The organism is Frankia nepalensis (genome assembly GCF_016786325.1).
GTDB lineage: Bacteria > Actinomycetota > Actinomycetes > Frankiales > Frankiaceae > Pseudofrankia > Pseudofrankia nepalensis.
Genome location: NZ_JADWYU010000086.1, coordinates 1 through 45,481 on the forward strand (window position 1 = coordinate 1; position 45,481 = coordinate 45,481).

Sequence of the window (45,481 nt, forward strand, 5' to 3'; positions counted from 1 at the left end):
CCTTTTTTTTTCCACCCAGCACCCGCCAAAGGCCATTTCTGCCTGGCTCGGCGACCGGGGCGGCCTGGCCGCGGCGGCCGCGGCGGGCCGGGCGCGCGTCGGCGCCGTCATCAGGTGGGAACTCCGGCGTCCCGGCCCGCGACGGCCGCGGGGTTGTCGGCAACGACCGCGAACCACTCGACGGGCTCGAAGCCTGTCATGGGCGCGAAGTCTAGATCGACATCTGTACACCGCGCGACCGGCTCGTCAGCTATCCGACAACTCGCGCCAGACCGGTCGCCGGGTCCGGTAGTCGGGTCCGGTAGTCGGGCGGTCGCGACGTTCAGGAACGCGGTTCTACATACGGATGGACGTAGAAGCCGTCGTAGAACGGGGTGAACCAGGCGTTGATCGGGGCGGCGGCCGGGTGGGCCCCATAGTCGATCACAGGTGAGGGCTGGTCGTAGAGGCGCAGGTGGGCGTTGTTCTCGAACGCCGTCTCCTCGAAGTACTGGTAGCGGGCGCGCGGATCGTCGTCGAGCCCGTAGTACTCCAGCAGGCCGGCCGCCTGCTCGACCAGCAGGTAGAGAGCCAGTTGCTCGGCCAGGCAGGCCATCGGGATCCAGTCGGGCTCGGCGAGCCGGCCCGTGACACTGACCGTCGCGACCAGGAGCTTCTTGGCGAAGTAGGCCGTGTAGTGATCGTCGTAGGCCGGGGGCAGCCGGTCCAGCGCGCCGAGCGAGTACCCCTTGGCCGCCGCGTCGTAGGCGGTCGCCGCTCCGGTCGTCAGCAGCGTGGCGATGTCGTCGACCAGGTGGTCGACGAGTGACGTGCAGGCGGTCACGAGCGCGCCGGCGGCGACCAGCGCCCGGTCGCCCTCGCTGTCGGGCGCCGGGTCGCGCGCCAGTCCCGGCCCGGCACCGTCGAGGGTGAAGGTGTCGACGTCGAAGGCGCGCAGCCCGCGCGCCGCCCGCCGCATCCGCGCCGCCGCCTCGGCCCGCGCGGCCGCGTCCACCGCGAGCTGCTGTCCCATGGTGATCTCCTCCCTCCGTCCGGGCACCGCGCGCCCCGCGGCCCACAACCCGGGGCCAACCATAGCCATTGCGACGAAACGGCGGTCCGGGTACGGGCCGGCGGGGCGGCGTCGCGTCGGGAAGGGCTACTTCAACAGCGGGTCCCGGGGCAGGCCGAGGATGCGCTCGGCGATCTGGTTGCGGGTGATCTCGGACGTGCCACCGGCGATCGTCATGCCCCGCCAGGCCAGCGCCGAGCGGGCCGCGAGCGCGCCAGGGCCCTCGAGGAACGCGACGTCGGGGCCGCCGAAGGCGAGGTTCAGCGCGGCCTGGGAGCCGACGTGCTCGGCCAGGGCCAGCTTGGTGACGTTGCCCTCCGGTCCCGGCTCGCCGCCGGCGACGGCGCGCACCGCGCGGCGCAGGTTGAGCTGGGCAAGGGCGAGGCCCTCGGCGACGTGGTGGCCGACCCGCTCGGCGGCCGCGGGGAACGCCGCGCCCCGCGTCCGGTAGAGCTCGAGGACGTCGCCGGACGGGAAGGCGCCGGCGACGCCGCCGCCGATGCTGACCCGCTCGTTGCCCAGGGTCGCGCGGGCCACCTTCCAGCCCTGGTTCGGCTCGCCGAGGACGTCGGCGTCGGGCACGAAGACGTCGGTGAGGAAGACCTCGTTGAAGCCGCTGTCACCGGTCGTCTGCCGCAGCGGGCGGACGTCGACGCCCGGGTGCGACATGTCGATCACCATCATGGTGACGCCGGCGTGCTTGGGGGCGGCGGGGTCGGTGCGGACGGTCGCGAGGCCCCGCTGGCAGTACTGCGCGAGGCTGGTCCAGACCTTCTGGCCGTTGACGACCCAGCCGCCGTCGACCTTCTCGGCCCTGGTGCGGATGCCGGCGGCGTCCGAGCCCGCGGCTGGCTCGGAGAACAGCTGGCACCACACCTCCTCCTTGGTCAGCGCCTTGCGCACGTACCGGTCGATCTGGTCGGCGGTGCCGTGCTGGACGAGGGTGAGGATGTTCCAGCCGGTGATCCCGTAGCTCGGGGGCTTCACGCCGGCAGCGGCGAACTCCTGGTCGATGACGAGCTGCAGGCCGGCGGAGGCCTCGAGCCCCCACGGCCTGGGCCAGTGCGGCTGGACGTAGCCGGTGTCGATCAGCCGCTCGAGCTGCTCCTTCTCGGGCAGGGCGGCCACTTCCTGGGCGAACGCGCGGATGCCGGCGCGCTGGGCCTCGATCTCGGCCGGCAGGTCCAGCGTCGCGGCGCGGCCCACCCCGGCCGCGCCCAGCCGGGTCACCTCGGCGGCGGCCGCGTCCGGGCTCAGCACCGCGACCAGCGTCGTCGCGCGGCGCAGCAGCAGGTGGGCGTCGTGTTCCCAGGTGTAGCCGATGCCGCCGTGGACCTGGATGGAAAGCGAGGCGTTGTCGGCGAACGCCGGGAGGGCGAGCGCGGCGGCGGACGCGGCGGCCAGCGCGAACTCGTCACCGCTCGCCTGGGCGGCGCGGGCCGCGTCCCAGACGGCGGCCGTCGCGAGCTCGGCGGCGACGAACATGTTCGCGAGGTGGTGCTTGACGGCCTGGAAGGTCCCGATCGGCCGGCCGAACTGCTCGCGGACCTTCGCGTAGCCGGTGGCGGTCTCGACGGCCTCCAGCGCGCCGCCGACGGCCTCCGCCGCGAAGACCGTCCTGGTCACCGCCTGGGCGGCCAGCCGGGCTCCCGGCAGGACCTCCGCGGGCACGACGCCGTCGAACCACAGCCGCGCCGAGCGGCGGGCCGGGTCCAGCGCCCTGGGGACCTCCACCGTCAGCCCCGGCGCGCCCGCCGGCACCACGACGACGTCGTCGCCGACGACCAGCGCGAACAGCGAGGCGAGCGCGCCGCCGAGCACCACTCCCCCGTCGCCGGACAACGTCCCGCTCTCGGACAGGGTGAGCTCGCCGCCCAGGCCGACCGCGGCCGTCGTCTCGCCGGCGGCCAGCCCCGGCAGGAGACGGGCCCGCTGGTCCGCGTCGCCGGCGGCGGCCAGCACCGCGGCGGCGGCGACGGTGGGCACGAACGGCCCGGGCGCGGCGGCCCGGCCCAGCTCCTCGACGACCACCACCAGCTCCGGCAGGCCCGCCCCGCCGCCGCCGTGCTCCTCGGGCAGGTGCACGCCGAGCAGCCCCAGGTCGGCGAACGCCTTCCAGAAGGTCGGCAGCGGCTCCGCTGTCACCTGGGGGGCCTCCACGAGCGCGGAGGAACCATTGTCGCGCTCGCTCCGGCCCCGGTCGGACTCCAGCAGCGCGCGGTTCGCGGCCCGCGCCTCGTTCGAGGCCAGGAAGGCCCGCGTCGTGCGGGCGAGCTCCCGATGTTCCTCACTGATCGCGATCGCCATACCGTGCCTCCTGGTCAGTTAGAATTTTGTTCTAACCGATTAGTCGACCAGAAGCTCCCAGGTCGGCGGATCGCCGGCCACCTCGCGCAGCACACCGCGGCGGGCCAGCGCCCGCAGGTGGGCCATGCCCTCGGCGAGCGCGGCCCGCTTCATGAAGCCCTCGACCTCGTGCCAGGGCCGCGACCAGGTCATCCGCTGGCAGATGTCCCAGGCCGTCGTGGCGCCGTCCCGGATCGCGCCGATCACCTCGGCGAAGCGCTGGTCGTGGTGGGCGCGCAGCTCCGCGAGCCGGCGGGACAGGTCCGGGATGCGGAACTCGTGCGCGGGCAGCACCTCGTCGGCCGGGTAGGCCTCGACCTTGTCCAGCGACGCCAGGAAGTCGCCCAGCGGGTCGGCGCCCTCGGCCGGGGAGAACGGGATGTTGGGGGTGATGCGCGGGAGCACGTGGTCGCCGGCGAGCAGCAGCTGGTTCGTGGGCTCCCAGAAGCACAGGTGGCCGGGCGAGTGGCCGGGCGTCCAGATGGCGCGCAGGTCCCAGCCGGGGACGTCGGGGCGCTCCCCGTCCTCGAGCAGGACGTCGGGCAGCGAGGGCGCCTGGATCGGGCCCATCGGCGGCAGGGCCCGGTTCATCGCCTCGATCTCGGCGGCCGGCATGCCGGCGCGGATCAGCAGCTTGTTCATGCCGTCGCGCAGGTCCGCCGGTTCCCGGGAGAAGAATTTGATCATCTCGGCGTCGGCGGGGTGCAGCGCGACCCAGGCCCCGGACTCGGCACGGATCCGTTCCGCGAGGCCGTAGTGGTCATGGTGCATGTGGGTCGCCAGCACGCCGCGGACGTCGCTGACCCGGTAGCCGGCGATCGCGAGACCGGCCGCGAGCGCGTCGTACGCCTCGGCCGTGTCCCAGCCCGCGTCGACGATGTAGCCACCGGCGTCGGTCTCGAAAAGGTAGACGAACACATGTCGCAGGCCGGCCGACGGCAGCGGGACCGGGATGCTCCACAGTCCCGGCCGAAGCCGCTCGACAGGCGGCAGATCCACGCTCGGCGGCTGCATCAGCGAGGTCATCGGGGTCCCCTCCGCGAGTTCGCGGTCCGGCCCGGCCGCCGGGCTCCGGCTCCGCTAGGCCGCCCGGACCCGAGACGAGCCCGCTCCGGCGGGCCCTCCGCCGGCCGATCCTGATATTGAATATGGTCACCGTACTCGTGCGTAAAGCCCGGGTGCCAGAGAACCGGAATTCAACCCTCCGCAACGGCACCTCCGGCGGGAACTGGTTGCGGGCCCACTAGCGGGGCCTGTACGACGGAATGAGGTTCCGTCAGCGCCCGAGACCAGGCGCTCAAGGAGGTGGCATGTCCGACGAGATGCCGGTCGATCGCCCGGTCACCCACGCCGAGGAGCGCCCGCTCGGCCGTGGCGCCGCATGACGGCCGCCGGTCCCACTCCCCCGGCCGCCGTGCCCGCGGAAACGGCGAGGCCCACCGACCCCGCCTCGATCCCGGAACAGGGCACTCAGGCACGCGAGCGCAAGGCGTACTTCCGACGGCTCGATGACGGGCGCTACGCACCCAACGACATCGCGGGTGGGGTCTGGGCCGCGAAGACCGTGAGCGGCCGGATCCTCGGCGGACTGGTCACCCATGTCCTGGAACAGGAGCAGTCGGCGCCGGGCTACCGGCTCGCGCGGCTGACCGTCGACATGTTCCGGGCGATCCCGATGGCGCCGCTGACCGTGACGACCGCCCTGGTCCGCGCTGGCGGGCGGATCCGGGTCGCCGACGCCCACCTGTCCCACGACGGGACGCTCATCGGCCGGGCGACGGCGGTGTTCCTGCGGCCGTCGACCAACGCGCCCGGCGAGATCTGGCGGCCCGACCGCGGCGAGTGGACCGCTCCCGAGCCGGGCGACCCGCGCCTCGCGGCAGGCACGGTCAACCCGCGCATCGAGGGCCTGCCCATGCTCGCGGGCGAGCGCCCCGACGGCCCGCTCGGACCGACCCGGGGCGTTCAGCGCGGCGGCATGTGGGTGCGCGAGTTGCACCCCGTCGTCGAGGGGATGCCGATGACCCCGCTCACGCGGGTGGGGCTGGTCGCCGACATGACGAGCGCGACCACCCACCGCGGCACCGGCGGCATCCAGTACATCAACACGGACTGGTCGCTGAACCTGGTCCGCGAGCCGGTCGGCGAGTTCCTCGGCGTGCTCGCGCGCGACCAGCACGCCGTCGACGGGGTCTCCTTCGGCCAGGCGACCATCCACGACGCCGCCGGCCTGCTCGGCACCTGCACGGTCACCGCGCTGGCCAACCCCGGCAGGGCCGACCCGACCCGCTTCCCCCGCTGACCGCGGCCTCCCCCGCCGAGCCGCCGGCCGCCGCCCCCGGCAGGCTGGCCGGCGTGGCTACGCGCCGGCCGCCGCCGCGGCGCCGGCGTGGACGCGGCCCGTCGCGGCGGCGACCGACCGGCTGACGATGTCGATGCCCGCCAGGCCGGGAAGGCGGCCGAGGACGCGGTCCAGGTCCGCGGCCGCCGCGCGGCCCGCCGCGTCGCCGAACAGGTAGGCGATCGTGTGGTCGGTCTCGGCGCGCGGGCGCACGCCACTGCCGACCGGCGACCACACGTGGTCCAGCGCCCAGCGGGTGATCGCGCGGGCGGCCGGGCTGCGCCCGAGGCGCAGCCGGGCCTGCGCGCGGTAGAAGGCGAAATGACGCCGCTCGTCCTTGGTGATCTCGGTGAGCAGCGCCCGGAGCACCGGGTGGCCGGTCTTCGCCGCCAGCCGGCGGTAGGCGGTCAGCGTGGACAGCTCGTTCACCGCGCCCCACGTCATGTGCAGCGCGACGAAGTCCCTCATCGCCGCGCTCGCCAGCGCCATGCCGAGGTGGGTCCCGAGGTCCCTGGCGGTGACCCGCCGCCGGATCATCCGGTTGCGGGCGATCCGCGACGGAAAGGGCGAGTCGCCCTGGACGAGCCCGCGGTCCGGCTCCGAGCGGTAACCCGCCTCCCCGAGGAAGCGGCTGAGCGCCTCGCCATGCCAGAGCTCCTCGTACGCCCAGCAGGACAGGAACGCGGTCACGTCGGGCTCGAGCGCCGCGCGGGTGGCGAGCAGGTCCCGCAGATAGATGATCGTGTGGCTCTCGATGTCCATCATGTAGGTGAGCGTCCGGGCCTCGTCCGGGGTCAGCTCGTGCGCGCGCACCTCGTCCCACGCCACGGCCGACAGGTCGAGCCTGCGCGACACCCGCAGGAACCGGTCGAGATCGAAAATGTCATCGCCGCCGTCGCCGTCCTTGCCCCGAAAGGGGGCGGCGCCCGGCCGGGGGTGAGCGCCGGACCCGGCCCGGACGCCCGGCCCGCCGGGCTCGAGGCCGCCGCCGCCGCCATCGCCATTGCCGCTGCTGGTCATCGCCATCGGTTCTGTCCGCCTGTTCGAACGTCGCCTACGCGGTCCCGGCAGCCGAGATGGCCCGCGGGAGTTCCGCGCCACTGGTGAACTCGCCCAACATTCGGCACCCGTCCGCCCCCGGATTGCGCCGTCGCGCGTCGCTCAACCGACATCCGGAGCCGTCCACGTCCGGTCGGCGCCCATGGCGCGCGTGCCGGCTCGGCCCCTGGGTCAGGCGACCATCACGCGGCGGCCCGGATGGGAGCTGGGCGGGGTGGAATCGGCCAGGCTCTTCCAGGCGTCCGCCAGGCGGGCCACGGCGAGTTCGAGCTCTTCGGGCGGCCGCGTCCAGGGAATGCGGACGAATCGGTTCAGTCCGCCACCCACCGAGAAGACCGGGCCCGGCGCGACGACGACCCCACGCTCCTCGGCGAGTTTCGCCAGCGCCGTGCCGGCCGGGCGGGGAAGCTCGCACCACAGCGCGAGCCCGCCGGCGGGCCGGACGAACCGCCAGTCGGGCAGCGCCGCCGCGACCGCCGCGCAGAGCGCGTCGCGCTGAGTCCGCAGCCGCGGCAGGTGCGCCGCCGCCACCGGGCCGGCGGCGATCAAGCGGGCCACGACGAGCTGCTCAAGGACCGGAACTCCCAGGTCCAGGGCGACCCGCGCCCGGGTGAGCCGCTCCAGGCACGCGTGCGGCGCCCGGATCCACCCGACCCGCAGCCCGCCCCAGAACGCCTTGCTCGCGCTTCCGATCGTCAGGGCGCCCGGCGCGAACGCGGCGAACGGCGGTGGCATCTCCTGCCCGTCGAGCGCGAGCGCCTGATGCGCCTCGTCAACCACCGGGACCGTGCCGGCGTGACCGAGATCCGCGGCCAGCGTCCGGCGCTGGGCAGCGGTCATCACACAGCCGGTCGGGTTCTGGAAGTCCGGCACCAGGAACATCAGGCTCGGGCTGGTCTGGCGCACGACCGCGCGGATCGCGTCGAGGTCCCAGCCATCCGGGTCGACCGGGGCCTCGACGAGCCGCGCGCCGCCGTCGCGCAGCGCCTGGGCCGCGTTGGGGTAGACAGGCGACTCGACGAGGACCCGGTCGCGGCGGGCGGCGAACGCCCGGGTGATGAGGGCGGCCGCGGACAGCGCCCCGGGGGTCACGACGATCTGCTCCGGGTCGGTGGGCAGGCCCCGCCGGTCGTAGGAGCGGGCGATCGCGGCCTGCAGGTCGGGCAGGCCCGCCGGGAAGTAGCCGTGGCCACAGAGGTACGCCGGCAGGTCGGCCACCGCGTCGGCGTAGGCGGGGGCGATCTCGGGCGGGGCGGACGTCGCGGCGCAGTTCAGGTCGATCATCTCGCGCTCGCCGGCCCACGGCACCAGCACCCGGTCGTGCACGCGGGACCGCCCGCCGGGCACCGCCGCGTAGGTTCCCGCCCCCTGCCGGGCCGTTGCGTAACCGGCGTCGCGCAGCGCGGTGTAGGCCCGGGCCACGGTGGTGCGGGAGACCTGGAGCGCGGCGGTGAGGTCCCGCTCGCTGGGCAGGCGGGCGCCGAGCGGGATCCGGCCGTCCCCGATGAGCAGCACCAACGCGTCGGCGAGGCCCGCGTACGCGGGCGCCCGGTCGAAGCCGGCCACGAGCGCGGCCACCCGTCCCGCCGAGATGGACTGGTCCATGCAGGCCACTTTCTCACGATTGGACCTTTAGAAGAAGGCCAATCGTGGATGACGCTCGCCGGGTGACCATCTCGCTCCCCACCCAGCCGCCCACAGGCCAGCAGCCCACAGGCCAGCCGTCCGGCGCCCAGCCGTCCGGCGCGCGGCGGCCCGCCGCCCGGCGGCCCGCCGCCAGGCCGCCCGACGCGTCGCTCGTCGACCTCGGCCCGATCGCCCAGCTTCGCGCCGGTCGGCTCGGCCGCCGCCTGCCACAGCTGTACATCGGCCTGGTCCTCTACGGCGTCTCCCTGGCCCTCATGATCCGGGGCAGGCTCGGGCTCGCGCCCTGGGACGTGCTGCATGTCGGCCTGACCCACCACATCCCGCTGACCGTCGGCCAGATCCTCACCGTGGTCGCGTTCGTCGTGCTGATCGCCTGGATCCCGCTGCGGGAGCGCCCCGGCCTCGGCACGCTCTCGAACGCGGTCGTGCTCGGCCTCGCCACCGACGCCACCCTCGCCCTGCTCGACAGCCCCGGCGACCTGGCGGCCCGGGTCGCGCTGACGGCGGGCGGCATCGCGCTGTGCGCCCTGGCGACCGCCATGTACATCGGCGCCCAGCTCGGCCGCGGCCCCCGCGACGGCCTGATGACCGGGCTGCACCGCCGGACCGGCTGGTCGATCCGGCTGGTCCGGACCGGCATCGAGGTGGCCGTCCTGCTGCTCGGCCTCGCCCTCGGCGGCTCCGCCGGCCTCGGCACCGTCGCCTTCGCCCTGGCCATCGGCCCGCTCACCCAGGCGATGCTCCCCTTCTGGACGGTCCGCCTGGACACCAACCAGACCAGCCCCAGCCAGACCAGCCCCAGCCAGGCCGGCGGCACCAGCTAGTGCCATGCGCTGGCAAGGCGACCCCGTTCTGGTCACACCCGGCTCAGTCCCGCGCTCGCCTTCCCCACCCGTCTCCCCCCGGCATGATCGCGACTCGCGGACGCCGGCGTCCAGAACCAGCTCATACCCCGTGGTCGTGACCTGGCCGGATTCCGTGACCACGGGGTATGCCTCGACACGAGGCACGTCCCGCGGGCACCTGTCCCGCGCGGGACCCGGGGCTCGCGAGGGCTGGGGGGATGGGGTCTGGCGTGGCGATGGGCCGTCGCTCGGCTGGCCTGTGCCGCTGGATCGCGGATCTACACTGCCGGCATGGCTGAGCTGAAGACCCAGCGCAACGACGGCGACGTCCAGGCCTTCCTGTCGGCCGTCGAGGATGAGCGCCGGCGCGGCGACGCCCAGCGGCTCTGCGCGATCATGGCTGAGGTGACCGGCGACGCGCCGGTGATGTGGGGAACGAACATCATCGGCTTTGGCCACTACCAGTACACATACGCCAACGGCCGATCCAACGACTGGTTCACGGTCGGCTTCGCGCCACGCAAGCAGAACCTGGCGATCTATCTGGCAGGCGGATTCGACGAGCACGCCGACCTGCTCGGCCGGCTCGGGAAGTACACGACGGGGAAGTCCTGCCTGTATGTGAAATCGCTCGCGGCGGTCGATCTCGACGTGCTGCGCGAGCTGGTCGCCCGTTCGCACGCGTCAGCGGGATCCGCCGCGAACTGAGGGCCGCTCCCCCGCCCGCAGACAGGGGCAGCGGCGAGCGGACCGGCGAACACCGTCGTGGCGCCGGCCGCCACGACGCGGACGTCCGGCGGGCCGGCGTCGGCGAGACGCCGGCCTGTGAACTCACATGGCCTGCGGGTGAGGTACGGCGGTGGCCCGTACCTCGTTGAGGACGGCGGCGATGGTGTCGATCTCAGGCTCGGTGAAGAGCTTCTCGGGTCCACTGGCTGCCAGCCTGGTGAACGGCGAACCGTACAGGTGGCCGACGTCGAGCAAACCGCGGCGGGCGAGAACGTCGACGATCATGCTCAGGAAATGGAGCTGGTTCGCGGTCAGGGTGCGGCCTGCCTGGAAGCGGTCGAACGCGCGGGCCGCCGCCTCGCGGTCGAGGCCGGTGAGGGAGCGCAGGAACAGGCCCAGCCCCTCGTGCTTGGCCGCCGCCTGGCTGATGTCCTCCTCCGTGCCAAGGCCGGCCTCGAGGAAGACCTTCTCCAACTCGCCAAGATCGGCCGTCGTGATCTGGCGGTTGCGGCGCAGCTTCTGGACGGCGAGCTGGTTCTCGTGGCTGCGCAGGTAGGTGCGGATCTTCTTCTCGAAGTCCTCGCCGAGCGGCTGCCAGCTGATCCCGCCCTCGCTGAGCTCGCCAAGTTCGTCCTCGAAGTCGGTGTAGACGACGTTGCGCTTGCTCTTCTCGATCAGCCGGATGAGGCCGCGCAGCCGGCGCCGCACCGTCTCCAGCATGGGCAGGGTGACGTCCTGCCACCAGGTGTCGGTCGTCAGCTCCTCAAGCAGCTCCTCCTGGTCCTTGACGGCCGGGATCGTGGTCTGCCCGAGCAGCGCGGTGGCGATCTCCCGGACCCGCGCCCGCATCGTGGTGAACCCCGGCTCTGCACCGAGGCAGGCCAGTTGCAGCCGCAGGATCAGCAGGTCGAAACGCTTGGCCTCCTCGCCCGCGGGGTCGTCCTTGTGGGCGGTGGGTAGCCCGGCCAGCCTCTCAAGATCGGCATGTACGGCCGGAGTGATCGCCTTCCAGCGGTCCGGCGCGGAGAACGCCTCAACTTGCTCCCGGCGGGGCCTTACGAGGAAGTTCTCGGGGTTCATCCCCGCGACCTGCTCGCGCATCCGGCGAGCCAGATCGGCGCGCAGTCCGGCATCGTCGGTGACCGGCTCTGTGGCATTGCCCGATCCCGCCGGGGCGCCGGCCGCCGTACCGAGCTTCTCGTCCAGCCTGAGCAGCAGATCCGCGCGCCGCTGGAAGATCCGCTGGCCGAGCGACGGCGGGAGCGCCTGCTCGACGACCGGCATGTTCTGGTTGAAGTAGTCGACGTTCTGGCACAGGTCGAAGACGAGGAACTCCGACTTGTCCCGGCCCGGGCCGAACAGGTCGGGGCACAGCCGGGTGCCTCGGCCGATCATCTGGGTGAACTTGATCCTCGACCGGATCAGCTTGAAAAACACCAGGTTGACGACCTCGGGCACGTCGATGCCGGTGTCGAGCATGTCCACCGAGATCGCGATGTGCGGGGCCTTCGCCGGGTCCGAGAAGCTGTCGATCAGGCTTTGCGCGTACGCGGTCTGATGCGTGATCACGCGTGCGAACTCGCCCTGGTGCTCCGGGTAGTTCTTGTCGAAGCGCTCGGCGATGAACTTGGCGTGGTCCTGGTTCTTCGCGAAGATGATCGTCTTGCCGATCCGGTCGCCGGCCGCGACCCGCAGGCCGCGGGTCATCAGGACCTCGAGGGCCTTGTCGACGGTGTCCGCGTTGAAGAGGAACGTGTTCAGCTCCTCCGAGCTGACCTCGTTCGGCACGCTGCCGTCCTCGCTCCACTCGGCGTCGTCCCACGCCTCCTTCTCCTCGTCGGAGAGCTGGTCGTACCGGATGCCGTGGCGCTGGAACTTCAGCGGCACGTCGACGGCGCGCGGCGGGACGAGGTAGCCCTCCTCGACGGCGTCCTTGAGGTCGTAGGCGTCGGTGGGCACGCGGTTGACGAGGCCGAACATCTCGTACGTGTTGCGGTGGATCTCTCCGCGCGGGGTGGCGGTGAGGCCGACCAGGAGCGCGTCGAAGTAGTCGAAGATCGCCCGGTACTTCTGGAAGATCGACCGGTGTGCCTCGTCGACGACGACCAGGTCGAAGTAGCCCGGGCCGAACCGGCGCCGCCCATCGGGGCCCGTGTCGTTGATCATGTTCATCATCGTCGGGTAGGTGCTGACGTACACCTGGCCGGGCTGGTCCTTCTCCTCCAGCAGGTTGACCGCCGTCATCCCCGGCAGATGCTCCTTGAAGGCGTTCGTGGCCTGCCTGACGAGTGCCTGCCGGTCGGCCAGGAACAGCACCCGCTTCACCCAGTTCGCGCGGGCCAGCAGGTCGACGAGCGCCACGACGGTACGGGTCTTGCCCGAGCCGGTGGCCATCACGAGCAGTGCCCCGCGCTGCTTCTCCGTGAACGCCTCGCCGATCCGCCGGATCGCCCGCGACTGGTAGCTGCGGTTGACGATGTCCTCGGTGATCGTCTCGGTCGCGAGCACCCCGCGCATAGCCCGGCGCAGGACGAGCAGGCGCAGCTCGTCCTTGGTGTAGAAGCCCTGGACCTCGCGGGGCGGGTAGCCGACGGCCGAGTGGTCGTCCCAGAGCCAGGTCGTGTAGCCGTTCGTGTAGAAGATCACCGGGCGCTGGCCGGTGGCCTTCTCCAGGCAGTTCGCGTACAGCTTCGCCTGCTGCTGACCGGTGATGGCGTCCTTCGACGTGCGCTTGGCCTCGACCAGGCCGAGCGGCTTGCCGTCGTCGTCCCACAGCACGTAGTCGACCTTGCCCGCGCCGCTCTTGTTGGCCGGGGTGATGGGCATGCCGGTGACCGGGAACTCACGGTCGCGCTCCTGGCCGAGCGGCCAGCCGGCCTCCTTGAGCAGCAGGTCGATGATGTGGGCCCGGGTCTCGGCCTCGTCGTAGTCGTGGGTGTCCGGCCGGGCCTCGTTCGCCGCCTTGGCCGCCGCCAGGGCGGCCCGCAGTTCCTCGATCTCGGCCGCGAGCTGGGCGCTGTGCTCCCGCTCCTGGGCCAGCTTCTCCGCCTCCGCGGCCTGCTGAGCGACGAACTGCTCCTCCTGCTTCTTCAGCGCGGCCATCGTCTGCTGGCGCACGTCGACCCGGCGAGGAATCAGGTTCGGGTCGAAGGTGAGCCCGTCCGCCGGCAGGTTCGCCTGGTCGCGGGTGTAGGTGCGCGCGATCCAGTACAGGACGTGGAACAGCTCGGCGAGCGAGCGAACCGCGTCCTTCTCGAACACCGGCGTCTTGTGGTGCACGGCCACGTTGCCCTGCTTGCGGATCAGGTCCATCTTGACCCGCCGCGTCTGCCCGACCAGCTTCACCATCGTCGGCTCGGCGATCAGCGCCGCCAGTTCGGACCTGTAGGGCTGCCGGAGCGACGTGTCGACGTCGTAGAGCCAGCGGACCGCCAGTTCCAGCGTGCGCCGGGCGTAGAAGCACGACGCCCGCGGGTCCACCAGCGCGTTCCGCTCGGCCTGCCCGGCCTCCTTGAACAGCTCCGGCCACTCGACCTGCAGAAACGCGAAGTTGCCCACGCCCACCCCCGCCGGGACCGCTAACCAAGCGCTAGAGGAGCGCTATCCTACAACTCCCCCCGGAACGCCCGGTACTGGAGGGAGGCGAAGAGCGCGTCGAGTTCGTCAAGCTGCCCAGACTGAGTAGCCCTTATTTGCCCAACAGCTTGCAACCTCTGTCCAAATATTGACTGCAGATCAACGGGTGGACACAGAACGGGAAGGTTCCTTATTGGGCCCTGAAAAAGATTGGCTTGACTTGATGATCTCGCCTCTCGCAACATGCGGGCCTTCAGCTCGGGAGTTCGAAGGTAGCTAGCAAGATAGTCCGTTGTAACTGTAGAGGTCCTAGGCCTCACGAGGGCTGCACTTCGAACGAGAGAGAAAGGCTCGTCCGTCTCCACCGGAGCCACTCGGCCGATAGTTCCAGAGCAGGAGATCAGAATATCTCCGCGGCGCGGATCGCAGCGCCGCCTAATTCGCGCATGCTCCTCGGGTCCAATATAGTCAACGTTCTCGAAATCGATATATCCGTCACGGACGTTGCGCGCGGATAGCAGCTTTATCCCTTCGGATTCTCTCTTTGGAGTGAGGTGCTCTCCATCGGTTACCTGCTCGGCGACTTCCCCGACAGTGGAGACATGCCACTCTCGCGCATTTGAGGCCGGATCGCCGAACATGCCAATGAAGATCGACTGCGCAAGCTCGTCGAGCCGCCCGATCGCCTCCCGCCGCCGCGCCCTGAGTGCATTTGCCTTGTCCAGGATGTCCGCGAGACGGGCCTGCTCGTCAAGCGGAGGCAGAGGTAGGTCGAGATCCAGGCAGCGCTTGAAGTCGAGGTTCGAGATGTTCGTGGTCTGCCGACCAAAACTACGAACTGTGGCCTGTATATCACTGGACCCGAACCAATGATAGAGGTACCTCGGATGGACTTTGGCGGTATCGGCACGCAGGACCGAAATAAAGCCACCAAAGGTAGACTTGTCGGCCAAGTCGGGAACCCAGCAGCACTTACCGACGAGGTTCCAACTGTTGGCACTGGAGATGAGGATATCACCGCTGCGCAGGAATTGATTTTCTCGCCTCACGTGACGGGAGTCGATGGCCCACACGTCACTTAGATCCAGCTCCGCCTGCACGTTCTTGGTGCGCATACAGTTGACCGCCCCGGAGGTGCCCGGTTCCACGACGTCTGTAGGCTTGAAGGTGATGCCGCGAACGAAGGTCGCTACGTCACCGAGTTTAAAAGCGTTCACCCCAGCAGACCCTTCAGTTCAGACATGCCCTGCTGGATCTCGGACTCGATACGTTCAAGGTCTTCGAGGATCTCCAACGAGGAACGGTGCTCGACCTCGGCGTGGACGATCTCCTTGTAGCGGTTGAGGCTCAGGTCGTAGCCGTTGGCGGCGATGTCGACCTTGGGGACGCAGAAGCTCTGCTCGGTGCGGGCGCGCTTGCGCTCGGAGCCGAGCCGGGCGCCCCAGCGGCGTAGCACGTCGGGCAGGTTGTTCTTCGCGTGCTCGGCCTCGTCGAGAACGGCCGTCGGGAGAACGCCAAGCTTCTCTTCCGGCAGCAGGGGTACTCGCTTGTCGTCGAGGCTCCAGCCGTCGGCGGTGACCTCGTAGAACCAGACGTCGTCGGTGCCGCCGCTGTCGGTGCGGGTGAAGAACAGGACCGCGGTCGAGACCCCGGCATAGGGCTTGAACACACCCCCGGGCAGCTTGACCACGGCGTCGAGCTTGTGGCCCTCGACCAAGAGCTTCCGCAGGTCCTTGTGCGCCTTGCTGGAGCCGAAAAGGACCCCGTCCGGCACGATGACCGCCGCTCGGCCGCCTGGCTTGAGCAGCCGGAGGAACAGCGCGAGGAACAGCAGCTCGGTCTTCTTGGTCTTGACGACCGCCTGCAGATCCTTGGCCGTGGACTCGTAGTCGAGGCTGCCCGCGAAGGGTGGGTTCGCGAGGATCAGCGAGTACTTGCCAGCCTCGCTAGCGGCGCTCTGGGCGAGCGAGTCGCGGTAACGGATGTCGGGCTGCTCGACCTCGTGGAGCAGCATGTTCATGCTGCCGATCCGCAGCATCGTGTGGTCGAAGTCGAAGCCGTGGAACATCTCGTGGTCGAAGTGCCGGCGGGCGGCGTCGTCCAGGAGGGCGTCGCTGTGGGTCCGCTCCAGGTAGGCGGCGCTGCCGACGAGGAAGCCCGCGGTGCCACAGGCGGGGTCGCAGATGGTGTCCCCGGGCCTGGGTGCCGTCATCTCGACCATCAGCTCGATGATGTGTCGCGGCGTGCGGAACTGGCCGTTGTGTCCCGCAGTGGCGATCTTGCCGAGCATGTACTCGTACAGGTCGCCCTTGGTGTCGTGCTCGTCCAGTGGAAGGTCGTCGAGCATGTCGATGACCTTGGCCAGCAGGTTCGCCGTCGGGATCGTGAACCGGGCGCCGGCCATGTGGTGCGAGTAGGTCGAGCCCTCGCCCCCGAGGTCCCGCAGCCAGGGGAAGACCTGGTCCCGCACCAGCGCGAACGTCGCCTCGGGGCTGCCCAGGGCCTTGAAGCGCGACCAACGCAGATCCTGGGTCGAGGCCGAGTAGATCGGGTTCTCGATCGGCTGCCCGGTACGGCGCGCCTTGTTCTCCTTGCCGGCCTGGATGCCGTCCAGCCGCCGGATGAACATCAGGTAGGTGATCTGCTCGATGACCTCCAGCGGGTTGGAGATCCCACCCGACCAGAACGCGTCCCAGACCCGATCGATCCTGCTTCGGAGATCACCTGTCAGCACATAGGGAGCCTACTGGCACGTAGCCGCGCCAACGGCGCCCGTAGGGCCACAGCCTCGTCGATGTCGGCTGTGTGTGGCAGAACGAGGCGGGCGGCGTCTCGCGTGTCGGGTGGTCAGGGATGACGACGGGCCGGATGGTGCGGCGGCAGGAGCCGTTCAGGGCCCGGACGCTCGTCCGGTACGGAGCGGCGTGGCCTACAGCCGCGTCGCGAGCACGCCGGGGAGGTCCGCGAGGCGTGCCCTGGCGTCCCGGCTGACGGCGTCCTGCCGATCTCGGCGGCGTGCACGGCGATGATCAGGTCATGGGCGCCGCGCGGCCCTTCCGAGTGCGCGCGTCGACGCGATGAGGCGGGCGTGCTGGGCGGCGGTGCTATCGGTGTAGGCCAGCACGTCGACCGCCGAGAGGATCGCGGCCGGCGGCCGGCTTGCCGCGACGCAACGTGGCCTTGCCAGATAGCGCCCGTAAGCTTGGCGGTGTGACGGAGCAGTTGACGGTAGGGCGGCGGGCCGCGCGGGCGATTCTGATCGCTGTAGCCCGCGTCGGCAGGGCCCGGCGCGCGCTCTCGCCGGCCCGATCAGAAACCCGGCCACCAGCGCGGGCGGTACCGTCCACAGCCCGTCCAATGGCAACCCAGCCGATGACGGAAGGTAGCGGCGTCCGATAGCTTCATCCGAGAGGATTGAGCCATCCGCAGTCTGACCAGTCGGGAGGGATCGCGTGCCGATCAGAACGGTGTTCTTCGACGTGGGCGAGACTATCGTGGATGAGTCCCGGGAGTACGGGACGTGGGCGGATTGGCTGGGGGTGCCTCGGCACACGTTCTCGGCGGTGTTCGGCGCCGTGATCGCGCGTGGGCTGGACTACCGGGAGGTATTCCAGGTGTTCCGGCCCGGATTTGATCTCGGGGCGGAGCGGGAGCGGCGAGCGGCGGCCGGGCAGCCGGAGTCGTTCGGTGAGGAGAACCTGTACGCCGACGCACGGCCCTGCCTGGCAGCGCTGCGTGCGGAGCGTCTGCTGGTCGGCCTGGCGGGCAACCAGACCGCCCGCGCCGAGGGCATCCTGCGGGCATTGGATCTCCCCGTCGACGTGATCGGCATGTCGGACGGCTGGGGAGTGGAGAAGCCATCGGCGGAGTTCTTCCACCGCGTCGTCGCCGAAGCAGGTTGCCTGGCCGGGGAGGCGCTCTACGTCGGTGACCGGCTCGACAATGACATCCGCCCCGCGCAGGCCGTCGGCATGGCGACCGCTCTCCTCCGTCGGGGCCCGTGGGGCCACATCCTCGATGACCCCACGGTCGCCGACCGGTGCTTGTTTCACCTCGACTCTCTGACCGACCTACCGGATCTGGTGCGCAAGCACAACGAGGCGAACTGACACTCCACAACTGGAGGTCACGACGCTGGTGACAGTGCTCTGATCTGCCCGTCGATGTGTCGACCGTGCTTGCTGTCTCCCAGCAATGGCCGGACCGCGCGTACACGGTCCATCCCGGTCGCGTACCAGTCGGTGTTGAGCGTCTCGATCGCTTGGCCAAGATAGTCAGCGACGCGGTCGCCATCCCGGCCGTGTGCTCCGGCAAGATCGGCGAGGATGACACTGCGCTGTTTGCTTCCTCGCGCGCCGAGTTGGTCAGCCGCCGCGGCCAGTCTGCGGGCAGCTTCCGGATGATCGCCCGTTGCGAGGGCGGCGTAGCCGGCGAAGGAATCGAGACGGGCCGCGTCGTAGAAGTCGAACCATGCGAGATCGCCTGCATTGTCGGGCAGCGATGCTTCGGCGAGGTCGATCTGGTGCCGGCTGGTTGCCGGGGCGCCGTTTCTGGCTTCGATCTCGGAGGACACGCAGTGCAGCCACGACCGGACGATGGGGTGGACGGCGTGCCAGCAGTGCTGGAGCGCGGCGGTGATCAGGTTCCGCGCGCCGTCAGGGTCCTGGCTGAAGCCGGGGATGAAGGCCATGTGGCCGAGGACTGTGGCGGCGAACGCGTGGTCGCCGGTCTCCTTGCTGGCTGTGAGGGCGACATCGTAGCAGCGGGTGGCGACGGCGGGCTGGCTGAGGTCGAAGAATGCGAGGCGTCCGGCGAGCAGCGCCGACTGGAGCAGTCCGGCGGCGAGAGCAGCACGCTGGGTGCCGCTCGCGCCGCGCACAAGGGCAACGCCCAGGTGGGTGTGCGCGAAGGACGCTTCGAAGAGCGGACGCGGGGGGCTGTTCCAGTAGAGTTCTCGCTGACCGTTCGCGATTTTCGTGTAGGTCTCGGGATCCACCTGGGAAGATCCAGCGCGCGGGTCGCCCTCGGCCGACGTTATGGACAGCAACGGGCTAAGCAGGGGCAGCGCCCCCGCTCCGAGCAGCGCGCGAAGGACAGTGGCCCGGTCCCAGTTCGCGTCGCCGGCCGCGCCAGACGGCATACCGTCCACCCTCCCCATCGTGACGTCAGGGCGCATCTTGAGCTCGGCTGGCGTGAGCAGGCCGAGTTCGCTCGCGGGCTTTCCGAACACGGTCACCAGGTGTTTGCGGTAACGAGGCTCGGGGCGTCGCTCGCCGGTCTCCCATCGCCTGACCGTGTTGGCGCACAGGCCGGTGTACGTCTCGCCGGCGTGGTCCATCTCTATGCCGACGCGGCGGGCGACCTCGTCGTGTGACCAGCCACGTTGGAGTCGTTCCCAGGCCAGATTCCGGTTCGGGGGATGACGGTTGCTCGCCACGCCGCACCTCCAACGTCTCGTCGGGCAGGTGTCGTCGACCAGGACGAGGCTATCGAACGCCGCTACCTTCCGTCATCGGCTGGTTGCCATTGGACGAGCTGTGGACGGTACCGCCCGTGCCGGTGGCCGGGTTTTCTGATCGGGCCGGCGAGAATCGTGCGCCGGGCCCTGCCGGCGACAGCCGACGCGGGCCACAGCGACCAGGGATGCGTGGTGGACACGTCGAGCAAGAACGGTGGCACGCCAAGCGACAGCACTGACGGCGATGAGCAGGGCTTCCGGCCCGCTGGGCCTGCGGCGGCAGTCCGATGAACCGGGCGATGGTCACCGGCGCGGCCGGCTTCATTGGATCCCATCTCGTCGAGAACCTGGTTGCCCGAGGAGTCACGACCGTCGCCGTCGACCGCCGAGCGCGCGGTTCCGACGCCCTCGCCGACGAGAACCTCGCGCCTGCAAGGGGCGACCCGCGGTGCGTCCTCGTCAGTGCCGACCTGGCCCAGGACGGCCTGGATGACGCTGTGGACGGGTGCGACGTCGTCTTCCACCTAGCGGCCCGACCAGGCGTTCGGCAGTCCTGGGGGGACGAGTTCGACGATTACATACGGTCCAACGTGGTTGGCACGCGCCGTCTCCTTGACGCGTGCGTCCGGCGCGGTGTGCGCCGCGTCGTCTTCGCCTCGTCCTCCAGCGTCTACGGTCCCATCGCCCGACCGAGCCGGGAGTCGGACCCTACCTGTCCGATGTCGCCTTACGGTGTCAGCAAGCTCGCCGCCGAGCAGCTGTGTCTGGCATACGCTCGCCGGCCGGACAGCGCGCTCAGCGTCGTCGCGCTGCGGTATTTCACCGTCTTCGGCCCGCGGCAACGGCCGGACATGGCTATCGCCCGTCTGCTGTTCGCCGCATACACCGGGTTCCCGATCGAGATCTTCGGTGACGGCTCGCAGCGGCGCGACTTCACCTACGTCACGGACATTGTCGACGCCACGATCGCCGCCGCGGATATCGATGTCCTCGCCGCGGTCGTGAACGTCGGAGGTGGGACGAGCGCCTCGATGAACGAAGTGATCGCGCTGGTCGGCCAGTGCACCAGTCGACGGGTGCCGACCACCAGCGTCGCTGCCAGACCGGGCGACGTCCCCGTCACCGCCGCCGACCTGTCCCAGGCTCAGCAACTCCTTGGCTACCAACCCGCGGTCGGGCTCGCCGAGGGGATCGCCCGCCAGACCTCCTGGCTTGTGGGCCTCCCCCACCACCGACTGCTCGCCTTCACTCCCTGAGATTCGAGGACCAGGAATGCTTGTTCTCAGCGCTGGCGACGCGACAGGATTATTCGCCGCAGCATGCGAGGCCGTGCTAGCCGAGGGCATTGAGGTCCGCCCCCGGGGCATGACCACGCAGGAGGTGATGGGCGCCCACCTGCGACTAACCGACCCCCGGCGCCGCTTCGTCGACCTCCCACCTGCCCGTGTCATCAACCCCGCCTTCGCCGTGGCCGAGGCGGTGTGGATCCTGTCGGGCTCGGACGGCCCCTGGATCTACGACTTCAACCAGGAACTGCTGCGCTACACCGATGGCGGGGTGCTCCGCGGGGCTTACGGGCCGAGGCTGCGTCGTTGGCATGGGACGGTCGACCAGCTGGACGCAGTACGCCGGGAACTGCTCGCTGACGCTGACTCCCGGCGCGCCGTGGTCACGCTGTATGACCCGCAACGCGACCACAGTGGTCATCGCGATGTGCCATGCACCCTTGCCTACCGGTTCTTCCTGCGGGCGGGCCGACTGGAAATGCACACGACGATGCGCAGCCAGGACCTGTGGCTTGGCTTTCCATACGACATCTTCACCGCCACGCTGATCCACGAGCTACTCGCCGGATGGCTCGGAGCGCCGATGGGCGACTATCACCACCACGTCGACTCGCTGCACCTCTATGCGCACAACCGCGACGGCGCCATGAAAGCGGCCACCGATGCCGCACCCGTAGACGCCCCGGGAATGGCGCCTATGACTGTGGAGTGGGACGATCTTGAGTTCGTTTTGGGAAGGGTCGCGGTCGGCGACTACGCCGGGGTCGCGGGCAGCGCTTGGGCGCCCTTCGCGCGGGTCCTGGCCAGCTACCGGGCCTGGCGCGCCGGCGACCGGGACCAGGCACGGTCCCTGACAGCCCACATACCAGGAGTGCTGGGCGCGGCGCTGGGCCGCTGGTACGACCTACGCACCACGCGGTCGACGCCCGTGATCCACACGGCGGGAGGCGCGCCATGAGCGCCGCCGCGGCCCGGCGTGGCGCCGAGGTCGTGCTTGGGCTGTGCGCGTTCACCCATGACTCGGCGGCGGCGCTCCTCGTCGACGGCCATCTGGTCGGATTCGTCGAGGAGGAACGTCTCAACGGCGTCAAGCACACGAATTCCTACCCGGCGAACGCTATCGCCTGGCTACTCGACCAAGCTGGCCTCGCCCGGGAGGACGTCACCACCGTCGCGTACAACTTCGCTGGCCGCCACTACCTGAGGCCGCTGCTTCACGTGCCTGCGCACCTGGTGGACCGGCTAACGCAGACAAGGGCGATACCACGCGCCCGCAGCTTCGTCACCGTGCATCACCGCTACCGGGCCCGGATGGCACAGGTGCGATCCCAGTTTCCCAAGGCATACCTGCAGTCGGTTCTGCATCACCGCGCCCACGCGCTGTACGCCTTCCTGTCCTCCGGCTATGACGAGGCGGCGGTCCTCGTCGTTGACAGCCTCGGCGAGATCCAGAGCACGACGACCTGGCACGCCAATCCGACGCTGCAACTGCTCCACGCGATCAACGACCCGGCGTCGCTCGGATACGCCTATGGCGCCATCACGGAGCACCTCGGCTGGCGACGCGGCGACGAGGAGGGCACCGTCATGGCCCTGGCCGCGATCGGCGACCCCGCCAGATTCCGGCCGCTGATGTCCCGTGCGATCCGATTGACTCGGGACGGCTTCGCCCTCGACCCCGCCTTGCTGCCCCTGCGCGTGCTGTCCAGCCGGTACGGCCGCGTGACCAGCGCCTTCACTGCTGCAACCTGCCCACCTCGCCGGCCGGACGCCCAGGTCGAGTCCGTGCATGCCGACCTGGCCGCCGCGCTCCAGGAACGCACCGAGCAGGTAATGCTCCACCTCGCCTACCGGGCACGCGGTACGAGCGGCAGCGGTCTGCTGTGCCTCGGCGGCGGGGTCGCGATGAACTGCGTCGCTGTCGGCCGCATCTTGCAGGAAGGGTACTTCGACGAGGTGCACATGCCGCCCGCGCCGGCGGACTCCGGGACCGCCATCGGCGCCGCGGCGGCCGTCTGGTCGGACACCACCGGCCGCGCGCCCGGTGGACTCACCCAGCGCAGCTACCTCGGCCCCGCATACCCGGGCGTGATCCTCTCTACCGCGCCCCGGCCCGGACTGTCAGCCCGCCGCCTCACCGAACCGGCCCGCGAGCTGGCGCGCAACCTCGCCGAAGGCCAGATCATCGGTCTGTTCACCGGCCCGGTCGAAGCCGGGCCACGAGCGTTGGGCAACCGATCGATCCTCGCCTCGCCGCTCACCGACGACGTCGTAAAACGGCTCAACGCGACCGTGAAGTTCCGCGAACCGTTCCGGCCGTTCGCACCGGTCGTCCTCGCCGACAAGGCCGCGGACTACTTCGCGCTCAACCAGCTGTCGCCCTACATGTCCATCGCCGTCCCCGCCACCACGCTGAGCCAGACGGTCCTGCCCGCGGTCGTCCACGCCAACGGCAGGGCCCGCGTCCAAACCGTCACACAGGAACAGCACCCGTTCCTCGCTGAACTGCTCGCCGCGTTCGCCGAGCTCACCGGCCATCCGGTCCTCATCAACACCTCGCTGAACATCAAGGGGAAGCCGATCGCCGGCACACCAGAACTCGCGCTCGACTGCCTGACCGAGTCCGGTCTCGACGGGCTCCTCCTCGAAGGCTGGTGGGTGACAAGGTGTTGATCGGCTACAGCTTCTGGGGCTTCCTAGGCCCCGGCATCATCGACACCCCCGACGGCGGACGCAGCCACCGCCGCACCTTGATCGATGGACTCCAGCGGCGGGGCCACGAGGTCGTCTTCCTGCAGCGTGACCGCGACCGGACCGAGGCAGGACTCGACCTGGCCGACCTCTACCGCTGGGAACCCGGCCTGCCAGTCATCGACGTCCTCATGCTCGAGTGGCGCTGGCCCATCGCCGGCCGAAACACCACACCCTGCGGCACAGCCAGCCACACCTGCGACCTGCACCGACAGGCCGAACTCGTCACCCACTACACCGACCGGCTCGGAACACCCACCTTGTTGTGGGACAAGGACCGGCAACTGCCCGCGGACGATTCCCTCTGGACGCGGCCAAACGTCACGATCTGTGAACCGGCGCTGCATCCCCGCCCTCGCGCGGTCTCCCTACTGTTCCCCCTCGCCGACGCGGTGCTTCGGACCGCCGACCCCGCCGCGCTCGCAGCCCTGCCCCGACCGCTGCCGCTCGTCTACATCGGCAACCAGTACGACCGCGACGACGCCTTCGAGCGCTTCTTCGCGCCGGCAGCCGGCAACCTTCCTCACGCAGTGGCCGGAAAGTGGTCTCGCACCTCACAGTGGCCGCACGTCAACTTCGTCGGGCGCATCGCCTTCGAGCAGGTCGCCGAGCTATACCGCGAAGCACTGGCGACCGTCCTCCTGCTCCCGGAGCGCTACCGTTCGGCCGGCCAAATGACTCAAAGGATCTTCGAAGCGGTGCTCGCGGGCTGTCTGCCTCTCGCTCCGACGGACATCGACGATGTCGACGCCTTCGTGCCGCGCTGCCTGCAGGTCGTCGACGGCGCCGAAACGCTATCCAAGATCGACTGGCTCACGGCCGTCACCAGGACCACGGAACACACGGATCTGATCAGCCAGTGTCTCGGGAAACTGGATCTGTTCCGGCTGTCCGCGCAACTCGACACCATCGACCGAGTGCTGTCATCGGCACGTGGAGTAGACCGATGACAGCGCATGCGCCTATGGCGTGGCCGGGCCGCGCCCCTACTGTGAGAGCAGATGAACAAGATCGCCATCATCGGCTGCGGCGGCAGCGGCAAGTCGACACTCGCCCGGCAAGTCGCCACGATCCTCGACCTGCCGGTGACCCACCTCGACAGCCTCTACTACGACGACCAGTGGAATCCGCTCCCACAGAAGGAGTTCGCGGCCCGGCAGGAGAAGCTGGTCGTCCACGACCGGTGGATCATCGAGGGCAACTACGCCTCCACCCTGCCCATCCGGCTACGAGCCGCGGACACGGTCGTCTTCCTGGACCTGCCGGCGATCACCTGTCTGTGGGGAATCGCCCAGCGCCGCTGGCGCTACCGCGGCGGCCAGCACGCCGACGTCGGCGTCTACGACCGGATCACCTGGAGCTTCGTCCGCTACATCGCCGGGTACCGGCGCACCATGCGTCCACGGGTCCGCCAGCTGCTCGCGGAGCACGCACCTCACGCCCACCTGGTCACCTTGACCAGCCGGCGGCAGGCGAAGGGCTTCCTCGCGCGTATCGGCACGGGCAGATAGCTGAGGTCACGATCGGTGCTGGGAGGCGGTCCAGCTCATGATGGCCAAGGACGTCTTCCTCGATCCGGTAGCTGTCCAGGATCTCTACCGCAGCGCGGACAGGCTCAGCCGCCGAACGGATGCCCTACACCAGGCGAAGATCACCGGAAGCGATGTCGCCGCGGCCATACCGACGCTGCTTCGCCAGGCCGGCGCACCACACGGGACCGCTCTCGACATCGGCTGCGGGCGCGGGACCACCACCCTGCGTCTCGCGACCGCCGCAACGTTCGTCCGACTCGTCGCGATCGACGTATCTCCAGCGCTGCTGGCCACTACCCGCCGCCGCCTACAGGCGACTGCATTAGGAGCCAGCACCACGACGGTCTGCGCGGACTTCCACTGCCTTCCGATCCGCAGCCAGACCATCTCGGCGGTCGTTGCGGCCTTCTGCCTCTACCATTCGCCGCGACCCGCAACCGCGGTCGCTGAGATAGCCCGCGTACTCGCTCCCGGCGGTATCGCCGTCCTGGTGACCAAGTCACTGGACAGCTATGCCGAACTCGATGACCTTGTCGCTCGCGCCGAGCTCGACCCGCAGGCGACCAGGCGGCCGAGCCTCTACGAAACCTTCCACAGCGCATCGATCGCCGCCATTACCGCCACCGGCCTGTCCGTCCTCGACGTGCTCCACGAACGACACGTCTTCCGGTTCGCCGGCCACGCACACGCCGCCGTCTACCTCGCCACCTCGCCGAAGTACCAGATGGGCGCCGCCAACGGCGACCCGGACGCCATCGCCACAGCCCTGCGCTCCCGGTTGCCCGACCGGCCGATCGAGACGGCCTCGACCGTTAGCTACGCGATAGCACGCTGCCCGTGAACGCCCCCACCGTCATCAAGTGGTACCACGATCACGCACGGTGCGCCGCCGCCAGCGCCCACTACATCTGGCTCGCAGCGCTGGAGACCGGCATCCTCCTGCCCCGCCTCCTGCGCGCCGACCGGCATATGCTGATCTTCGAACGTGTTCCCGGTCGTGCTGGCTTGCCGGGCGACCTGCCACGTCTGGGCTCGATCATTGGCCAGTTGGACGCCGCCGCGTATCGCCGTCACCTTTATGCGGCGAGCCTCCGCGAACCGCACCGCACATCGGCCGGCCCACCTCTGGCTGATTTTCTCTCGCCCCGCCGAGGAAAGCTTCTCGCGCTGGCCGCCAGCGCAGGGCTCCAGACAGAACAGGTCGCCACCGTCCTCGACATGCTCGCCGACCAGCCCGCAGCGCTGTACAAGGACGCCAACCCGCGGAACTTCGTTCTCACCGCGGACCGAGTCACGATCGTCGACTTCGACGACCTTACGCTCGCCCCCTTCGGCTACGACCTCGCCAAACTCGTCGTCACAACCGCCATGACCCACGGCAAGCTGGCAACACGCACCATCCAGGCATCAGTTGACGCCTACAACGTGCAGGTCCAGCCGAACCGGTGCGACTCCGAATCCTTCCGCATCGTAGCTGAGATCCACCACCTGCTCACCTCCCCATATCTCGGCAGACACGGCTACCGGCACCCCTGGCCAACGGTCAGGCCATGGCCCGAACCTGCTGCCTTCAACAGACAGCGCGCGTAGGAACGGAAATCCCTCACATGAGTCACTCGACCGAAATCGTCATCGTCCGCCACGGCGAGGCAGCCTGCAACGTGGCCGGAATCGTCGGCGGAGACAAGGGCTGCACCGGGCTCACCGAGACCGGCCGCGCACAAGCCGAACAACTCGCTAAGCGGCTCGCGTCCGAGCACGCCATCCGGCCATACAACAACCTCTACGCCACCCCACGCCGCCGCGTGGTTGAGACAGCGCGGATCGTCGCCAACACGCTCAACCTGCCCGAGACCGTCGAGACCGAACTCCGCGGCCCCGACCACGGCGAGGCCGACGGCCGCCCGTGGACAGAGATCAAGACTGCGTTCGGCGGCCCTCCCCAGCACAACCCGGACCAGCCGTACGCCCCCGGTTCGGAAAGCTGGAACGGCTACCTCACCCGCGCGATCGCGGCGTTGGAAACCATCCTGCGGCGCCACGGCGGGCAGCGCATCCTCGTCGTGGCACACGGCGAGACGATCGAGGCAGCCCATAACCTGCTCCTCGACCTGCCCATCGACGCGTGCCGCCGGTTCGGATACGTCACCGATCACACTGCGATTACCCGCTGGTACCGGCAGGTCAACCGCTTCGGCCAAGCCACCTGGCTCCTCGCCGCGCACAACGACACAACCCACCTGCCCGGCACACCCAGATGAACAGTCAGGACGAGCTCCTCGGCCTGTGCCAGCGGTACCTCGACCCAGAATCCCAAGAGGTCCGCCTCCATCTCCGCAGCTGCGGCACGGCGGTCCTGGAGGCTGTCAGCCGCCATCACGGCGACATCGTCATCAAGACCTACACGGACCGCCAACGTCACGGACAAGAGACCCACGCCTACCGCACCTGGGTCCCCGTCCTTCGCAACCGGGCGCCGAAGCTCCTGTGCTCGATCAACCAGCCCGCCGCCATCGTGATCACCGCGGTTTCCGGCCACATGCTCAATGACCTCGCTCTGGGGCCGGCCGACGAGCAGGACGCACACCGCCGCGCTGGAGAGATCCTCCGGACCTTCCACTCCTCCGGACCGCCTCGTGCCGAACCGGACTGGACAACCTGGCTCGCCGAACGCGCCGACTACTGGCTCGCCCAAGCCGCCGACCGCATCTCCGCCCGCCAGCGGCTTGAGATCCAAGCCCACATGCGAGCACTTCAAGACCTCGCGCCCGTCCCCGCGGTCCCATGCCACCTCGATTTCACCCCGCGCAACCTCATCCGCGCCGACGACGGCGCCGTCCACGTCATCGACTTCGAACACAGCCGCTACGACCTGGCCGCCCGCGACCTCGTGCGCCTCGCCACCCGCATCTGGCCCGCCCGCCCGGACCTACGCTCGGCCTTCCTCGACGGCTACGGCGACCTGACCACCCTCGATGAGGAGGTGATCGAACACTGCCGGCATCTGGACGTCCTTACGTCGACCTGTCGCGACCTACGAGTCGGCCCGGGACTGTCCCGTAGTCGGCTCTGACTCCCGTTCGGAGGCAACAGAGGGCAACTGGGCCTTGCGATCCGTCGTGCCGGCTGCGGGCGAAGGTCGAATGTGGTTGCGCGAGCCAACGGGACACACCGCCCGACGGCCTTGCTACGCCTCCGTTGCCAGCGTGGAATAGTTCCTTCGAGCGATCCGGCACCTTTCTTCTCCGCTACCGGCATTCTGGTCAGAACGAATCAAATTGCGCCGGGTCGCCCTGGGCGATCGGCCGGTTATCGCGGAAGTCGTGATCGTCTCGTCCGCCTCGATCGCGACGAGCACGTCCGACCGTCGCCGTGGGCCTCCGTCGCCATCACCGTCGGCTACGGCAGGGCCATCAACGCGCCTTCATCGACATCAGCAACGCAAGAGGGTGACAGCACGACCCGTGGGGCTGGTCACGGCGGCGAACGCCTCGTCGCTGGTGGGGTGGGCGGCGCCGGGGCGCTGATCGAAGATCACGAGATAGCCGGTGGGAAGGCTGAGACGGTCGAGGTAGCCGTCGAGCTGGTCCAGTCCTTCGCGGGTGGGGTCGGTGTCGCCCGGGCGGTGGGTCTTGAGCTCGAGGGCCTCGCGCTGGACGGCCCGTGCACCGTCCGGGCCCTGGTAGCCCCAGCGCAGGAGCAGGTCGATCCGGCCGCGGCCGACGCCATAGTCCCGATCGACCTGGCCGTCGCCATTCACGGCCCGGTCAAGGTAGGCCATCAGTACCAGGTGCGGTGCGGCCTCCCGGTAGGGCTGCGGCGCGACGAGGATCTCGTGGTTATTCCGCCAGAACTCCGCGAACCGGGTGAGCAGGGCCCTCTGGGTTGTACGCCGTGGCCGGCGAGATCGCCGCGGTCACGGGCGACATGGCAGCGAGCATGAGCTACTTCGACAGCGCCGAGGCGCTCTTTCAAGCAGGCGACCACGACGCCGATGCCCCGTATGTCGTGCTCGATCGCTTCGACCTCGCCAGGTGGCGGGGAGCGGCACTCGCCCGTCTCGGAGACGAGGACGCGATCAGCAGTCTCCACTACGCACTGGTTGGCATGGATCCTGGGCACCTGCGCGCCGGAGCACAGCTCAATGTGGACCTTGCACATTCCCTTGTCGCGGCTGGTCATGTGGATGAGGCCCTGCGTGTGCTCGGCACGGCGCGCGACCTCGCCGGGCGCGCCGGTTCCGCGCGGCAGCTACGGCGGATCAGGAACCTCGGGCTACGACTCGGACACCATGCCCGCGAGCACGGCCAAGAGGCCCACCAGGGATCCTGATCCCAGCACCTCGCCGCGGCGCACGAGCTCCGGAACCTCTCCGAGAGGCAGCCAGCCGACGATCGCGGCTTCCTCACGGTCGGTCGGCTCGCCGACCCGCTCGGCACCCTGGAAGAGAAAGACCTCGTGCGGGGTGTCGACCATCCCCGGCATCGGTTGGAAGGCCGCGATTCGCCGCGCTGGCTCGTGGGGCCGCCAGCCAGTCTCCTCCAGCGTCTCCCGTGCTGCCGCGGCCTCCGCCGTCTCGCCAGGCCTGACGATTCCGCCCGGGGCCTCCCAACCAACCTCACCTGTGGCGAAGCGATGCCGGCGAAGCAGAAGCACCCGCCCTGCTCCGTCGAGCACGATGGCCATCGCGACCGTCTGTAGGCGCACGACATGATGCCAGAACCGCCGTCCGTCGGGCGGCTCAACATCGACCTGCACAAGCCGTACCCATGGGTTGTCGTACAGGCTCCGCTCGCCGAAGACCCGCGTCCGAGGGACAAGTTCGTCGTCGCCCACCGTCTCTCCTCACGGGTGCCCAGCACGGCAAGCCGGCCAGCGTCGATCTCTGGTCCTCGCGGACCGAGATTGCCCCCAACGGTAGGCCCCCAAGACCACCCCGGTACCCTGCCCGGCGCCGTCGTCAACCAGTCGGACACCCGGCTCGGACACCCGGCCCAGCTCACGGCGCGCGGCCGGCACCATCACCGGAACCAGCCCGGCACAACCGACCAGGTCTTGATCGCCAGCTGCATGTCGCCAACGTCGGGAATCCGGCCAGGATGCGGGTCGGGGGACACACAACAGGCGGTCAAGCCGGTTCGCGACGCTGGCGTCGAGTCGCGCGGCGCGAGGCGGCCGACGTTGTGACGAAGACATTCCTGTGATCTCGCCGCTCGCGGCGCGCGGAGACTGGCGTCTGGGGTTAGCGGGCGCTAACCTGGCGGGCATGTTAGCGGCCATTAACCGGGAGTCCCATCCGTTCGGGCCGGCGGCGGGGGCGGTGCTCACCAGCCGGGTCGACGCCGCCTCGACGGAGGGCAGGGCGAACGCGGCGCGGCATGCCGAGCTGGTCGCCGACCTGCGCGCTAGGCTGGCCGGGGCGCGCAGCGGGCCCGAGGCCGCCGTGCGGCGTCATGTCGAGCGCGGCAAGCTGCTGCCCCGCGACCGGGTCGACGGCCTGCTCGACCGCGGCAGCCCGTTCCTGGAGCTCTCGCCGCTCGCCGCGAACGGGATGTACGACGGCGACGCGCCCGGCGCCGGCATCATCACCGGCATCGGCCGGGTCGCCGGCCGCGAGTGCGTGATCGTCGCCAACGACGCCACCGTCAAGGGCGGCACCTACTACCCGGTGACGGTGAAGAAGCACCTCCGGGCCCAGGAGGTGGCGCTCCACAACCGGCTCCCGTGCATCTACCTGGTCGACTCGGGCGGGGCGTTCCTGCCGCTGCAGGACGACGTCTTCCCGGACCGGGAGCACTTCGGCCGGATCTTCTACAACCAGGCGACGATGTCGCGCCGCGACATCCCGCAGATCGCGGCCGTGCTCGGCTCGTGCACCGCCGGCGGCGCCTACGTGCCGGCGATGAGCGACGAGGCCGTGATCGTGCGCGACCAGGGCACGATCTTCCTCGGCGGCCCGCCGCTGGTGAAGGCCGCGACCGGCGAGGTCGTCTCGGCGGAGGAGCTCGGCGGCGGCCTGCTGCACGCGCGCACCTCGGGCGTCACCGACCACCTGGCCGAGGACGACGCGGACGCGCTGCGCATCGTCCGCCAGATCGTCGGATCGCTCGGCCCGCGCGCGCCCCGGCCGTGGGACGTCGCCCCCACCGAGCCGCCGGCCGTCGACCCGTCGACGCTCTACGCCGCCGTGCCGACCGATCCGAAGATCCCCTACGACGTCCGCGAGGTGATCGCCCGGATCATCGACGGCAGCCGGTTCGCCGAGTTCAAGCGGGAGTACGGCTCCACGCTGGTCTGTGGCACGGCCCGGATCCATGGCCACCCGGTCGGGATCGTCGCGAACAACGGGGTGCTGTTCAGCGAGTCCGCGCTCAAGGGGGCGCACTTCATCGAACTGTGCGACGCTCGCTCGATCCCGCTGCTGTTCCTGCAGAACATCACCGGGTTCATGGTGGGCCGTGAGTACGAGGCGGGCGGGATCGCCAAGCACGGCGCGAAGATGGTCACCGCCGTAGCCTGCGCGCGGGTGCCGAAGTTCACCGTCGTGATCGGCGGTTCCTTCGGCGCCGGCAACTACTCGATGTGCGGCCGGGCATACTCACCCCGGTTCCTGTGGATGTGGCCGAACGCCCGGATCTCGGTGATGGGCGGCGACCAGGCCGCGGCCGTGCTCGCCACGATCCGCCGGGACCAGCTCGAGGCCCGCGGGCAGGACTGGAGCGCCGCGGACGAGGAGACGTTCCGGGCGCCGATCCGCGACCAGTACGACGCTCAGGGCAGCCCGTACCACTCGACCGCCCGGCTCTGGGACGACGGCGTGCTCGACCCGGCCGACACCCGCACGGTCCTGGGACTGGCGCTGTCGGTCGCCGCGAACGCCCCGCTCGACGACCGTGGTTACGGCGTCTTCCGGATGTGACGAAGGCCGGACGCGACAGAGACCGGACGGGACAGAGACCGGATGCGACGGAGCCCGGATGCGACGGAGCCCGGATGGGACGGAAGGAAGAGCGGATCGGTGAGCTCGGTGAGTAGCGCCATGTTCGACACGGTCCTGGTGGCGAACCGGGGCGAGATCGCGGTCCGGGTGATCCGGACCCTGCGCGCGCTCGGGATCCGATCGGTCGCCGTCTACTCGGACGCGGACGCCGGCGCCCGCCACACGCGGGAGGCCGACGTCGCGGTGCGGATCGGCCCGGCACCCGCCCGGGAGTCGTACCTGAACACCTCCGCGGTGCTCGCCGCCGCGTGGGCGACCGGCGCGCGGGCGATCCACCCGGGCTACGGCTTCCTGTCCGAGAACGCCGCCTTCGCCGCGGCCTGCGCCGACGCCGGCATCGTCTTCGTCGGCCCGCCGGCGCGCGCCGTCGAGGTGATGGGCGACAAGATCGCCGCCAAGAGGGCGATGGTCGAGGCCGGGGTCCCGGTCGTGCCCGGCCGGGCCGAGCCGGGGATGGACGCGGCGGCGCTCGCCGCGGCCGCCGAGGAGATCGGTTTCCCCGTGCTGCTCAAGCCGTCCGCCGGCGGCGGCGGCAAGGGCATGCGGGTGGTCCGCTCGGCCGCCGAGCTGGCCGAGGCCATCGCCTCGGCCCGGCGGGAGGCCGCCGGCGCCTTCGGCGACGACACGCTGTTCGTCGAACGCTACGTCGACCGCCCCCGGCACATCGAGGTGCAGGTCCTCGCCGACGCGCACGGCAACGTCATCCACCTCGGCGAGCGCGAGTGCAGCCTCCAGCGGCGACACCAGAAGATCATCGAGGAGGCGCCCTCGGCGCTGCTCACCGCGCTCCCGAACGGCGCGGCGACCCGCGCCCGGATCGGCGCGGCCGCCGTCACCGCCGCCGCGGCGGTCGGCTACGTGGGCGCCGGCACCGTGGAGTTCATCGTCTCGGACGACGAGCCTGAGACGTTCTACTTCCTGGAGATGAACACCCGGCTGCAGGTCGAGCACCCGGTCACCGAGCTGGTCACCGGCGTCGACCTGGTAGCCGAGCAGCTGCGCGTCGCCGCCGGCGAGCCGCTGCGCCTGGCCCAGGCCGACGTGCGCCTGACCGGCCATGCCGTCGAGGCCCGGGTCTACGCGGAGGACCCGGGCCGCGGGTTCCTGCCGACCGGCGGCGAGATCGTCGCGCTGGCCGAGCCGGCCGGGGACGGGGTGCGGGTCGACTCCGGGGTCGGCGTCGGCTCGACGGTCGGCTCCGACTACGACCCGATGCTGTCCAAGGTGATCGCCTGGGCGCCGGACCGCGCCGGCGCGCTGCGCCGCCTCGACACGGCGCTCGCGAACACCGTGCTGCTCGGCGTCACCACCAACATCGGCTTCCTGCGCACCCTGCTCGCCCATCCGGACGTGCGGGCTGGCGCGCTGGACACCGGCCTGGTCGAGCGCCACCTCGCCGAGCTGACCACCACCGGCGGCACGGACCCGGCGGCGGACGCCGCCGGAGGCGCCGCGAGCGCCGGCGGGCCGGGCGCGGGCGGGCCGAGCGCCGACGCGCTCGCCGTGTACGCGCTCGCCCAGCTGTCGCGGCTCGCCCCGGCCGGGCAGGTCGTCGACCCGTGGGACATCCCGTCCGGCTGGCGGGTCGGCGAGGACGCCTGGCTGTCCTGGACGGTCGACCTGGGGGGTGGCGCGCGGACCAGGGTGGACGCGCGCGCCACCCCCGCCGAGGCCCGCGGCCCCGATGGCCCGACGCGAGCCTGGGTGCGCATCGAGGACCGGGCGCCGATCGCCGCCCTGGTCGCCCGCGTCACGCAGGCCCCGGCCACCCCCCGCGTCGAGCGGCTGCTGGTGACGCTCGACGGCGTGACCAGCGGCTGGCACGTCGCCGACGGGGCCGCCCCTGGCGTGCTGTGGGTCGGCGCGGGCGGAGCGGCCTGGCCGCTCGCCGAATGGGTGCGCGAGCCGGGAGCGGCCGCCGTGGCGGCCGGTGACGGCCAGGCACGCAGCCCGATGCCCGGCACCGTCATCGCGGTTGACGTCGCCGCGGGGGACGTGGTCGCCGCCGGCCAGCGGCTCGCGGTCGTCGAGGCGATGAAGATGGAGCACGCCGTCACCGCGCCGGTCGCCGGACTGGTCAAGGACGTGCTGGTCACCGTCGGCGCCCGGGTCGACCTGGACGCCCTGCTGGCCGTCGTCGAGGCGGCCTCCCCGGACGAGGCGGGAGCGGAGTCATGAGCATCACGGACTACGGCGCGTATGAGCTGGGGGGCCTGCCGGCCGAGGTCACCATCTACGAGGTCGGCGCGCGCGACGGCCTGCAGAACGAGAAGCGGACGGTTCCGGTCGAGGTGAAGGCCGAGTTCATCCGCCGGATGCTCGCCGCCGGCCTGCGCGCCGTCGAGGTGACCAGCTTCGTGCACCCGAAGTGGGTGCCGCAGCTGGCCGACGCGGCGGACCTGCTGGGGAGGCTGGGCCCCGCTCCTGACGGCGTCCGGATGCCGGTGCTGGTGCCCAACGAGCGTGGCCTCGACCGGGCACTGGACGCCGGCGTCGGCGAGATCGCCGTCTTCGGCAGCGTCACCGAGACGTTCGCCCGCAGGAACCTGAACCGGACCGTCGACGAGTCGCTGGCGATGTTCGCCCCGGTCGTCGAGCGGGCCAGGGCCGCCGGCGTCGCCGTCCGCGGCTACCTGTCGATGTGCTTCGGCGACCCGTGGGAGGGCGCCGTCGCGCCCGAGCAGGTCGGCAAGGTCGCGGGCCGGCTCGCCGAGTTGGGCATCGACGAGCTGTCGCTCGGCGACACGATCGGCGTCGCCACCCCCGGCCAGGTCGTCGCCGTCCTCGACGCCGTCGAGGCCGCGGGCGTGCCCCGCGGCCGGGTCGCGGTGCACTTCCACGACACCTACGGCCAGGCGCTGGCGAACACGCTCGCCGCGCTGCGCGCCGGCGTCACCACGGTCGACGCCTCGGCCGGCGGGCTCGGTGGCTGCCCGTACGCCAGGTCCGCGACCGGCAACCTGGCGACCGAGGACCTGCTCTGGCAGTTGCACGGCCTGGGTATCCGCACCGGCGTCGACCTCGAGGCGCTGGCCGCGACCAGCCGCTGGATGGCCGAGCAGCTGGGGCGCCCCAGCCCGTCCCGCGTGGTGAAGGCCCTCGCCCCACCCGACGACGACGCCGCCACCGACGACGCTGCCCCGAAGGAGGCAACCGATGCCTGACACCCGGCTCACCGACGAGCAGGAGGCGCTGCGGGCAACCGTCGAGGAGTTCGCCCGCGAGGTCGTCGCCCCCGTCGCCGCGCACCACGACGAGACGAAGACGTTCCCCTACGCCGTCGTCGCCCAGATGGCCGATCTCGGGCTGTTCGGCCTGCCGTACCCGGAGGAGTACGGCGGCCAGGGCGGCGACTACTTCCTGCTGTGCCTCGCGATCGAGGAGCTGGCCCGGGCCGACTCGTCGGTCGCGATCACCCTGGAGGCCGGCGTCGGCCTCGGCTCGATGCCGATCTACCGGTTCGGCAGCGAGACGCAGAAGAAGGAGTGGCTGCCGCTGCTGGCGTCCGGCCAGGCGCTCGGCGCGTTCGGCCTGACCGAGCCTGGCGCGGGCAGCGACGCGGGCGGCACGCGGACCACCGCCCGTCTCGAGGACGGCGAGTGGGTGATCAACGGCTCGAAGGCGTTCATCACCAACTCGGGCACCGACATCACCCGGCTCGTCACGGTCACGGCCGTCACCGGCCGCCCCGAGGGCGGCAAGCCGGAGATCTCGACGATCATCGTCCCGGCGGGCACGCCCGGCTTCACCGCCGAGCCGGCGTACTCGAAGGTCGGCTGGCACGCCTCCGACACCCACCCGCTCAGCTTCGACGACTGCCGGGTGCCCGAGGCGAACCTGCTCGGCGAGCGCGGCCGGGGTTACGCGAACTTCCTGCGGATCCTCGACGAGGGCCGGATCGCGATCTCGGCCCTGTCGGTGGGCCTGGCGCAGGCCTGCGTCGACGAGTCGGTGAAGTACGCCAAGGAACGACAGGCGTTCGGCTCACCGATCGGCGCCTACCAGGCGATCCAGTTCAAGATCGCCGAGATGGAGGCGCGGACGCACGTCGCCCGGACCGCCTACTACGACGCCGCGTCGCGGATGCTCGCCGGCGTGGCGTTCAAGAAGGAGGCCGCGATCGCCAAGCTGTTCTCCTCGGAGGCGGCGGTCACCAACGCCCGCGAGGCCACCCAGATCCACGGCGGCTACGGCTTCATGAACGAGTACCCGGTCGCCCGCCACTGGCGCGACTCCAAGATCCTGGAGATCGGCGAGGGCACCTCCGAGGTCCAGAAGATGCTCATCGCCCGCCACCTGGGCCTGTAGCCAGGGCCCGCGACACGCCCGAGGCCGCGGGGCGCGTCGTCGGGACGTGCCCACACCTGACCGATTCCGGAACGAACCTGCCCGTCGTCTCAGGAGCCCCTCCCTCGACAACACCGCGCTCCCCGGGCTCCTTCGACCGCCGCACGTCCGGCCCGAGCAGGTCCACCGACCCCGCCGTTGACCTGGTCCACGAGCCTTGCCCAGGTTTGTCGCGCGGCCCAGCCATGGGTATTGTTGACTCAGACAGTGCCGAAGCGGACAGTGCCGAAGCGGACAGTGCCGAAGCGGACAGTGCCGAAGCGGACAGTGCCGAAGCGGACAGCGCCGAAGCGGACAGCGCCGAAGCGGACAGTGTCGAAGCGGACAGAGAGGGACATCGATGATCGTTGATGTGTATAGTATGCGCATGGCGAGGGTCAACATCACGGTGCCCGACGCACTGCTCGCGCGCGCCAGAACCGCTGGCCTGAACATCTCGCAGGTAACCGCCGTCGCGCTGGCCGAGGAGCTCGACCGGCAGGCGAAGCTCGCCGAGCTGGACACATACCTTCTGGAGCTGGAAAACGATCTCGGGCCAATCCCCGCCGACGAGGCGGCCGCCGCCCGCGAGTGGGCTGACCGACTCCAGGCACGTTCCCGGTGACCCTCGTTCTCGACTCCGGAGGGCTGTCAGGCCTGGTACAGCACCGCGGCCATCTTGCGGAACTGCGTGCACGCGGGCTTTGGCCGGCGCAGGTTCCGGCGGTGGTCCTGACCGAGGCTCTCACGGGCAACCACCAGCGCGACTTCCATGCGAACAGGCTCCTGCGCGCCTGCCAGGTCCGCGAGGTCGACGAGTTGCTCGCGCGCGAAGGCGCCAGGCTACGCGCCGCCACCGGGCGTGCCGGATCCATCAGCGCGACCGATGCCGTCGTGGCGGCCTACGCCGCATCCCAGCGCGATCCGGTCATCCTCACGAGCGATCCCACCGACATGAACGCACTTTCCGAGCACACCACCCAGCCGGTCGAGGTACGGGCGGTCTGATCAGGCCTGCCTGCCACCTCATGGAACGAAGCCTCTCGCCGCGCGTGCGGGTCAGGGCGCGAGAATCCGCGGGCTGGTGCCCGAGGGTCGTGAGCCGGCCGGGAGCGCGTCCGAGGTGAGGTAGGCGCCGTCGGAGGAGGGGACACCGGCGAGGACCTTGTCGGCTCCCCACTCGTCCAGGGGGACCCAGGCGTCGGTGGCCGGGTCCAGAACCTGGGGTTCGGGGTCGGGGCAGTTGGGAACGGCGGCCGCGACCGTCCTGCCGGTCGCCACGTCGCGCAGCGGCACGATCTGGGTCCGGCACAGCGTCTCGGGGCGCAGACGAGGTCCGGGCAGCGATATCCAGGTGCCCGTGGCGAGGTCGAACCTGGCCGCGGCGTTGAGCTGCTGGTACGCCGAGTCGAGCGTCGCCGAGACGACGACGAGCCCCGCGGAGGTGGCCGCCAGGCCGGTGCCCCCGCCGAGTTCGGGAAGCGGCGAGCCCGGAGCCTCGATCCACCGGCGAGCGGCCAGGTCGTAGACGAGCGTCCGCCGGTCCGCCGAGTTCGAGCTCCGGCCCTCCCGGTTTACCAGGATGACCACCCGGCCGTCGATGGCGGCGGCATACGACGGCTTCAGGCCGTCGGCGGCCGGCGCCGTCGGCAGCACGGTCCACGTGCCGGTAGCCGGGTCGTAGGCGGCGCCGTCGATGAGCGTCCGGGACTCGACCGGCGGAAATCCGCCGCGCCAGCCGCCCCAGACGACCAGCCGCCCACCGGCCCAGACGACGGCCGCGCCGTCGCGGGACTGGATGGGGGCGGGCGGCAGCGTCGACCAGGTTCCGGTCGTGGTGTCGAAAGCCAGATCGTTGCCGGCCTCGTGGGCGCCCCCGTGGGTGCTTCCCAGAATCGAGCCGCCCCACAGGTAGACGGTCGTGTCGGAGACGGCGACCGCCATGCGGGTCCGCCGCGTGTCCGGGGCCGGGACGCGCGGGCCGAACGGCGCGCCGGCCGGCTTCGACACGGCCGCGGACCAGCGCGACCCCTCCCAGGTGAGGGAGACGAGCGCGTCGCCGACGGCGAGCAGCCGGCGCGTCCCGTCGTCCGTCGGCAGGACCGCGGCGGGCAGGTCACGCCACCGCCAGGCGTCGACGCCGGTCGCGGCCGGCTCCGGCCGAGGCGCGGTGTCGTCCCGCGCCGATCCCGCGAAGAGCACGGCGGCCGCGACGAACGCCACGACGGCGCTCGCGGCCCCGGCCACGGCCGCCGCGCGGCGCCGCTGACGAGCGCGCCGGACGCGGGCCGCGACGAGGTCTGCCAGCCGGGCGTTGGCCGGCACCCGGTCGGCCACCTGGTGCAGCAGGTCGGTGAGCTGGTTGTCGTTCATCATCGACCGACCTCCGTGACGGTGTGCCCCGGCTCGGCGGGGCGTTCCCGCGTCGGACTCCCGCCGTGGCCCGTGGCGAGGCGCCTCCGGGCGGCGGGGCAGGTTCCGGCGGCGCGGACTCGGCGGCCGGGTGCCGTGATGAGGGCTCGCCCGTGTGACGCTGGCGCGGCGGGGATCGTTGCCATGGGCGAAACCAGCGCGGTCGGCGCGGTCATGCTGGCGGCACCAGCGTGCGCAGCGTCGCCAGGCCTCGGCTGGTCTGGCTCTTCACGGTGCCGACCGAGCAGCGCAGGATGTCGGCGGTCTCGGCCTCGGTGAGCGCGAGGTAGTGGCGCAGGACGACGGCGGCGCGCTGCCGGGGCGGCAGGCGGCGCAGCGCGGCGAGCAGCGCGTCCCGTTCGTCGACGACGGCCGTCGCGTCGGTCGGGTCGGCCCGCTCAGCCGGATCGGCCGGGTCGGCGGGGCGGGCCGGGCCGGGCGGATCGGTGACGCCCATGGGCCGCTCGCCGCGCCAGCGCGCGGAACGCCACCAGGACACCGAGGTCGTCACGATCACCCGGCGCACATACGCCTCGCGGGTGTCGGCGGTGACGTGCGCGCCGCGCAGCCAGGTCTTGACGAGCGCCGTCTGGACCAGGTCCTCGGCCTGTCCCAGGTCCCCGACGAGCAGGTAGGCGAACCGCGTCAGCCGCGTCCCACACCGCCGCACGAACGCGGCGAAGTCCTCGTCCCGGTGTTCCGACCACCTGGCGCCCGGCTGTTGACCACCACCGGATGGCTGGCCGAGTCCGTCAGAATCCGCGTGGCTGACGCGATCGCGGTCGGCCTCGTTCGCCTGCCCGGGCGGTCCGGCCCCGGTCAGACCAGCTGGCTGGCCGGGCTCGGCGGCGGCCGCGCGGGCAGGTGTGGGCTCGGGCGTGCCGACGGGTAAGCACCGGTCGTCCGCGCCCCGCTCCCGCTCGACGTCGCCGCGCATTCACCCCTCCGCGTCTCGAGGCCACGGCCCGATCCAGTTCTGTCTGGAGATACGCGGCCTGGCCCCGGAAGGTTGCATCGTCGGCGGCATGGCAGCCGACTGGCCGGGCGAGCGGCGCCGGCCCGGACCTGACCAGAACGGCCCGGGCCGGCGGGGCTCTCTAGGCGTCGATCTTCTGGGGAGCGTCGCTCGTCGCGGGTGCCGCCTGTCGCGGGACGGCGACCGTCGCGCTCCTGCGCGCGCCGCCGAGCAGGGACGGCAACAGCGCCGGGGCGGCGGAGCTGCTGGCGGCGCGGATCGACTGGCGCAGCGACGCCAGGGTGGCCGTGAGCGCGGTCGGCTCGTAGCCGCAGTGCGCCATGCAGTTGTCGCAGCGCGGGTCGCGGCCCCGGCCGTACTTCTCCCAGTCGGTGGTCTCCAGCAGTTCCTGGTACGACTTGGCGTAGCCGTCGCCCATGAGGTAGCACGGCTTCTGCCAGCCGAACAGCGAGTACGACGGAATGCCCCATGCCGTGCACGGGAAGTCGACCTTGCCCTCCAGAAAGTCAAGGAAAAGCGGCGAGTGATTGATCCGCCACCGGTTGCGCCGGCCGTCAGCGAACGCCTCGCGGAACAGTTTCCTGGTCTCGTCGACGCCAAGGAACTTGTCCTGGCCCGGCGCCTTCTCGTAGGCGTAGGCCGGCGAGAGCATCATCCCGTCGACCTTGAGGTCGTTGTTGAGGTAGTCGAGCACCTCGATGATGGTCTGCGGGGTGTCGGTGTTGAAGAAAGTGGTGTTGGTGGTGACCCGGAAACCACGCCGCTGGGCGTCCCTGATCGCGTCCACGGCCTGGGCGAAGACACCCTGCTTCGCCACCGACTCGTCGTGGCGCTCCTGGAGGCCGTCGATGTGCACGGCCAGCGACAGGTACGGCGACGGGCGCAGCTTGTCGATCTTCTTGGGAAGGAGCAAGGCGTTGGTGCACAGGTAGACGAACTTCTTCCGCTGCACCAGGCCGGCGACGATCTGCTCGACCTGCGGGTGCATGAGCGGCTCCCCGCCGGCCAGGCACACCACCGGCGCGCCGCACTCGTCGACCGCGGCCAGCGCCTGCTCGACCGGCATACGCTGCTTGAGCACGTCCGCGGGGTGCTGAATCTTCCCGCAGCCCACGCAGGCCAGGTTGCAGGCGAACAGCGGTTCCAGCTCCAGGGTGATCGGGAACTTCGTCCGCCCCGCGAGCCGCTGCTTGAGAATATAGGCGCCGATCTTGACTGCCTGCCGCCGAGGAATACTCATCCGCGTCCTTCCCCCCGCTGTTCAGCACGCGCCGCCGTGGCGTCCGCGCTTCACCCTTTGCTCGGTCACCCTAGGCGAGCGTTTTCCGCGCCGCCGCGCGTAAGAATGTTGCGGGAAGCATGTCGCGAATACCCGCCCCGCCCGCGACCCGCCGCGAAACGCGTCCACGGCGCCGCCTGGCCCGGAAAGGCCATTCGTGTCAGGAGTCACGGGTCCCGGCCAGGCACCCCGACCGGCGCCCGGCCCTACCGAGCGGCACGCATACGGTTCTCGCCCACGGCTTGTGGCTCAGTCGCCAAGACGCCAGGCAGGTCGCGAAACGGGCCCTGGCGCCCGGCTGGCGATGATTCAAGCCGTTTCCACCGCATGCGCGGCGATGATCAGATCATGCGCGCCGCGTGGCCGCCGTGCCGGTCGGTGGGCGGGCGGCCGGAGACGTCGGCGGTGATCGAGTCGGTGGCCGCCGTGAGCGCCGCGCCGACGCGGGCCACCTCGCCGCCCGTGGCCGGGGCGGCGAAGCCTCGCAGGGAGACGACGAGGGCGACGTCGCCGTGCGCGTCGAAGACCGGGGCGGACAGCGAGTCGACCCGGTAGGAGACCTCGTCCGCGAGTGCGCCGGCGACGAAGTCGGCCGGCCCGGCGAGGCCGGCGGCGAGGTCGCGCAGCAGGCCGGGGAGCTGGTCGCGCAGGTTGGCGGCGGCCGCCTCGCCGACCCGGCGGCGGACCCGCTCGTCGAGCGAGGCCGACAGCTCGACCGAGTAGCCGCGAGCGCGGACGGCCGGCAGGATCTCGCGGTACTCGCGGCGGTCCGCCTCCACCAGCACGCCGCCGCGGTCGAGCCAGCCCTCGATCACCTCGTCCGGCTGCCAGGCCATGAACGTGATCCCCAGCGGCGGGTGGAACGGGATCTTGTCGCCGACCCGCAGCGTCGTGACCGGGCGCCCGCGCGGGTCGACGACCAGGTGCGCGACCGTGGCGAACTCCCCGGCGGGCACGAGGGCCACCACCGACAGGGCGAGCCGGCGGTGCAGGTCGGCCATCCGGCTGCGCCCGGCCGCGAGCGCGTCGGTGCCCGCCGCCGCGGCCTGACCGGCGGCGATCAGTCCGGGGCCCAGCGCGTAGGTGCGCCGCGTCGGGTGGCGGCGCAGCCAGCCGGCGCGCTCGAGCGCGGCGAGCGTCGGGTAGCAGGTCGCCGGCGTGGTGCCGAGGCGCCGGGCGATCTCCGACTGGCCCAGGCCGCCGGGAGTGCCGGCGAGCATTTCGACGACGGCGACGACCCGGTCGGTCTGCGGCGAGGGACGCGACGACATGCGTCGACTCTAGCGACTTCTTTTTGCATATTGCGAATATTGACATGCGACATGCAAAGAGGTTCCCTGATCGGGCGGCGGGCAGCCGTCGCGGGCCGCCCGAGGCGGCCGGCCGAGCCGGAGGGGACGTCCCATGGCCAACGAGCCCGAGAACAGGCCCGAGAGCAGGGCAGACGCAGCAGACAACCGGCCTTACGTCGTCATTTCGTCCGACAGTCACGCGGGCTTACCCACGGAGCTGTACCGGGACTATCTGGAAAAGGAGTTCCACCCCGCGTTCGACGAGTTCCTCGCGGGCCGGCCGGCGGCGGTCGAGGAGATCCGCCGGATGGGGACGAGCGACGCGAAGTTCGCGCAGAAGTGGTTCACGGAGAACGCCGAAGGCCTCGAGGGCGGCTGGGAGACCGCGCGCCGGGACAAGGAGATGGACGCGGACGGGATCACCGCCGAGATCATCTTTCCGGACGCCGACGCCGTGGAGAGCCGCACCTGCGCGCCGTTCGGCACCGGGCTGGGCCTGTCCGGAGACCTCGACCCGGTGCTGGGCCTGGCCGGTGCCCGCGCCCACAACCGGTGGCTCGCCGAGCTGTGCGCCGGCTCGCCCGAGCGGCGCCGGGGCGTCGCGCTGGTACAGATCACCGCGCCGACCGACGACGTGCTCGCCGAGATCCGCCGCGCCCACGACTCGGGCCTGCGCGCCGTGATGATCCCGGCGATGTGGATGCGCCAGGAGCCGTACCACGACCGGCGCTACGACCCGGTCTGGGCCCTGTGCCAGGACCTGGACATGCCGGTGCTCACCCACTCGGGCCCGGCGGACAAGGAGTCCTACGGCGACCACCTGGGCATCTACGTCACCGAGGTCACCTGGTGGCCGGCGCGGCCCATGTGGTTCATGCTCTGGTCCGGGGTGTTCGAGCGGTTCCCCCGGCTGCGGTTCGGCGTCGCCGAGGCCGGCTGCTGGTGGGTGGCGAACCTGCTGTGGTTCTGGGACCGGCTCTACCTGGGCCAGAAGGGCGCGGAGAAGCTCGGCTCGCTGGGCGACCTGACGATGGCGCCGAGCGAGTACTTCGACCGCAACATCTTCATCTGCTCGTCGAACACCAAGCGGCGCGAGATCGGGATGCGCTACGAGATCGGCCTGGACAACATGCTCTGGGGCAACGACTTCCCGCACCCGGAGGGCACCTGGCCGCGGTCACGGGAATGGATGAAGAAGACCTTCCACGACGTGCCGGTCGCCGAGACCCGCCGCATGCTCGGCGAGGCGGCCGCCGAGGTCTTCGGGTTCGACCTCGACGTGCTGCGCCCGACCGCCGACCGGCTCGGCGTCACGCCGGGAAGCCTCGGCCAGACCGACGACGCGGCCAGCATCGCCAGGTGGGAGCGGGCCAGGACCGTCGGCCGGCACTGGCTGACCGGCCACGACCTGCCGTGGGGGGTCGCGGAATGAGCACGCGCGGGACGCTGGCGCCGCAGGACCGGTACATCGTCATCTCGTCGGACTGCCACGGCGGCGGTGGTCTGCTCGACTACCGGCCGTACCTGGAAAAGAAGTGGCACGACGACTTCGACGCCTGGGCCGCCGGCTACGAGATCCCGTACGAGGACCTCAAGGGCGACCTCGGCGACCGCAACTGGGACTCCGCCCGCCGGCTGTCGGACCTGGAGGCCGACGGCATCGTCGCCGAGGTCATCTACCCGAACACGGTGCCGCCGTTCTACCCGAACAACTCCCTCGTCGAGCAGCCGCCGGCCCCGAACACGGGAGATCTCGAGCGCCGCTGGGCCGGGCTGCGGGCGCACAACCGCTGGCTGGCCGACTTCTGCGCCGCCACCCCCGGCCGGCGCGCCGGCATCTGCCAGGTCATGCTGCACGACCTGGACGCCGCCGTCGGCGAGGTGCGCTGGGCGAAGGAGAACGGCCTGTTCGGCGGGGTGCTGCTGCCGGGAGCGCCGCCCGGCTCGGGCGTGCCGGCGCTGTACGACCCCGAGTACTACGAGCCGCTGTGGGCGGTCTGCGAAGAGCTGGACATGCCGGTCAACCACCACAGCGGCTCCGCCGCGCCGGCCGCCGGCGAGCGGGCCGAGGACAAGGTGATCCTGCTGCTGGAGGTCACCTGGTGGGCCCACCGGGCGTTCACCCACCTGCTGGTCGGCGGCGTCTTCGAGCGCCACCCCGGCCTGCGCCTCGTGCTCACCGAGCAGGGCACCGCCTGGGTCCCCGAGGAACTGGCCCGCCTCGACTACTTCTTCGACCGGATGGGCACCGGCACGGCCGGCTCGCAGGAGGCGGTCTGGGGCAAGGAGCTGGTCGGGCGGATGTCGCTGCGGCCGAGCGAGTACTTCGCCCGGCAGGTCGGCATCGGGGCGAGCTTCCTGCGCGGGCACGAGGTGCCGGCCGCCGGCCGGATCGGCTACGAGAAGATCATGTGGGGCAGCGACTACCCGCACCGGGAGGGCAGCCACCCCTACTCGCGCGAAGCGCTGCGGGCCGCGTTCGCCGGGGTCGACCCGACCGACGTCGAGCGGATGCTCGCCACCAACGCCGCCACCACCTACGGGTTCGACCTCGACGCGCTGCGGCCGCTGGCCGACCGGTTCGGCCCGACGGTCGCCGAGGTCGGAACGCCGCTGGCGCCGGCCTCCGTGCCCCTCGACGCGGAGAAATGCCCAGCGCTCATCGGCTACGGCAGGGAGGAATCATCGTGAGCACTCGCATCCGGTACGGGGCGCGCACGCCCGACCAGCTGCGCAACCGCGAGGTCGAGGCGACCTCCGTCGACACCTGGGCGATCTCGATGGTCGCGATCTACGAGACCGATCCCGAGCTGGTCGCGGCCGTCTTACCCCCACCGCTGGCCGCGTCCGCGCCGGAGCACGTACGGGTCACGATCGCGCGGGTCGACGTCGGCCGGGGCCTGCCGCCGTTCGGCGCCGGCACGTTCGCCGTCGGTGCCGGCCACGACGGGATCGTCGGCGACTACGCGCTCGTCATGCCGATGACCACCGAGCAGTCGGTCATCGGCGGACGGGAGACGTTCGGCGAGCCGAAGAAGATCGGTGACGTCCGTCTGGAGCTTTCCGGCGGCCTCGCCCTCGGCTCGCGGGTCTCCGGCTCGGTCACCCGGCTCGGGGTCACGTTCGTCGAGGTCAACGGCCTGCTGGCCGAGCGGCTTCCGACGCCCGAGGACGGGGTGCGGTCCAGCTTCTACCTGAAGTTCCTGCCGGCGCCCGACGGCAAGGGCTTCGACGACGACCCGGCGCTGGTGCACGTCCAGCGGCGCGAGAAGACCCGCGCGCTGTTCCGGGTGGACGGCGAGATGATCCTGCGCGAGTCGCGGTTCGACCCGGTCGCGGACCTGCCGGTCCGCCGGCTCGTCGGCATCGAGATCGCCGAGCGCTCCAGCGTCCAGACCGGCGCCGTCGTGCGCCGCCTCCCCCAGGAGGACATCCTCCCGTTCGCCCACCAGCGCTACGACAACCTCTCGCCGGTCGGCGAGGAGTAGCGCCGCCCACGCCGTCCGTTCGTCCCGCCGGGTGGCGCCCCCGCGGGCCCCCGCCGGGGTGTGTTTAACAAAAGGCGCAGGCCCCCC

The 45,481-nt window shown here is 71.0% G+C and carries 38 protein-coding genes; 23 read left to right on the plus strand and 15 right to left on the minus strand.

Annotation, left to right across the window (positions count from 1 at the left end; genetic code table 11):
* Positions 1-322: 322 nt before the first annotated feature.
* From I6A81_RS05135 to I6A81_RS05145, 3 genes are all read right to left on the minus strand, one after another.
* Positions 323-1,012 (minus strand): hypothetical protein, encoded by a 690-nt coding sequence (locus I6A81_RS05135; protein ID WP_203001892.1) that lies wholly within the window; start codon positions 1,010-1,012, stop codon positions 323-325.
* 126 nt (positions 1,013-1,138) lie between these two features.
* Positions 1,139-3,358, minus strand: coding sequence for an acyl-CoA dehydrogenase (locus tag I6A81_RS05140; RefSeq protein ID WP_203001891.1), 2,220 nt, complete (start codon positions 3,356-3,358; stop codon positions 1,139-1,141).
* A gap of 39 nt (positions 3,359-3,397) precedes the next feature.
* Positions 3,398-4,423 carry an MBL fold metallo-hydrolase gene (locus I6A81_RS05145; protein WP_203001890.1) on the minus strand — a complete coding sequence of 342 codons (1,026 nt, stop codon included), beginning with the start codon at positions 4,421-4,423 and terminating at the stop codon, positions 3,398-3,400.
* Positions 4,424-4,811: 388 nt separating this feature from the next.
* On the opposite strand from I6A81_RS05145, the gene I6A81_RS05150 reads away from it, so the two are divergent.
* Positions 4,812-5,699 carry a thioesterase family protein gene (locus I6A81_RS05150; RefSeq protein ID WP_307874485.1) on the plus strand — a complete coding sequence of 296 codons (888 nt, stop codon included), beginning with the start codon at positions 4,812-4,814 and terminating at the stop codon, positions 5,697-5,699.
* Positions 5,700-5,756: 57 nt separating this feature from the next.
* On the opposite strand, the gene I6A81_RS05155 is transcribed toward I6A81_RS05150, so the two are convergent.
* Together I6A81_RS05155 and yczR are read right to left on the minus strand one after the other, a co-directional pair.
* The gene (locus tag I6A81_RS05155; RefSeq protein ID WP_203001888.1) at positions 5,757-6,764 is read right to left on the minus strand and encodes a ferritin family protein; all 1,008 of its coding nucleotides are present in this window, start codon (positions 6,762-6,764) and stop codon (positions 5,757-5,759) included.
* 204 nt (positions 6,765-6,968) lie between these two features.
* Positions 6,969-8,402, minus strand: coding sequence for a MocR-like transcription factor YczR (yczR, locus tag I6A81_RS05160; RefSeq protein WP_203001887.1), 1,434 nt, complete (start codon positions 8,400-8,402; stop codon positions 6,969-6,971).
* 44 nt (positions 8,403-8,446) lie between these two features.
* Here yczR and yczE point away from each other — a divergent pair, with 44 nt between their 5' ends.
* Both yczE and I6A81_RS05170 read left to right on the plus strand, forming a co-directional pair.
* Positions 8,447-9,268: a membrane protein YczE gene (gene yczE / locus I6A81_RS05165; RefSeq protein WP_203001886.1), complete on the plus strand. Its 822-nt coding sequence runs from the start codon at positions 8,447-8,449 to the stop codon at positions 9,266-9,268.
* Between the two features lie 312 nt (positions 9,269-9,580).
* Entirely contained in the window at positions 9,581-9,997 is a 417-nt protein-coding gene (locus tag I6A81_RS05170) for a DUF1801 domain-containing protein (RefSeq protein WP_203001885.1), read from the plus strand.
* 123 nt (positions 9,998-10,120) lie between these two features.
* Here the strand turns inward: I6A81_RS05170 and I6A81_RS05175 are convergent, their stop codons facing one another.
* The 3 genes from I6A81_RS05175 to I6A81_RS05185 are packed head-to-tail and all read right to left on the minus strand — an operon-like array spanning position 10,121 to position 16,328.
* Entirely contained in the window at positions 10,121-13,576 is a 3,456-nt protein-coding gene (locus I6A81_RS05175; protein WP_203001884.1) for a DEAD/DEAH box helicase family protein, read from the minus strand.
* A gap of 47 nt (positions 13,577-13,623) precedes the next feature.
* Complete coding sequence (locus I6A81_RS45425) at positions 13,624-14,811, minus strand: restriction endonuclease subunit S (RefSeq protein ID WP_203001883.1); 1,188 nt, start codon at positions 14,809-14,811, stop codon at positions 13,624-13,626.
* On the minus strand, positions 14,808-16,328 hold the full coding sequence (locus tag I6A81_RS05185; protein ID WP_203001882.1) for a type I restriction-modification system subunit M: 1,521 nt from the start codon (positions 16,326-16,328) through the stop codon (positions 14,808-14,810). The genes I6A81_RS45425 and I6A81_RS05185 overlap by 4 nt, the downstream gene beginning before the upstream one ends.
* Positions 16,329-17,046: 718 nt before the next feature.
* On the opposite strand from I6A81_RS05185, the gene I6A81_RS05190 reads away from it, so the two are divergent.
* A complete protein-coding gene (locus I6A81_RS05190; protein ID WP_203001881.1) occupies positions 17,047-17,703 on the plus strand; it encodes an HAD family hydrolase in 657 nt (218 codons plus the stop codon).
* Positions 17,704-17,720: 17 nt separating this feature from the next.
* Here the strand turns inward: I6A81_RS05190 and I6A81_RS05195 are convergent, their stop codons facing one another.
* Positions 17,721-19,031 (minus strand): helix-turn-helix domain-containing protein, encoded by a 1,311-nt coding sequence (locus tag I6A81_RS05195; RefSeq protein WP_203001880.1) that lies wholly within the window; start codon positions 19,029-19,031, stop codon positions 17,721-17,723.
* A gap of 320 nt (positions 19,032-19,351) precedes the next feature.
* Between I6A81_RS05195 and I6A81_RS05200 the strand changes: the two genes are divergently transcribed.
* The 9 genes from I6A81_RS05200 (at position 19,352) to I6A81_RS05240 (ending at position 27,694) form a co-directional block, all read left to right on the plus strand.
* Positions 19,352-20,308: an NAD-dependent epimerase/dehydratase family protein gene (locus tag I6A81_RS05200; protein ID WP_203001879.1), complete on the plus strand. Its 957-nt coding sequence runs from the start codon at positions 19,352-19,354 to the stop codon at positions 20,306-20,308.
* Positions 20,309-20,417: 109 nt separating this feature from the next.
* Positions 20,418-21,296, plus strand: a complete 879-nt coding sequence (locus I6A81_RS05205) for a thymidylate synthase (protein WP_238428647.1) — start codon at positions 20,418-20,420, stop codon at positions 21,294-21,296.
* Positions 21,293-23,011: a carbamoyltransferase family protein gene (locus tag I6A81_RS05210; protein WP_203001877.1), complete on the plus strand. Its 1,719-nt coding sequence runs from the start codon at positions 21,293-21,295 to the stop codon at positions 23,009-23,011. The genes I6A81_RS05205 and I6A81_RS05210 overlap by 4 nt, the downstream gene beginning before the upstream one ends.
* The gene (locus I6A81_RS05215; RefSeq protein WP_203001876.1) at positions 22,993-24,039 is read left to right on the plus strand and encodes a glycosyltransferase family protein; all 1,047 of its coding nucleotides are present in this window, start codon (positions 22,993-22,995) and stop codon (positions 24,037-24,039) included. Before I6A81_RS05210 ends, I6A81_RS05215 begins: the two co-directional genes overlap by 19 nt.
* Before the next feature lie 51 nt (positions 24,040-24,090).
* The gene (locus I6A81_RS05220; protein ID WP_203001875.1) at positions 24,091-24,600 is read left to right on the plus strand and encodes a P-loop NTPase family protein; all 510 of its coding nucleotides are present in this window, start codon (positions 24,091-24,093) and stop codon (positions 24,598-24,600) included.
* A 37-nt stretch (positions 24,601-24,637) separates the two neighbouring features.
* Complete coding sequence (locus I6A81_RS05225) at positions 24,638-25,462, plus strand: class I SAM-dependent methyltransferase (RefSeq protein ID WP_203001874.1); 825 nt, start codon at positions 24,638-24,640, stop codon at positions 25,460-25,462.
* Entirely contained in the window at positions 25,459-26,211 is a 753-nt protein-coding gene (locus I6A81_RS05230; RefSeq protein ID WP_203001873.1) for a phosphotransferase, read from the plus strand. The genes I6A81_RS05225 and I6A81_RS05230 overlap by 4 nt, the downstream gene beginning before the upstream one ends.
* Before the next feature lie 17 nt (positions 26,212-26,228).
* Positions 26,229-26,882 (plus strand): histidine phosphatase family protein, encoded by a 654-nt coding sequence (locus I6A81_RS05235; protein ID WP_203001872.1) that lies wholly within the window; start codon positions 26,229-26,231, stop codon positions 26,880-26,882.
* Complete coding sequence (locus tag I6A81_RS05240) at positions 26,879-27,694, plus strand: phosphotransferase enzyme family protein (protein WP_203001871.1); 816 nt, start codon at positions 26,879-26,881, stop codon at positions 27,692-27,694. Before I6A81_RS05235 ends, I6A81_RS05240 begins: the two co-directional genes overlap by 4 nt.
* A 360-nt stretch (positions 27,695-28,054) precedes the next feature.
* On the opposite strand, the gene I6A81_RS05245 is transcribed toward I6A81_RS05240, so the two are convergent.
* A complete protein-coding gene (locus I6A81_RS05245) occupies positions 28,055-28,402 on the minus strand; it encodes a hypothetical protein (RefSeq protein ID WP_203001870.1) in 348 nt (115 codons plus the stop codon).
* A gap of 113 nt (positions 28,403-28,515) precedes the next feature.
* Between I6A81_RS05245 and I6A81_RS05250 the strand changes: the two genes are divergently transcribed.
* A complete protein-coding gene (locus I6A81_RS05250) occupies positions 28,516-28,953 on the plus strand; it encodes a hypothetical protein (protein ID WP_203001869.1) in 438 nt (145 codons plus the stop codon).
* Here the strand turns inward: I6A81_RS05250 and I6A81_RS05255 are convergent.
* Positions 28,897-29,457: an NUDIX domain-containing protein gene (locus I6A81_RS05255; protein ID WP_203001868.1), complete on the minus strand. Its 561-nt coding sequence runs from the start codon at positions 29,455-29,457 to the stop codon at positions 28,897-28,899. The genes I6A81_RS05250 and I6A81_RS05255 overlap by 57 nt on opposite strands.
* A 430-nt stretch (positions 29,458-29,887) precedes the next feature.
* On the opposite strand from I6A81_RS05255, the gene I6A81_RS05260 reads away from it, so the two are divergent.
* The 6 genes from I6A81_RS05260 to I6A81_RS05290 all read left to right on the plus strand — a co-directional run bounded on the left by I6A81_RS05260 (position 29,888) and on the right by I6A81_RS05290 (position 36,955).
* Positions 29,888-31,540, plus strand: a complete 1,653-nt coding sequence (locus tag I6A81_RS05260) for a carboxyl transferase domain-containing protein (protein WP_203001867.1) — start codon at positions 29,888-29,890, stop codon at positions 31,538-31,540.
* Between the two features lie 120 nt (positions 31,541-31,660).
* Entirely contained in the window at positions 31,661-33,799 is a 2,139-nt protein-coding gene (locus I6A81_RS05265) for an acetyl/propionyl/methylcrotonyl-CoA carboxylase subunit alpha (RefSeq protein ID WP_203001898.1), read from the plus strand.
* Positions 33,796-34,785: a hydroxymethylglutaryl-CoA lyase gene (locus I6A81_RS05270; RefSeq protein ID WP_203001866.1), complete on the plus strand. Its 990-nt coding sequence runs from the start codon at positions 33,796-33,798 to the stop codon at positions 34,783-34,785. The genes I6A81_RS05265 and I6A81_RS05270 overlap by 4 nt, the downstream gene beginning before the upstream one ends.
* Entirely contained in the window at positions 34,778-35,929 is a 1,152-nt protein-coding gene (locus I6A81_RS05275; protein WP_203001865.1) for an acyl-CoA dehydrogenase family protein, read from the plus strand. The genes I6A81_RS05270 and I6A81_RS05275 overlap by 8 nt, the downstream gene beginning before the upstream one ends.
* Positions 35,930-36,335: 406 nt before the next feature.
* The gene (locus I6A81_RS05285; protein ID WP_238428646.1) at positions 36,336-36,572 is read left to right on the plus strand and encodes a type II toxin-antitoxin system CcdA family antitoxin; all 237 of its coding nucleotides are present in this window, start codon (positions 36,336-36,338) and stop codon (positions 36,570-36,572) included.
* Positions 36,569-36,955: a PIN domain-containing protein gene (locus I6A81_RS05290; protein ID WP_203001862.1), complete on the plus strand. Its 387-nt coding sequence runs from the start codon at positions 36,569-36,571 to the stop codon at positions 36,953-36,955. The genes I6A81_RS05285 and I6A81_RS05290 overlap by 4 nt, the downstream gene beginning before the upstream one ends.
* 51 nt (positions 36,956-37,006) lie before the next feature.
* Here I6A81_RS05290 and I6A81_RS05295 read toward each other — a convergent pair whose 3' ends face one another.
* The 4 genes from I6A81_RS05295 to I6A81_RS05310 all read right to left on the minus strand — a co-directional run bounded on the left by I6A81_RS05295 (position 37,007) and on the right by I6A81_RS05310 (position 41,885).
* A complete protein-coding gene (locus I6A81_RS05295; RefSeq protein ID WP_203001861.1) occupies positions 37,007-38,323 on the minus strand; it encodes a Kelch repeat-containing protein in 1,317 nt (438 codons plus the stop codon).
* A 208-nt stretch (positions 38,324-38,531) separates the two neighbouring features.
* On the minus strand, positions 38,532-39,296 hold the full coding sequence (locus I6A81_RS05300; RefSeq protein ID WP_203001860.1) for a SigE family RNA polymerase sigma factor: 765 nt from the start codon (positions 39,294-39,296) through the stop codon (positions 38,532-38,534).
* Positions 39,297-39,456: 160 nt separating this feature from the next.
* Entirely contained in the window at positions 39,457-40,575 is a 1,119-nt protein-coding gene (hpnH, locus tag I6A81_RS05305) for an adenosyl-hopene transferase HpnH (protein ID WP_203001859.1), read from the minus strand.
* Between the two features lie 380 nt (positions 40,576-40,955).
* A complete protein-coding gene (locus I6A81_RS05310) occupies positions 40,956-41,885 on the minus strand; it encodes an IclR family transcriptional regulator (RefSeq protein WP_203001858.1) in 930 nt (309 codons plus the stop codon).
* Positions 41,886-42,018: 133 nt separating this feature from the next.
* Here I6A81_RS05310 and I6A81_RS05315 point away from each other — a divergent pair, with 133 nt between their 5' ends.
* From I6A81_RS05315 to I6A81_RS05325, 3 genes are read left to right on the plus strand one after another with little or no spacing between them, the layout of a single operon-like run.
* Positions 42,019-43,338 (plus strand): amidohydrolase family protein, encoded by a 1,320-nt coding sequence (locus tag I6A81_RS05315; protein WP_203001857.1) that lies wholly within the window; start codon positions 42,019-42,021, stop codon positions 43,336-43,338.
* Positions 43,335-44,597, plus strand: coding sequence for an amidohydrolase family protein (locus I6A81_RS05320; RefSeq protein WP_203001856.1), 1,263 nt, complete (start codon positions 43,335-43,337; stop codon positions 44,595-44,597). The genes I6A81_RS05315 and I6A81_RS05320 overlap by 4 nt, the downstream gene beginning before the upstream one ends.
* A complete protein-coding gene (locus I6A81_RS05325; RefSeq protein ID WP_203001855.1) occupies positions 44,594-45,394 on the plus strand; it encodes an acetoacetate decarboxylase family protein in 801 nt (266 codons plus the stop codon). The genes I6A81_RS05320 and I6A81_RS05325 overlap by 4 nt, the downstream gene beginning before the upstream one ends.
* Positions 45,395-45,481: the final 87 nt, after the last annotated feature.

Coding starts and splice junctions, on each gene's coding strand:
- I6A81_RS05135 (WP_203001892.1), bottom strand. CDS start 1,012: ATGGGACAGCAGCTCGCGGTGGACGCGGCCGCGCGGGCCGAGGCGGCG.
- I6A81_RS05140 (WP_203001891.1), bottom strand. CDS start 3,358: ATGGCGATCGCGATCAGTGAGGAACATCGGGAGCTCGCCCGCACGACG.
- I6A81_RS05145 (WP_203001890.1), bottom strand. CDS start 4,423: ATGACCTCGCTGATGCAGCCGCCGAGCGTGGATCTGCCGCCTGTCGAG.
- I6A81_RS05155 (WP_203001888.1), bottom strand. CDS start 6,764: ATGGCGATGACCAGCAGCGGCAATGGCGATGGCGGCGGCGGCGGCCTC.
- yczR (WP_203001887.1), bottom strand. CDS start 8,402: ATGGACCAGTCCATCTCGGCGGGACGGGTGGCCGCGCTCGTGGCCGGC.
- I6A81_RS05170 (WP_203001885.1), top strand. CDS start 9,581: ATGGCTGAGCTGAAGACCCAGCGCAACGACGGCGACGTCCAGGCCTTC.
- I6A81_RS05200 (WP_203001879.1), top strand. CDS start 19,352: ATGGTCACCGGCGCGGCCGGCTTCATTGGATCCCATCTCGTCGAGAAC.
- I6A81_RS05205 (WP_238428647.1), top strand. CDS start 20,418: ATGACCACGCAGGAGGTGATGGGCGCCCACCTGCGACTAACCGACCCC.
- I6A81_RS05210 (WP_203001877.1), top strand. CDS start 21,293: ATGAGCGCCGCCGCGGCCCGGCGTGGCGCCGAGGTCGTGCTTGGGCTG.
- I6A81_RS05220 (WP_203001875.1), top strand. CDS start 24,091: ATGAACAAGATCGCCATCATCGGCTGCGGCGGCAGCGGCAAGTCGACA.
- I6A81_RS05225 (WP_203001874.1), top strand. CDS start 24,638: ATGATGGCCAAGGACGTCTTCCTCGATCCGGTAGCTGTCCAGGATCTC.
- I6A81_RS05235 (WP_203001872.1), top strand. CDS start 26,229: ATGAGTCACTCGACCGAAATCGTCATCGTCCGCCACGGCGAGGCAGCC.
- I6A81_RS05240 (WP_203001871.1), top strand. CDS start 26,879: ATGAACAGTCAGGACGAGCTCCTCGGCCTGTGCCAGCGGTACCTCGAC.
- I6A81_RS05245 (WP_203001870.1), bottom strand. CDS start 28,402: ATGGCCTACCTTGACCGGGCCGTGAATGGCGACGGCCAGGTCGATCGG.
- I6A81_RS05260 (WP_203001867.1), top strand. CDS start 29,888: ATGTTAGCGGCCATTAACCGGGAGTCCCATCCGTTCGGGCCGGCGGCG.
- I6A81_RS05265 (WP_203001898.1), top strand. CDS start 31,661: ATGTTCGACACGGTCCTGGTGGCGAACCGGGGCGAGATCGCGGTCCGG.
- I6A81_RS05270 (WP_203001866.1), top strand. CDS start 33,796: ATGAGCATCACGGACTACGGCGCGTATGAGCTGGGGGGCCTGCCGGCC.
- I6A81_RS05275 (WP_203001865.1), top strand. CDS start 34,778: ATGCCTGACACCCGGCTCACCGACGAGCAGGAGGCGCTGCGGGCAACC.
- I6A81_RS05285 (WP_238428646.1), top strand. CDS start 36,336: ATGGCGAGGGTCAACATCACGGTGCCCGACGCACTGCTCGCGCGCGCC.
- I6A81_RS05295 (WP_203001861.1), bottom strand. CDS start 38,323: ATGATGAACGACAACCAGCTCACCGACCTGCTGCACCAGGTGGCCGAC.
- I6A81_RS05300 (WP_203001860.1), bottom strand. CDS start 39,296: ATGCGCGGCGACGTCGAGCGGGAGCGGGGCGCGGACGACCGGTGCTTA.
- hpnH (WP_203001859.1), bottom strand. CDS start 40,575: ATGAGTATTCCTCGGCGGCAGGCAGTCAAGATCGGCGCCTATATTCTC.
- I6A81_RS05310 (WP_203001858.1), bottom strand. CDS start 41,885: ATGTCGTCGCGTCCCTCGCCGCAGACCGACCGGGTCGTCGCCGTCGTC.
- I6A81_RS05315 (WP_203001857.1), top strand. CDS start 42,019: ATGGCCAACGAGCCCGAGAACAGGCCCGAGAGCAGGGCAGACGCAGCA.
- I6A81_RS05320 (WP_203001856.1), top strand. CDS start 43,335: ATGAGCACGCGCGGGACGCTGGCGCCGCAGGACCGGTACATCGTCATC.